Source organism: Parapedobacter indicus (assembly GCF_900113765.1).
GTDB lineage: Bacteria > Bacteroidota > Bacteroidia > Sphingobacteriales > Sphingobacteriaceae > Parapedobacter > Parapedobacter indicus.
This window is the reverse complement of record NZ_FOQO01000002.1, coordinates 57672-115342: the sequence shown is the minus strand read 5'-3', so window position 1 is coordinate 115342 and position 57671 is coordinate 57672. Positions and strand designations below refer to the sequence as shown.

The 57671-nt window shown below is 48.5% G+C and carries 50 protein-coding genes and 2 tRNA genes (1 of these 52 only partly in view); 23 read left to right on the top strand and 29 right to left on the bottom strand.

The window, feature by feature from the left end:
• A protein-coding gene (locus tag BMZ56_RS04265; protein ID WP_090624653.1) for a cold shock domain-containing protein crosses the window boundary here: on the bottom strand, nt 1–370 show its 5' portion. The gene continues 80 nt to the left of window position 1, outside the view; only the first 370 of its 450 coding nucleotides appear in the window; the start codon lies at nt 368–370; its stop codon lies off the left edge, out of view.
• 317 nt (nt 371–687) lie between these two features.
• Nucleotides 688–858 (bottom strand): hypothetical protein, encoded by a 171-nt coding sequence (locus BMZ56_RS25555; RefSeq protein ID WP_177195023.1) that lies wholly within the window; start codon nt 856–858, stop codon nt 688–690.
• A gap of 369 nt (nt 859–1227) precedes the next feature.
• On the opposite strand from BMZ56_RS25555, the gene BMZ56_RS04260 reads away from it, so the two are divergent.
• The 3 genes from BMZ56_RS04260 (at nt 1228) to BMZ56_RS04250 (ending at nt 2599) form a co-directional block, all read left to right on the top strand.
• Nucleotides 1228–1608, top strand: coding sequence for a hypothetical protein (locus BMZ56_RS04260; protein WP_090624651.1), 381 nt, complete (start codon nt 1228–1230; stop codon nt 1606–1608).
• A 13-nt stretch (nt 1609–1621) separates the two neighbouring features.
• On the top strand, nt 1622–2275 hold the full coding sequence (locus BMZ56_RS04255; protein ID WP_090624649.1) for a sigma-70 family RNA polymerase sigma factor: 654 nt from the start codon (nt 1622–1624) through the stop codon (nt 2273–2275).
• A gap of 102 nt (nt 2276–2377) precedes the next feature.
• A complete protein-coding gene (locus BMZ56_RS04250) occupies nt 2378–2599 on the top strand; it encodes a dodecin family protein (RefSeq protein ID WP_090624647.1) in 222 nt (73 codons plus the stop codon).
• Here the strand turns inward: BMZ56_RS04250 and BMZ56_RS04245 are convergent.
• The 3 genes from BMZ56_RS04245 to BMZ56_RS04235 all read right to left on the bottom strand — a co-directional run bounded on the left by BMZ56_RS04245 (nt 2596) and on the right by BMZ56_RS04235 (nt 5752).
• Complete coding sequence (locus BMZ56_RS04245; protein ID WP_104443691.1) at nt 2596–3267, bottom strand: peptidase associated/transthyretin-like domain-containing protein; 672 nt, start codon at nt 3265–3267, stop codon at nt 2596–2598. The two genes, BMZ56_RS04250 and BMZ56_RS04245, sit on opposite strands and share 4 nt — an antisense overlap.
• 149 nt (nt 3268–3416) lie before the next feature.
• Entirely contained in the window at nt 3417–5384 is a 1968-nt protein-coding gene (locus tag BMZ56_RS04240) for a M1 family metallopeptidase (RefSeq protein WP_090624642.1), read from the bottom strand.
• 23 nt (nt 5385–5407) lie between these two features.
• A complete protein-coding gene (locus tag BMZ56_RS04235) occupies nt 5408–5752 on the bottom strand; it encodes an ArsC family reductase (RefSeq protein WP_090624640.1) in 345 nt (114 codons plus the stop codon).
• A gap of 141 nt (nt 5753–5893) precedes the next feature.
• On the opposite strand from BMZ56_RS04235, the gene BMZ56_RS04230 reads away from it, so the two are divergent.
• Together BMZ56_RS04230 and BMZ56_RS04225 are read left to right on the top strand one after the other, a co-directional pair.
• Nucleotides 5894–6307 carry a DUF6157 family protein gene (locus tag BMZ56_RS04230; protein ID WP_090624639.1) on the top strand — a complete coding sequence of 138 codons (414 nt, stop codon included), beginning with the start codon at nt 5894–5896 and terminating at the stop codon, nt 6305–6307.
• A gap of 29 nt (nt 6308–6336) precedes the next feature.
• Entirely contained in the window at nt 6337–8175 is a 1839-nt protein-coding gene (locus tag BMZ56_RS04225; RefSeq protein ID WP_090624637.1) for a DNA polymerase III subunit gamma/tau, read from the top strand.
• 27 nt (nt 8176–8202) lie between these two features.
• Here the strand turns inward: BMZ56_RS04225 and BMZ56_RS04220 are convergent, their stop codons facing one another.
• The 12 genes from BMZ56_RS04220 to BMZ56_RS04165 form a co-directional block, all read right to left on the bottom strand.
• A complete protein-coding gene (locus tag BMZ56_RS04220) occupies nt 8203–9945 on the bottom strand; it encodes an ABC transporter ATP-binding protein (RefSeq protein ID WP_090624635.1) in 1743 nt (580 codons plus the stop codon).
• 2 nt (nt 9946–9947) lie between these two features.
• Complete coding sequence (locus BMZ56_RS04215) at nt 9948–10691, bottom strand: LOG family protein (protein ID WP_090624633.1); 744 nt, start codon at nt 10689–10691, stop codon at nt 9948–9950.
• Nucleotides 10692–10695: 4 nt separating this feature from the next.
• Nucleotides 10696–11532 (bottom strand): restriction endonuclease, encoded by an 837-nt coding sequence (locus tag BMZ56_RS04210; RefSeq protein WP_090625770.1) that lies wholly within the window; start codon nt 11530–11532, stop codon nt 10696–10698.
• A gap of 75 nt (nt 11533–11607) precedes the next feature.
• A complete protein-coding gene (locus BMZ56_RS04205) occupies nt 11608–12312 on the bottom strand; it encodes an HAD family hydrolase (protein ID WP_090624631.1) in 705 nt (234 codons plus the stop codon).
• A gap of 160 nt (nt 12313–12472) precedes the next feature.
• Nucleotides 12473–13591 (bottom strand): ABC transporter permease, encoded by a 1119-nt coding sequence (locus tag BMZ56_RS04200; protein ID WP_090624629.1) that lies wholly within the window; start codon nt 13589–13591, stop codon nt 12473–12475.
• Nucleotides 13592–13647: 56 nt separating this feature from the next.
• Nucleotides 13648–14754 carry an ABC transporter permease gene (locus BMZ56_RS04195; RefSeq protein WP_090624627.1) on the bottom strand — a complete coding sequence of 369 codons (1107 nt, stop codon included), beginning with the start codon at nt 14752–14754 and terminating at the stop codon, nt 13648–13650.
• Nucleotides 14755–14759: 5 nt separating this feature from the next.
• Entirely contained in the window at nt 14760–15506 is a 747-nt protein-coding gene (locus tag BMZ56_RS04190) for an ABC transporter ATP-binding protein (protein ID WP_245893068.1), read from the bottom strand.
• On the bottom strand, nt 15503–16417 hold the full coding sequence (locus BMZ56_RS04185; RefSeq protein WP_090625769.1) for an ABC transporter ATP-binding protein: 915 nt from the start codon (nt 16415–16417) through the stop codon (nt 15503–15505). Before BMZ56_RS04185 ends, BMZ56_RS04190 begins: the two co-directional genes overlap by 4 nt.
• A gap of 51 nt (nt 16418–16468) precedes the next feature.
• Nucleotides 16469–17362 (bottom strand): HlyD family secretion protein, encoded by an 894-nt coding sequence (locus BMZ56_RS04180; RefSeq protein ID WP_177195022.1) that lies wholly within the window; start codon nt 17360–17362, stop codon nt 16469–16471.
• Between the two features lie 20 nt (nt 17363–17382).
• Nucleotides 17383–18654, bottom strand: a complete 1272-nt coding sequence (locus BMZ56_RS04175) for a TolC family protein (protein WP_090624620.1) — start codon at nt 18652–18654, stop codon at nt 17383–17385.
• Nucleotides 18655–18705: 51 nt separating this feature from the next.
• Nucleotides 18706–19320 (bottom strand): TetR/AcrR family transcriptional regulator, encoded by a 615-nt coding sequence (locus tag BMZ56_RS04170; protein WP_090624618.1) that lies wholly within the window; start codon nt 19318–19320, stop codon nt 18706–18708.
• A gap of 145 nt (nt 19321–19465) precedes the next feature.
• Nucleotides 19466–20032 (bottom strand): helix-turn-helix domain-containing protein, encoded by a 567-nt coding sequence (locus BMZ56_RS04165; protein ID WP_090624616.1) that lies wholly within the window; start codon nt 20030–20032, stop codon nt 19466–19468.
• 79 nt (nt 20033–20111) lie between these two features.
• Between BMZ56_RS04165 and BMZ56_RS04160 the strand changes: the two genes are divergently transcribed.
• The 12 genes from BMZ56_RS04160 to BMZ56_RS04105 all read left to right on the top strand — a co-directional run bounded on the left by BMZ56_RS04160 (nt 20112) and on the right by BMZ56_RS04105 (nt 32173).
• A complete protein-coding gene (locus BMZ56_RS04160; protein ID WP_090624614.1) occupies nt 20112–20399 on the top strand; it encodes a YgaP family membrane protein in 288 nt (95 codons plus the stop codon).
• A 48-nt stretch (nt 20400–20447) separates the two neighbouring features.
• Nucleotides 20448–21983, top strand: a complete 1536-nt coding sequence (locus tag BMZ56_RS04155) for a lipopolysaccharide biosynthesis protein (RefSeq protein ID WP_090624612.1) — start codon at nt 20448–20450, stop codon at nt 21981–21983.
• Nucleotides 21976–22923 carry a glycosyltransferase family 2 protein gene (locus BMZ56_RS04150; protein ID WP_090624610.1) on the top strand — a complete coding sequence of 316 codons (948 nt, stop codon included), beginning with the start codon at nt 21976–21978 and terminating at the stop codon, nt 22921–22923. Before BMZ56_RS04155 ends, BMZ56_RS04150 begins: the two co-directional genes overlap by 8 nt.
• Nucleotides 22911–24017, top strand: coding sequence for a glycosyltransferase family 4 protein (locus tag BMZ56_RS04145; protein ID WP_090624608.1), 1107 nt, complete (start codon nt 22911–22913; stop codon nt 24015–24017). Before BMZ56_RS04150 ends, BMZ56_RS04145 begins: the two co-directional genes overlap by 13 nt.
• A complete protein-coding gene (locus BMZ56_RS04140; RefSeq protein WP_090624606.1) occupies nt 24014–25219 on the top strand; it encodes a glycosyltransferase family 4 protein in 1206 nt (401 codons plus the stop codon). Before BMZ56_RS04145 ends, BMZ56_RS04140 begins: the two co-directional genes overlap by 4 nt.
• Nucleotides 25203–26396 (top strand): O-antigen ligase family protein, encoded by a 1194-nt coding sequence (locus tag BMZ56_RS04135; RefSeq protein ID WP_245893065.1) that lies wholly within the window; start codon nt 25203–25205, stop codon nt 26394–26396. The genes BMZ56_RS04140 and BMZ56_RS04135 overlap by 17 nt, the downstream gene beginning before the upstream one ends.
• Nucleotides 26378–27394 (top strand): glycosyltransferase family 4 protein, encoded by a 1017-nt coding sequence (locus BMZ56_RS04130; protein WP_245893063.1) that lies wholly within the window; start codon nt 26378–26380, stop codon nt 27392–27394. The genes BMZ56_RS04135 and BMZ56_RS04130 overlap by 19 nt, the downstream gene beginning before the upstream one ends.
• Nucleotides 27391–28935: a right-handed parallel beta-helix repeat-containing protein gene (locus BMZ56_RS04125; protein ID WP_090624602.1), complete on the top strand. Its 1545-nt coding sequence runs from the start codon at nt 27391–27393 to the stop codon at nt 28933–28935. The genes BMZ56_RS04130 and BMZ56_RS04125 overlap by 4 nt, the downstream gene beginning before the upstream one ends.
• Nucleotides 28932–29849: a glycosyltransferase family 2 protein gene (locus BMZ56_RS04120; protein ID WP_090624600.1), complete on the top strand. Its 918-nt coding sequence runs from the start codon at nt 28932–28934 to the stop codon at nt 29847–29849. Before BMZ56_RS04125 ends, BMZ56_RS04120 begins: the two co-directional genes overlap by 4 nt.
• A gap of 163 nt (nt 29850–30012) precedes the next feature.
• Entirely contained in the window at nt 30013–30723 is a 711-nt protein-coding gene (locus BMZ56_RS04115; RefSeq protein WP_090624598.1) for a sugar transferase, read from the top strand.
• A gap of 47 nt (nt 30724–30770) precedes the next feature.
• Nucleotides 30771–32045, top strand: coding sequence for an MFS transporter (locus tag BMZ56_RS04110; RefSeq protein WP_090624597.1), 1275 nt, complete (start codon nt 30771–30773; stop codon nt 32043–32045).
• A 56-nt stretch (nt 32046–32101) separates the two neighbouring features.
• Nucleotides 32102–32173, top strand: a tRNA-Arg gene (locus BMZ56_RS04105).
• 98 nt (nt 32174–32271) lie between these two features.
• Here the strand turns inward: BMZ56_RS04105 and BMZ56_RS04100 are convergent.
• From BMZ56_RS04100 to BMZ56_RS04080, 5 genes are all read right to left on the bottom strand, one after another.
• Nucleotides 32272–32733, bottom strand: a complete 462-nt coding sequence (locus BMZ56_RS04100) for an Lrp/AsnC family transcriptional regulator (RefSeq protein WP_090625767.1) — start codon at nt 32731–32733, stop codon at nt 32272–32274.
• Between the two features lie 267 nt (nt 32734–33000).
• The gene (ychF, locus tag BMZ56_RS04095; protein WP_090624595.1) at nt 33001–34101 is read right to left on the bottom strand and encodes a redox-regulated ATPase YchF; all 1101 of its coding nucleotides are present in this window, start codon (nt 34099–34101) and stop codon (nt 33001–33003) included.
• A 53-nt stretch (nt 34102–34154) separates the two neighbouring features.
• Entirely contained in the window at nt 34155–36809 is a 2655-nt protein-coding gene (locus BMZ56_RS04090) for a DUF7133 domain-containing protein (protein WP_090624593.1), read from the bottom strand.
• A 40-nt stretch (nt 36810–36849) separates the two neighbouring features.
• Nucleotides 36850–37749 (bottom strand): fructosamine kinase family protein, encoded by a 900-nt coding sequence (locus BMZ56_RS04085; protein WP_090624590.1) that lies wholly within the window; start codon nt 37747–37749, stop codon nt 36850–36852.
• A gap of 200 nt (nt 37750–37949) precedes the next feature.
• Nucleotides 37950–39863: a sulfatase family protein gene (locus BMZ56_RS04080; protein ID WP_090624588.1), complete on the bottom strand. Its 1914-nt coding sequence runs from the start codon at nt 39861–39863 to the stop codon at nt 37950–37952.
• 55 nt (nt 39864–39918) lie between these two features.
• Here BMZ56_RS04080 and BMZ56_RS04075 point away from each other — a divergent pair, with 55 nt between their 5' ends.
• The 3 genes from BMZ56_RS04075 (at nt 39919) to BMZ56_RS04065 (ending at nt 45666) form a co-directional block, all read left to right on the top strand.
• A complete protein-coding gene (locus BMZ56_RS04075; RefSeq protein WP_090624586.1) occupies nt 39919–40728 on the top strand; it encodes a class I SAM-dependent methyltransferase in 810 nt (269 codons plus the stop codon).
• 294 nt (nt 40729–41022) lie between these two features.
• A complete protein-coding gene (locus BMZ56_RS04070) occupies nt 41023–44094 on the top strand; it encodes a SusC/RagA family TonB-linked outer membrane protein (RefSeq protein ID WP_090624584.1) in 3072 nt (1023 codons plus the stop codon).
• A gap of 12 nt (nt 44095–44106) precedes the next feature.
• Complete coding sequence (locus tag BMZ56_RS04065; protein WP_218146458.1) at nt 44107–45666, top strand: RagB/SusD family nutrient uptake outer membrane protein; 1560 nt, start codon at nt 44107–44109, stop codon at nt 45664–45666.
• A gap of 175 nt (nt 45667–45841) precedes the next feature.
• Here the strand turns inward: BMZ56_RS04065 and BMZ56_RS04060 are convergent.
• Nucleotides 45842–45923 (bottom strand) — tRNA-Leu (locus BMZ56_RS04060).
• A gap of 224 nt (nt 45924–46147) precedes the next feature.
• On the opposite strand from BMZ56_RS04060, the gene BMZ56_RS04055 reads away from it, so the two are divergent.
• Nucleotides 46148–46570, top strand: coding sequence for a VOC family protein (locus tag BMZ56_RS04055; RefSeq protein ID WP_090624582.1), 423 nt, complete (start codon nt 46148–46150; stop codon nt 46568–46570).
• A gap of 9 nt (nt 46571–46579) precedes the next feature.
• Here BMZ56_RS04055 and BMZ56_RS04050 read toward each other — a convergent pair whose 3' ends face one another.
• The 6 genes from BMZ56_RS04050 to BMZ56_RS04025 all read right to left on the bottom strand — a co-directional run bounded on the left by BMZ56_RS04050 (nt 46580) and on the right by BMZ56_RS04025 (nt 55300).
• Nucleotides 46580–47458, bottom strand: coding sequence for a metal ABC transporter permease (locus BMZ56_RS04050; RefSeq protein WP_090624580.1), 879 nt, complete (start codon nt 47456–47458; stop codon nt 46580–46582).
• Between the two features lie 20 nt (nt 47459–47478).
• Entirely contained in the window at nt 47479–48768 is a 1290-nt protein-coding gene (locus BMZ56_RS04045; protein ID WP_090624578.1) for a metal ABC transporter permease, read from the bottom strand.
• Nucleotides 48769–48782: 14 nt separating this feature from the next.
• Nucleotides 48783–49571, bottom strand: coding sequence for a metal ABC transporter ATP-binding protein (locus BMZ56_RS04040; protein ID WP_090624576.1), 789 nt, complete (start codon nt 49569–49571; stop codon nt 48783–48785).
• Nucleotides 49568–50491 (bottom strand): metal ABC transporter solute-binding protein, Zn/Mn family, encoded by a 924-nt coding sequence (locus tag BMZ56_RS04035; RefSeq protein ID WP_090624574.1) that lies wholly within the window; start codon nt 50489–50491, stop codon nt 49568–49570. The genes BMZ56_RS04040 and BMZ56_RS04035 overlap by 4 nt, the downstream gene beginning before the upstream one ends.
• Before the next feature lie 133 nt (nt 50492–50624).
• Entirely contained in the window at nt 50625–52175 is a 1551-nt protein-coding gene (locus BMZ56_RS04030; RefSeq protein WP_090624571.1) for a RagB/SusD family nutrient uptake outer membrane protein, read from the bottom strand.
• Nucleotides 52176–52186: 11 nt separating this feature from the next.
• Nucleotides 52187–55300: a SusC/RagA family TonB-linked outer membrane protein gene (locus BMZ56_RS04025; RefSeq protein WP_090624569.1), complete on the bottom strand. Its 3114-nt coding sequence runs from the start codon at nt 55298–55300 to the stop codon at nt 52187–52189.
• A gap of 227 nt (nt 55301–55527) precedes the next feature.
• On the opposite strand from BMZ56_RS04025, the gene BMZ56_RS04020 reads away from it, so the two are divergent.
• Nucleotides 55528–56703 (top strand): acetyl-CoA C-acyltransferase, encoded by a 1176-nt coding sequence (locus BMZ56_RS04020; protein ID WP_090624566.1) that lies wholly within the window; start codon nt 55528–55530, stop codon nt 56701–56703.
• A gap of 6 nt (nt 56704–56709) precedes the next feature.
• Nucleotides 56710–57609 carry a hypothetical protein gene (locus tag BMZ56_RS04015; protein ID WP_143072846.1) on the top strand — a complete coding sequence of 300 codons (900 nt, stop codon included), beginning with the start codon at nt 56710–56712 and terminating at the stop codon, nt 57607–57609.
• The last annotated feature ends 62 nt before the right edge of the window (nt 57610–57671 follow it).

The window sequence follows — 57671 nt, the reverse complement described above, 5'->3', positions numbered from 1 at the left end:
GTTCTGTATCAGGCTGAGCGAGGCCTGTCACATGTACAAAAAGCCGTTCTTTTGTCAGTTCGTTGACAACGAACCCATATCCCTTGACCGGGTCGAAATAACTGATAACGCCTGTAAGCAAGGCTTCGGGGTCTGCCGGAGCAGCTTTGGGAACGGCGATGGCAATTTCGTCTGCTGCTATTTTGCGCACATTTTTTGGATCGGGTGGTGTATCAGAAAGGTTTCCGTTTTCATCCACATATGCCATCATTTCTTCCAGCGTTTTTCGTTGAGTTACGGTATTTCGCCGTTCGTCCCTTCGGAGTTCTTTTTCTCTTTTCTTTTCGATTTTTTTCTTTCTTCGTTCTCTTTTGCTAAATGTTTCTGCCATTGATATAAATTTAAATACGTTAATACTCAGTAATAGCCCGTAAAAGCACTTCCCACGGCTTAACCGTAGACAGTGTCTTAATTCGGGAAATGGAAATTATCAGAAGGCGTAGCCGGATGGCGACGCCGAAACGTTTCTAAAAGTGTGTTTCTTCATGGAATGAAACGAATATACGAAAATTTATCGGAATATGGAAATTTTAGAAGAAACGGCGATCAATCCGGATGAGCTGTTGGATGGACGGTTATCAAAAAGGGGGACAACCTAATGGCATCCCCCAACTTATAAACGCTAGTTTTTACAGCGCAACTAAACACCTATATCGTATCGTTCAACATCGTATCGTTCATCATCGTATCGTTGGGTGGTGGCATTGGCTCCATATACGTTGTGTCTGCATCTTGTTGTTGGTTATTCCCGGTGTTGTTACATGCTGCTACAAACGTGGCCGCAGCCAAAACAGCAAAAAGCATTTTAATCGTCTTCATTTGCGTAAATTTAGTTAACGATGAGTTTGCATCGCTCCGCGATGATACGCGGCAACTGATGCGTTGTTATTAGTTATCGTTGAAAGATAACAGTCGAAGGTGCATTTAGTTTTGAAAAATTAGTTTGAAGGCACCGATCTTAATATGGGGTTTTTATCCGACAATATATCCAAAGAATTATTCCATCACCGGCGTTTACGCAATTGTTGCTCTTATTTGGATCGAAATAGATCTGGGCCGCATATATTTTCCCCGGTACAAGGGTCGTCGCCTCGGAAGACATCCAAACGGGCCGACTAGCTCGAGACGTTACTTTTGTAACCTTTCCATCTGTCATTTACCCTAAGTAGATATAACAATCATATAATCATGGAAAATAACAACACACATCGGTTGACCAACACATTTAACCTCTTAAAGTTTACGTTTGTAGTCGTTCCCATCGTGGCTGGTGCAGACAAATTTACCAATCTACTTACCGACTGGGAACAGTACTTAAACCCCAGTATGACGGGGATGTTGCCGTTTTCCGGTGCAACATTTATGATGATTGTCGGTGTCATTGAGATCATCGCTGGTATGATTGTCCTCAGAAAATCCGAAATTGGCGGATATATTGTCGCTGCTTGGCTCGCGCTCATAGCATTGACGTTGCTAATAGGAGGTCAGTATCTTGATGTCGCGGTCCGTGATCTGGTAATGTCCGTTTCGGCGCTCTCAATGGCACGACTTGCGAAGATTACTGTATAAATGAAGTGTACCTATGATTCCATCGGATCATCATCTTACCGAAACGGATATTGCCGGACGAGTGTTAAAAGGCGAAAAATCACTTTACGAGATCATCGTAAGACGGTTTAATCCCTGTCTATACCGGGTGGGCAGATCTTACAATTACAATCATGAGGATACCCGCGATCTGATGCAAGAAACATTTATTGATGCGTACCGCAGCCTCCACCAGTTTGAGGGGCGATCTGATTTTAAAACATGGATCATACGCATTATGATGAACAACTGTTACCGCAAAAGGGTAAAGTTAAGTTTTAAATATGAGATGGCACAGGATATAAATGATCATGCAAAACCTATGTTTACCGCTTCAGGCAGGGATACCGGACAAATGGTCCAGAACTGGGAATTGGGCGGAATCATAGAAAATGCCCTTAGCCGGATTCCGTTCGATTATCGGATCGTATTTTCTTTAAGGGAGATAAACGGATTGAATGTGTCAGAGACGGCGAAATTGCTTAGCATCAGTGAAGCAAATGTCAAGACCCGACTCAACAGATCTAAGGCGATGCTCAGGAATGAGATAGAGAAAACCTATTGCCCCAGTGAATTGTTTGAATTTAACTTGATCCATTGCGATGCCGTGGTGGATCATGTCTTATCACGCATTGGTAGTAACGAATGATGTAAATAAAAGGTTTTGCAAAATATCATTTGAGAAAACAAATCCGGAAGAAATGCTGTTATTGTGGGTAAAACAGATTCAAGCCACTTAATTAAATCCGTTATGGCAATTGTAAAAGTAATCGAGGTGATTGCCTCATCCAACTCCAGTTTCGACGACGCCGTTCGCAGTGCGGTAAAAGAAGTGTCTGCTACCGTAGAAAATATCGACTCGGTGTACGTGAAAGATTTCAAGGTACATGTGAAAGATGGCGAAATTACCTCTTACGGTGCTATCTGCAAAGTAGCCTTCCGGGTAGCACGTGGGGAGCATCAAACTAACTAAGGACTTTCATCCGTTGGTGCTTTGATGTCCGCACGCTGTTCAGGCGTTAATTTCTTGAATGCAGCGTAAGTGTCCATGATATAGAGGCGCAAATCCGCCTCATCTGCGGTTGAAAGAAAGTCGACCGTAGGTCGGTATTTTGTCATATACAGTTCGAGCTCTTGCCCTTTCAGCGGTGTTAACGAAGTAATGACTTCTGGCGTGAAACGGGCGTCTATTTTCCGGCGCTCCTGCTCGGCAAGCAATTGTTTATGGCGTTGCCTTGCTTGCCGACCTTCATTTCCGAACCATCGGGACGGGGATATGCGTACACCGCCCCGTTGTTGGGAGGTTTCCGTAAACTGGCCTTCTTTTTCCGCACGCTTAATTTCCGCTGCCAGCCGGGTATCTGTCATGGCCTGTATCTGGACCTCATCGATCTGAATAGCACTTCCATCTGACGTCAGGTACACTCGCTTGATGTCAAACTCGATCACGACTAAAGTGTCTGTGCGATATCCGGGATATTCGAATTGAAGACGTCCGTTTTTTTTCACCGCAATACTGAACCGACCATCTGCACGGCTCTCCACCAATTCGCCGGTAGTTAGGTTTTTGATTTCTACATATTGCAGGGGCTCACCACTTTCCAGTTCAAGTACATACCCGGTGAGCGTTGAGTCTTGCAAGATAGTACGGGCCGAATGGGCGCAGGTTGGGACTGCATAACCAACTATGGACAAGACCAGTATAACATGCAGTGCCTGATAAGAAAGTATACTTAAAATCGGGGGTATGAATTTTAAACACTGCATGTTAGATCGATAAGTTGGTTCTATCATTTCACCGGAGCTTCCCAGCGATTGTTGTCAGGATTATGATCGGGATACACCTTGTCGGGGTCCAATTGCACGGCTACAATCTTTTCATTTGTGGGCGCTTTGAACGTCCATTTGTTGTTGCGCTCCCATATTTCAACCGGTAGTTTTACCCGATGGACTTTACCGCTTTCGGTGGTAATATCCACTACCACGGGCATCGGTAGTTTTTCGAAGTTTTCAATGGTAATAATCCCTTGGCCATTTGCATCGCTGGCCTCTGGTATGACCATTACGATACCCTGATCAAACCGCCAGTTGTATTTAAACCATCCGCGCCAGAACCAGTTAAGATTTTCGCCTGCTACATTTTCCATCGTCCGGAAAAAATCATCCGGTGTAGGGTGTTTGTATGCCCAGCGTTCTAAGTAAGTTCTGAAAGCACGGTCGAAACGTTCAGGGCCCAGAATTTCGTTGCGAAGCAACGTAAGGCCAAAACCGGGCTTCCGGTACGCGAGTGTTCCGATGTTGCGCTCCTGCATGCTCTGCGGGGTACTCATGACGGGCTCCAAGTCAGGGCGGGTCAATGCCTGCGCAAGCCGGTTGGCATCGCCCAGCGGACGGTAATATTCGCCGCCATTAAACGCCTCGGTCGATAGGTCGTTAATAAAGGTGTTGAACCCTTCGTCCATCCACGCATGAAACCGTTCATTGCTACCCACAATCATGGGGAACCAGATGTGCCCGAATTCATGATCGGTTACACCCCATAGCCCTGCAGCTTTCGATTTATAGCTACAGAAAACAATTCCGGGGTATTCCATGCCACCGAGATTGGCCGCAACATTGACTGCTATCGGATAAGGGTATTCCATTAACAACTTCGAATAGAATTCGATCGAAGCTTTCGTATATTCCGTGGAGCGCTCCCACGCATTGCCGCCATTGCTTTCCACCGGATAAGCGGATAACGCCAAGGAAGTGTTGCCGCTCGGTAGGTTGATTTTAGCGCCATCGACGATGAATGCGGGTGACGATGCCCAAGCCACATCGTGCGCTTTTTCAAGACGGAACTTCCAGGTCAGCTCTTTTTTTCCCTGCGGACGCGAGCTGGCTTGGGTTACTTCCTCAGCCGATCGGATGAGGACTGTCTTGTCGCTCTTTTTGGCTTGTTCCAGCCGTTTCTGTTGCTCAGGCGTATATACTTCCTCGGGGTTCAACAGCTCTCCGCCCAATACCACAATGTGATCGGCCGGTGCGGTGATATCGACCTCGTAATTGCCGAACTCGAGGTAAAATTCTCCCGGACCGGTATAAGGCGTTACGTTCCATCCGAGGATGTCGTCGTACACGGCTACCCGTGGAAACCATTGTGCAATAGCAAAAATTTCGCCATTCTGCGTTTTCAGTACGCCGGTGCGGTCTGCACCGTAGGTGGGCACAATGTAAGAATAATCAATACTGATCGTTGTTTTCCCCCCATTGGGTTGCAAGGGTTCGGGGAGAAACACCTGCATGCGAGTGTCCGTAATCAGGTGCTCGGCGTCCTTGCCACTGCCGAGCTTGACGGATTTGATAGCGTAGCCGCCATCAAAGTCCGACTGGGCATCGCCGTAGCGGCTTTTGGTGAGCGGAACAATCTGATGGCCACGCCCTTCCTGGGAAAACATGTTTTGATCCAGCTGGAGCCAAATGAAGTCAAGTTTGTCCGGACTGTTGTTGGTATACTCCATGGTTACGGTACCACGGATTTCGTGGGTTTGGTCGTTCAATTTTGCCGCGATCTTGTAGTCGACCGCATTTTGCCAGTATTTAGGGCCCGGCATGCCGCTTGCTGAACGGTATTCGTTGCCGTTGTGTGTGTAAAAGAATGGATTGAACGCTTCCTGATAGTCGTAATTGCTCGCTGTTGTCTGAGAAAGCAGCGTCATCGGTGCAAGCCCTAGAAACACTAAAAGGCTGCAGAAGATTATTAATGATTTATTCATGTGATGATGGTTTGATTCGTTGCCTATTTTAACTTAGCTGCATATTCGTTTTCGTCGAACCCTAAAATAATTCCCTTGGGACTTTCAATGACGGGACGCTTAATAATACTGGTTTTTACCTGCATCAACCGGTTAGCCGACGTGGCATCCTTGACGGCGTTTTGTTCTTCTGGAGAAAGCTGGCGCCAAGTGGTACCCCGCTTATTAACCAACGGTTCCCAACCGGTTTGGTTTTCCCAGGTACGCAATTTTTCGTCGGATACGCCTTCCTTTTTGAAGTCGTGGAAGGTGTAATCGATCCCTTCTTTTGTTAACCAGTCCAACGCTTTTTTAACCGTATTGCAATTCTTGATTCCGTAAACGTGCATAACTAACTATTTTGAAGCAAGCAAACTTACTATAAATAAAAACAACAACTAAATAACGATTGTGTTAATTTGCGTTAAAAGGACCCCTGACATAAGGTTGTCAGCCACGTGGCTTATATTTGTACCATAAATCCGATAAAGATGGAAACGCATACGACCAATTATCAGAACACGTTTATTACTGTGGCGGATGACTGCCCCGTTGTTGCCGGCGAAATTCCACCGATGAGGGGTGATAAAAAATCAGTGGCTAACATCCAGTTCGAATTAGTCAGCAAAAACCCCTACCGGTTTACTTCGGACGATGTACTTTTTCAGGTTTACGCCGAACGCAACGATTTGACGGAAGGTGAATGGAAGCAGGAGCGGAAACTTTTCTTTTCGAAAGGACAACCGTGTCTACGAGCTTCTCCGCTTACCAAGCGGTACGGTTGGGGTGTCCATAGCGATAGTAATGGGAAAATTGCCATTTACGGACGTGAAACGGAAGAATATGCGCAGTTTGTAAATGGTGAAGATGTAAAGATTGTGAAAGCTATGAAGTCCAGTAGATAGTTTCGAGCGAAATCCCTATCTTCGTACCGATGGATAATTTTATTGTTTCGGCACGTAAATACCGGCCCGCCACCTTTGATACGGTGGTGGGACAACAGCATATCACCGTTACCCTTAAAAACGCCATTAAAAACAACCAGCTTGCCCAGGCGTTTTTATTCTGTGGGCCGCGAGGGGTCGGAAAAACCACCTGTGCGCGGATTCTGGCGAAGACCATCAATTGTGAGCACCTGCAGGATGACATCGAGGCCTGTGGCGAATGCGACAGCTGCAAGTCGTTCCAAAATGGAAATTCTTTCAGCATACACGAATTGGATGCGGCTTCAAACAATTCGGTGGATGACATCCGTAATCTGATTGACCAAGTGCGCATACCGCCGCAAACCGGAAAGTATAAGATATACATCATCGATGAGGTACACATGCTTTCGCAGCAGGCCTTTAACGCCTTTTTGAAAACGCTTGAAGAACCTCCTTCTTATGCAATATTCATTTTGGCAACCACCGAAAAGCATAAAATATTGCCTACCATACTTTCACGGTGTCAGATTTTTGATTTCAACCGCATCAAGGTGGCTGATATGGCCAATCACCTGGCTTCCATTGCCGAAAAGGAGGGAGTGTCCCACGATGCAGATGGGCTGCACATGATTGCGCAGAAAGCCGATGGAGGACTGCGGGATGCGCTGTCCATGTTCGACCAGATTGTCAGCTTCTCCAATAAGCAGGTTAGTTATCAGGCCGTCATTGACAACCTGAATATCCTTGACTACGAGTATTATTTCCGCCTTACTGATGCCTTACTTAACGAGGATGCGTCATCGGCATTGCTCATCTTGGATGAGATACTCGCTCATGGATTTGAGGGGGGACATTTTATCAGCGGGTTGAGTTCCCATTTCCGTGATCTGCTGGTGGCTAAGGAGCCCGCAACCCTGAAGCTACTGGATACCAGCGACACCATCCGCCAGCGGTACCTGAAGCAATCAACAGCTATTTCATCGGGCGTACTGCTGTCGGCACTGAATATCGCGAGCCAGTGCGAAATAAACTATCGCACCAGCAAAAATCAACGTCTGCAGGTGGAATTGGCCTTGCTGAAGATGTGTCACCTCGCCGCGGCCATCCAGCTGGCAAAAAATGGTTTAGCCACCCTTCCCGCAGCGGAGGGTGAAAAAAAAAAGCCTCATGAACCCATAGAAAGGGAGATTCAGGGCACCAGTCGGCAACCGACGGCAGCCACCGCGCAAGCACTGGTGCAGGAGCAGCCTGCCGCCCAACCAACGCCCGCAGCTCAACCGCTTTCTCAGGGAGCGGTAAATCGTCAATCATCAGTAGCTCCTGATACTCAGTCCCCAGTTCCGAGCCCTCCGCCCCCAAAAACCCGCTCGTGGGGCGACGTTAAACTCGGTACTATTATTCCTGACTTGAACAAGGTTTTTGAAGAGAAACAGGAAGTGGCAGAAGCGGATGAACCTGAATTGCTGAGTGGGGAGGCTAGGGAACCGTTTGACTACGATCAATTATTGAAGGAATGGCATGCCGTTGCCGATTCGCTAAAAGCCGAAAACAAAATCAACCTCTTTACGCTAATGACTGCCAACGCACCGCAATTGTTGGCTGATTTCAAGATAGGAGTAACGGTGGAAAATCCCATCCAACTAGATTTGCTGAACATCTCCAAGATTGATATACTCAATGAACTGCGGATAAAAATGCGGAATTTTGCGATTGACCTTGTTCCCATTGAAATAGCCAACGACGTGGTACGGAAACCCTATACGGCACAGGAAAAATACCAAGCAATGGCAGCAAAAAATCCCGCACTCGATGTATTACGGAAAACGTTCAACCTCGGATTAGAGTAACCTTAACGGATTAGCGTAGCCTTAATGTTAACGCCGTTCCCCGATTTGCTGACGCCACATGGCGTAGTAGAGTCCTTTTGCGTCGACCAGTTCGTCGTGCGTGCCCGTTTCAGCAATCTTTCCTTTTTCAAGGACAATAATACGGTCTGCATGCATAATCGTAGACAGCCGATGGGCGATTAATACGGTGATTTGCTCGCGCTCGCCCGATAGCGCCCTCACGGTTTCGGTGATGGCTTCTTCGGTAAGCGAATCCAATGCACTGGTAGCCTCATCGAAGATCAACAAGCGGGGATTCCGTATCAATGCACGGGCAATGGAAATACGCTGCTTCTCTCCGCCGGATAGCTTCAGCCCGCCTTCGCCCAATACGGTGTAGATACCTCTTTCACTGCGGGCCAACAAAGGGGTGCAACTGGCTTTGTGCAGTGCACTGAGTATTTCTTCCTCGGTGGCATCCGGCTTAACGAAAAGCAGGTTGTCCTTGATGGTGCCGGCAAATAACTGGGTATCCTGGGTTACAAAGCCGATCTGCCGGCGCATCTCGTTGAACCGTACTTCTTCGGAGGGAATGTCATTAAACGAAATCTGGCCGGAAACGGGCCGATACAGTCCTACTAAGAGTTTAACCAGCGTGGACTTGCCCGAACCCGACGGGCCTACAAAAGCAATGGTTTCTCCGGTTTTGACAGAAAACGAAATATCGTCAATGGCATTTTGCGAAGCAGTTTTATGGCGGAACACGACACGATCGAAAAAAATTTCTTCCAACGGGCCGATGGGAATCGGATCCTCCGGACGGCGCTCGATGGGCTTTTCCATCAGGTTGTCAAATAGCTGGATGGACGCTTCGGCCTCGCGGTATTGGACAATGATGTTGCCGATATCCTGCAAAGGCATGAAAATAGAAGTAGAAATGAACTGCATCGTAATCAGTTCGCCGGGGGTCAGTACCTCGCGGAAAATGAGCCACAGTAGGGTGAACAGGATGGATTGCCGTAGGAGGTTGAGCGTGGTGCCCTGAAGAAACGAAAGGAAACGGACCCGTCGCGTTTTCGTCATCTCCAGATCGTAGATGGTTTGGGTGTGCACACGCATCCGCCTTATTTCCGGAAACGTGAGTCCCAGGCTTTTCACCAGTTCGATGTTACGAAGCGACTCGGTAATGATTCCCGACATCCGCGTGGTCTCCCGGTTGATACTTCGTTGGGTAGTTTTGATTTTGCGGCTCAGCATCCCTGTGATGGTGCCGATAACCACAAATCCGATGAAGAAAATAGGTATCAGGGCCCAATGTTTGGTAACGGCATACCAGATGAGGAAACCGAAACCAACCAGCGACGAAAAGAGGATGTTGATACCCGAACTGATAAAACGTTCGGTATCGGTACGCACCTTTTGCAGGACGGCCAGTGTTTCGCCGCTGCGCTGCTCCTCAAACTCCTGAAACGACAAGCGCAGCGTTTGCCTCAGTCCGTCATTGAAAATCTGCATGCCGAACCGCTGCACCGCTAGCCGCATCACGTACTCCTGAAACGAACGGCTCAACCGGGCCAGCAGTGCAATAGCGATGGCTACTGCCAACCAAAACAACACACCCCTGACCAGTTCCTGCTCGCTGCGCCCGCCCAGGTTGTTGGCATAATCGTCGATGATTTTTCCGAAAATGATCGGATCGATCATGGAAAGCAATTGAGCAACAGCGGCCAACAGCAGCGCGATGTAAATGTATTTACGCTGTGGCTTCAGGTATTTCCACAGGATTATCATGCTCAGGCTCTTTTCAGTTTCTTCTCACCCAACAGCCATACGGCTTTCCGAGGTGGCTCCAGCTTGATGCTCGGTGATCCTTTGGCGTGTTTGCGGATGTGCTCCACGACTTCATCTACGGAATCGGTAAAAAGCAGGAGATCCATGTCTTCCGGGCTGATGGTTTTTTCTTCCATCATGCGCTGGACGTGGGCGATGATCTCCTTGTGGAAGCCGACCCCCATCACCACAATCGGGAACCGCTTGATCTTACCGGTCTGGATAAGTGTGAGCGTTTCGAAAAACTCATCCAGCGTGCCGAAGCCTCCCGGTAGGACCACAAAGGCAAAGGAATATTTCCGAAGCAGCTCTTTGCGGACAAAGAAGTACTCCATGGTGACAAACCGGTCAAGATAAGGGTTATGCGCCTGTTCATGCGGCAACAGAATATTACACCCCACCGACAGCACTCCGGCCTCTTTGGCACCCCGATTGGCAGCTTCCATGATACCCGGGCCGCCGCCCGTCATAATGGCAAACCCAAGCTCCCCGATTTCCTTGGATACCTGGCGCGCCAATTCATAGTAGGGATGATCTTCTTTAAAACGTGCCGAACCGAATACCGTAACGCACGGGCCGATGAAATGTAAGCCGCGGAAGCCTTTGAGAAATTGCATTACTACACCACCCACGTATTTAAGTTCTTTCCATCGAGCGCGTGCGCCCTCCATGAATTTTTTTTCCTCTTTGATAAATTGATTGCTCATTGGGTTAGGGTTTTTGATGGTTTACCAATTCGATGGCTTCCTGCAGAATGCGGCGGCGCTTGCGTGGTGCGCAGTGCAACGTATCGAGTTGGGATTCATCGTCAATAATGTCCTTTACCAAGATACAACCCTGTTTCAGCAGCGTGTCCTTTTCGTTTTTGGTGACAGTCGTGAGGCACGTGATGGGGTACAAGCCTGCATTGTCTACCCGGCGTTTGATACTGCTATCGGTTGGATAATCCCACGATAGGAGATTTAAACCGTAATATTGGGCAAAATGGATGGAGTCGGTGGTCATGTACGCATTGGTGACCAGCCACCCCGCAGTAAATTCCATCGGCTTTCCGAAAAATGAAAACTTGCGCCCCTGGAAGTCATTTACCCTAGAAAGGAAATACATAGGCGTGGTTACGGTGATTTTGGCTTCCTCCGTGTTCCTGAATTTGCATTCGACGAGCAGTAGCTCGTCGTCTTTCTGTGCGACTACATCGACTTCGTGGGTGACGGAGTTGCCGGTCAGCAATTGTCCCGTCAGGGTCTGATAGTGGACGTGTCCGAATAGTTTGGCTACCCATTGTTCGAAAAAGTAACCAGCCGGTCCTAGGTCCTTCAGTGCCCTTTTCAGGCTATACCGCGCGGCAAAGGAATCGGCTTCTCGTTTTAATAAGTGGAAGGCAAGCCTGTAGAGATCACGGGTACTGATTCCGTCGTAAACCATGGGTCTCATTGCATCCCATACCTCATCGACCACATCCGACGAGGCACCCGATTTGGATAAAGAACCCTTCAGGCGGTTTACATCAAACTCAACAAGTTCACCGGAGTATTTTTTTACTTGCATACGTTGGGCGTCTTTTGAGATGCCAATATGCATATTTTTGGGCAGATACCAAGGGAGATTTTGAAAAGCCGGTCGCTACCAGCGTTCTAACAATCCGGGTAATTGGCCGAAGTCGGCGATTTCAGCGTCGGTAATGTCCAATTCATCAATTCCCCATTCTTCCCATCCCATCACGTTTAACCAGATCGTTTGGCAACCCACTGCTTTGGAAGGCAGGATATCCCGGTTGTACGAGTCGCCCACGGCAACACATTCTTCCGCTGCATAACCGAGGCGGTTCACCCCCTTCTCATAAATCTCCGTATTGAAATGCATGTTGGATGTGGTAGATTCGACGACATCCGAAAAATATTTCTTGATGCCGAATTCAGCAAGTACCGAGTTGAGGTTCCCGTAAAAATTAGCAACCAACACGATGGGAAATGTACTGGACAGGCTTTCCAGGATATTTTGGGTCTTCCGGAGGGTTCGGATAGCCAGGTTGTTGCACTCCTGCGCAATGGTGCTGATGTTGTCGTAATCCAATTGATAGCCCTGGTTTGTCAGGTAATGGAACTGCTGGGTAATTTTATGCACCAATAGATCCAGAAAGACATGACTGGGTTGGATAATGGCTTGCGAAGCCAATACATCTTCGGAATAGGCATAAGCCCGATTAAATACAGACTTGTCCAAACCGACAATGTGTTTCTGGAATTTATGCCAGAGAATGGCTCCCCAGTGCTGCCCATTCGTGTCGATGGTCCCTTCGTAATTTAATAAAATCCCTCTTGCTTGCATGATGCCAAATATTTACTGTTAGGTGATAGACTATTTGACTTTTTAATTTAATGAGTCAAAAGTAAAGAATAATTGTGTTTCTGTATCAACGTTTTTAGAGTAGACGAGAATAATGACCTATAAATTACAATCTAAAAAAAATAATTATCAATAATGGCTTTTAGCTTGTTTTCCGGTAATTCCAGATGGCCCAACCATTTAATACCACACCAAAGGCCAATAGGATGCCAAGGTGGGGAAGAATGGCCGACCAACCGCTTCCCTTGAGAATAATCATTCGCATCACTTCTACCAAATAACTTACGGGATTCAGTGCAGCAATCCATTTTGCCCACCCGGGCATGCTGTCTATCGATGTGAATAAACCACCCATCAGGATGAAAATCATCATAAAGAAAAACATCACGAACATGGCTTGCTGCTGGGTGTCGGTATAGGTGGACACCAGTAATCCAAATCCCAACACGGCGAGTAGATAAATCCAGATAAATCCATACATGGCCATTATATTGCCTTGAGGGAAAATGCCATAGATGATCCAGGAAACCACCAATCCCAATGTGAATACCACGTTACCCAATATCCAGAAAGGAATTAATTTCCCGAGGATGAAATGGTGTTTCCGGATGGGCGTTACATTAATCTGCTCGATCGTGCCGATTTCCTTTTCTTTCACGATGTTCAGAGCCGAAAGAAATCCGCCTACCATGGTCAATAAGATCGCAAGGATACCGGGTACCATGAAAAATTGGTAATTGAGTTGTGGATTAAACCGGTTTTTCGGTATTACTTCGATGGTGGGTAGCGGCTGCAAACGCATGGGCGGTATCCACTCCATTCGGATATCCTGGTTGAAATCGCGCAGGATGGACGACAAATAAGCGCCACCTAAACCGGCTTTCGTGCCGTTGATGGCATTCACTGCAATAAACAGCTGTTGCTCGTTTTCACGGATGAGGTTACGTTCGAATCCGCTAGGTATTTCCAGTGCCAGATCGGCCTTGTCCTGTTCAATAAACCGGTAAGCCTCTTTCATGGAAGCTTGGTATCCCTGTAGCCGGAAATATCCCGAAGCGGTGATCTTCGAAATCAGCTGCCTCGAATAGGGCGAGTGATCGTGGTCTACCACCGATAAGTTGATGTTTTTAACTTCGAAGTCGGCCGCTAGCGGTAAGATGACAAGCTGCATGATCGGCATCACCATAATCAATAGCAGGATGGCCCGGTTCCGGAAAATCTGTCGGAATTCTTTTTCGAGTAGAAATTTTATTGTTCTCACTTTTTTAATTGAAAATTAGCTAATTGAAAGTTGAAAGTTTTACTTTCCATTTTTCACTATTCCAGTCGTATCTTAAAACTTCTTAAACTGATCACGAAGAAGAACAGTGCGATCCCCAGCAGGATCAGCGTCTCCTTCCATATGGCGGCAAAACCCACACCTTTAATCATGATGGATTTCACGATGATGTAAAACCATTTCGCCGGCACGACATTCGAGATAATTTGCAGCGGTACAGGCATATTTTCGATGGGAAACATAAAGCCGCTGAACATCATCGTGGGAAGCAGCATACCCATCAGCGAGATAAGCATCGCGACCTGCTGGGATTTGGTTTTGATGGAAATAAAGATTCCCAATGTGAGGCAGGTAACGATAAAAAGTGTACTTTCTGCGAATAGGAGCAACCAACTGCCTTCCACGGGCAATTGCAAAACGAACACACTCATCAATACAATCGACAGCACATTGACGAGGGAAAGAATCAGGTAGGGGACCGCCTTTGAGAGGATAACCCATACGGGCTTGAAAGGCGATACCAGCAGGATTTCTAGGGTACCTGTCTCCTTTTCGCGCACGATGGATATCGCAGTCATCATCACCGAAACCAGCATGAGTACCAGTGCCATTACCCCCGGTACAAAGTTGGGAGCGCCTTTCAATTGCGGATTATACAACATGCGTAGTTGGGGCGTGATCCGATAGGGCAGCGCAACGGTTTCATTAAGCTCAGTTTGGTAGTCCTGTATGATGGACGATACGTAGTTGGTCAGTGTTGTTGCGTAGTTCGGATCCGAAGCGTCGGCGATGACCTGTATGGGTGCATGGTTTTGATGGAAGAGATCGCGCTGGAAATTGGCTGGGAATAGGATCGCCAGTTTGATTTTGCCTTCTTTGAATGCGGTCTCCATCCGGTTTCTATCCATCACATCTTCGCGGATTTCAAAGAAGTTGCTGGCGCCGATGCGGTCGATAATGGATCGGGAAGCATCGTCCTTGGCATGATCGACAATAACAATACGGGCGTTCTTTACTTCGTTGGTAAGTGCAAAACCGAAGATGACGATCTGTGCGAGTGGCATGCCAAACAGAATGAGCAACGTTCTGCGGTCACGCAATACATGATAGAATTCCTTTTTTACAAATGTGATAAACTGCTTCATTTTCCCTAATCTTTATTCTTTGCTCCCCTTGCCAGCTGATAGAATACTCCATCCATGGAAGACTCGTTTAGCTGTATCTTTAATTCTTTAGGCGTGCCCAATGCGGCAATTCGGCCGTCGACCATAATGGAAATCCGGTTGCAGTATTCGGCCTCGTCCATATAATGTGTAGTAACAAAAACCGTAATGCCATTGCTGGCTGCTTCGTAAATCAGTGCCCAGAATTGCCGGCGTGTCACGGGATCCACGCCTCCCGTAGGTTCATCGAGAAATACAATGGTTGGTTCGTGCAGGATGGATACCGAAAATGCCAGTTTCTGTTTCCAGCCTAAGGGCAATTCTCCGACCATTTTTTTGGCTTCCGGTTGCAATCCCAGCCGTTCGATCAGCGCATCGCTTTTCAATTTGAGCTGTTGGTTGCTGAGCCCATATATGCCCCCGAAAAACCGGATGTTTTCCAATACGGTCAGGTCTTCGTATAACGAGAACTTCTGGCTCATGTATCCGATGTTCCGTTTGATCTGTTCGGTCTGGCGATATACATCGAACCCCGCGATACGGGCGGTTCCCGACGAAGGGGTGGATAGGCCACATAACATGCGCATCGCGGTTGTTTTTCCCGCGCCGTTTGCACCGAGGAATCCGAATATCTCTCCTTTGTAAACCTCAAAGCTGATGGCATCGACAGCGGTGAAATCACCGAAGCGCTTGGTCAAATTTTCTGCTTTGATTACCGGTTCGTTCATACTCATGTGGTCAGCAGTTTAATAAAACAATCTTCGATGGTGGGTGTCACGGGGTTCACTTCGATACCATCCAGGCCCGCTTTGGCCAGTACGTCCGTCAGTACTTGTACTGCTTCTTGATCGCCCATGCCCGGCATATCAACGTGGATATATTCACCGAACAAATAGCTGTTAAAAGGTGGCTGATGGGTGGCTAATACGTGGATAACACGTGGCATATCCGTGGCTTTGACTGCATAGAGCGGACTCGGATAGGCGGTCACGATTTGCTGGGGCGGGTTGATGGATAGGATACTTCCCCCTTGGATCAACGCGATGCGGTCGCAGCGGGTCGCCTCGTCCATATATGGGGTGGAAACCACGATGGTAATCCCCTGTTGTTTGAGGCGTTTGAGCATTTCCCAGAATTCTTTGCGCGAAACCGGGTCTACGCCGGTGGTAGGCTCGTCAAGGAAAAGTACCGTGGGCTTATGAATCAATGCACAGCAAAGCGCCAGTTTTTGCTTCATCCCACCTGACAATTTGCCCGCCCGCCGTTTCTTGAATGGTTCGATCTGCACGTAAATGTCTTCGATGAGATGGTAATTTTCCGCTACCGTCGTGTTGAATACCGTCGCAAAAAAATGTAGATTTTCTTCAATACTGAGATCAGGGTAAAGCGAAAACCGGCCGGGCATATACCCGACGCTGCTACGGATCTGACGGTAATCTTTTACGACATCGTATCCTGCTACCGTAGCGCCGCCGCTATCGGGCAGCAGGAGTGTGGTAAGGATCCGGAAGATGCTGCTCTTGCCCGCACCATCCGGGCCGATAAGACCAAACAGTTCACCTTTTTCCACGGAAAAGGAGACATCGTTCACCGCTTTCACTGCGCCTTTGTTGTAAGTTTTGGAGATGTTGTTCACATTAACCATAAAACTGTCACTTTCAATTTTCAACTTTCCACTTTCAGTTTTCTTCCATTTTCAATCAAACCTTACCTCCCCATACATCCCTATTTTAAGGAGTCCATCGTTTTTTACACGGATTTTCGTGGCATACACCAGGTTTTCACGTTCATCTTTTGTCTGGATGGTTTTCGGCGTGAATTCCGCCTTGTCACTTATCCACTCCACCGTGCCGGGATACTCCCGGTATTCACCCTTGGCATCATCTACCAATACGGTAACGGATTGATTCAGTTTGAGTTGGCTGAACTGCGGTCCGGTGATGTAAGCCCGTAAGATGATCGAAGAAAGATCGGCGATCTTGTATAACGGCTTACCCACCGTAGCGGTCTCGTTTGCTTCGGCATATTTCACCAACACAGTGCCATCAAGTGGATTGATAATGCGGCTCTTGGCGAGTTCATCTTCCAATTGTGCAATTTGGACTTCCAGCGGAGAGGCTTCCTGTGTGAGGCTTGATGAGGTGATGCCCAAGGAGGACTGCTGGGCAGCGATCTGCTTTTTGATGACAGCTACCTGCGCGTTTGCATCGTCCAATTGTTTCGGCGTTGCTGCATCCGCCCGTACCATGTTGGCAATGCGTTGCTGTTCGTGGACCGCCTGGTTCAATTGCTCATGCAGGGCGGCAAGCTGCACAGTTACATTTGGTCGTTTGCTGAGTACGGCTTTAATCTGCGATTGGAGCTGTAGCTTCCGCAGGTGAAGTTGTGTACTGTCTATATAGCCGATGGCCTGGCCGGCATGCAGCTCCTGTCCTTCCTGAACATCCAATGCGTTAATGACGCCGTTGGCTTCGGCGGAAATAATGGTTTCCACGGCCTCAAAGGTTCCCGATGCGTCGTAAACGTTTTCGTGTTGACTGCATGCCGCTATGAGAAAGGGGATAATTGTCAGGATTTTTAAGCTATTCATTTTCGTTATTTTTTAGTTCGCTAATTTCCGGTTGTGTGTTGGATTTCGTATTGAATCATCAGCCATTGAAGCTCATGGAGGATTTTGGCCAATTTGGCATTGTCTTCGGCATTGACCTCGCGGAGGTAATCCGCCGAATTGATCACGCCGTTTTCAAGTTGGGCAAGCGCTGCCTCTTTCACCGAGGTGCGGAGCGTGATGATTTCATCATCGGTTTCCAGCAATCGCTCGTACTTGGCCGATTCGGTGTTTTGCTGCGACAGCGCCAGCTGGTTGTTGAATAGGAAGTTTTCCCGTTGTACGTCGATGGATTTGGTTTTGATGTCCAGTAACGCTTTTTCCTTTTTCAATGTGTAGAAGCCACTTATCGGGATGCTTAAGCGGACACCGCCATAGTAATAGGGATCGAAATCATTGCTTAACATGTTCAATGCCGGGCGCCCGATGCCTGCTTGCACAAAAAAATTCAACTTGGGAAGATTTTTGGCCATCAGCTGTTTGCGGTTCACGTCGATGCTGTTTTGCTGGAACGCATACCACGCCAGTTCCGGGCGGTTGTTGCCGGTAGCGGAAGTAGGAGCCTTGGGCCTTTCCAATCGGGTACGTTCATCCAACGGTCTGTTGACAAATTGGCCGAGCATGTGCAGGTATGCACTGCGTGTCGTCTGTAATTCCACGGTGCGCTGCGTTGTTCTGAGTAGTTCGGCTTCCAATAGGTTACCGTTGCTTTTCAATGCAGCACCGTTAGCAATCGCTGCGTTGGTTTTATCCAGGCCAGCGCGGATATCCTTTTGTAGCAACTCGTTTTGGTTCAGCTGTGCATCCAGTAGTAAAATCCCAAAAAAGAGTTGGTTTACCCGTTCCCTGATTTTATATAGTTCCACTTCCAGCGCTTGTGCTTCCACCTGTGCGTTTGCTTCAACGGCTTGTTTCTGGAGTTTAATGGAACCGCCGTCAAAAAGAGATTGGTTGAGTTCACCATACAGTTTGTACTGATCTTTATCCAGGGTGGGTACGTCTATTCCGGGAACCTGAATGGGAATCTTCGTCACTTCGGACTGGTACGTGGCCTGGCCATTGATGTTAATCTGTGGCAGATAGCCCTTGTTGGCCTGTTCAATTGCGTACCGGGTGCTCAATGTGATCAGATTATGCTGTTTGATCAACGGATAATTTTCGGTGGCCAACGTATGGCTTTCCGAGAGGGTAAGCGTTGTATCCGGCGTCTGTGCCGCGGTAACCAGCGGGATCGCTATCCAAATGCATACAGCTAAGAAACGGGGGTTAATCATTTTGTTTATTAATTTGAATTAATCATTTGATTAATATGGATGTAAAAAAAATTAGTTGGCTTCCAGCATAGCTAGAAACCATGTTTTTATCAATGTTTTCCGTTCATTCATCAAGGTAGCCGCCCGTTCGGGTTTGATACCCGTAATCAATTGAAGGAGCGGTTTTCCGATAAAAGGAAAGATAATAAGACCGAGCATATTGAAAATGAAATGCAGGGGGTCCATATCGGGACGCCTTTCGGCCAATTGCTTGAAAAATGCCGAATCGACAATTTTTGTTTTTGTCCGGATCATGTTCGCAAATTTGTCTGGGTTATTTCGGATTTCCCCCAATACAAACAAGGGGATATCCGGATTGGCGAGCAGCGTGTTGATGTAGTGTTCGGCGATTTGTTCCACTTTTTGTTCAATGGAGGTGCGGTCATCCATGATAGCGGGGCCTATTTTTCCCAATAGAATCTGCATCTTTTCCAGGATGACGATTTCAAACAGTTTTTCCTTGCTGCGGAAATAGTAATTGAGCAGAGCGAGATTAATACCGGCTTCTTCTGCAATATCCCGTGTGCGTGTGGCGGCATAGCCTTTCTGCGTAAATACTTTACGGGCTGCTTCCTTGATTTTTTCTTCCGTACTTAAATCGGGTTTTGCACCCTTTACTTTTGCCATGTCTAATCGTTATTGGTGCAAAAGTAATGGGGATTTTTGATTTAACCAAATATTTTAATCATTTGATTAAATATTAATGTATTTAGATCCTGCCAGACTCGTCACAACTCAGCCTTTCCCGATTCCGACGCTTTGGGTGCATGTATTAGGGAGCCATGAGTTGATCGATCGGCTTTCGAAGGTTAATTCCAAGCTTTTTAAATTGCGAAGGAGTCAGACCGGTCACCTTCTTGAATTGCGCCGATAAGTAGGCCACACTGCTATACCCCAGTTTATAGGCGATTTCGCTTAACGTCAGTTCGTTGTAGGAAAGCAGTTCTTTAACTTTCTCCATGCGTTGCAAAATGACGTATTGTTCAATCGTAATCCCCTCTTTCTCGGAAAAAAGTTTACTTAATTGCGAATATTCCTTATTCAGGGTCGCCGGTAGCACTTCCGTAAACACAAAGCGGTTGTCTCCCAGCCGATGTACATGGTCGATGACGATGGATTTAATTTTTTCGACCAGCTGTTGTTGCTGGTCATCCAACAGTTCAAAACCAATGGCATTCAACTTTTGTTGCAAATTCTGCTGCTGGTCCGGTGTTAGCGGGTCGGCTAAAACAACTTCACCAAGCCTGACATCCAACGGAGTAATGGCCATCGACGTAAATACCTCCGATACTGCCTGTGTGCAACGCGGACAGACCATGTTTTTGATGGCAATCTTCATCTTACAAATTTACGGTTTTTCCGAAAACCAAATGTCCGGTAAATTGTTTGTAAAGTAATTAATTACGAATTAAAGCGATATGAACACCAAGACCAAGGAAATACTGGATGATGTGAAAGAACGGCTGATGGAGGCCAATGACCACCGCAACATTGCGAATTCAGAGCGCGTATTGTCTGTAGCAGCCGGCGCATTTGTGCTGTACACGGGAATTACACGGATGTTTAAGACACCGTTGACTTCGCTAGCCGAGGTGACTTTGGGGGGTGCGCTGATTTTACGGGGGGCAACGGGCTATTGTCCGGTGAAGGATTCAGTATGTCCAGATCGGGATATAACCATCGTCGAGCGAATCGTCGAAGAATAGGGGCAGTTTTGGCCAATCGGCATTTTTGCCCGATATTGGTGGCTGAATATGAATCCGAATACCACCTCGCGTATTTTTTCCGGTTCCCTTTGGGGTATTCTAGCCAAAATTCTTGATGCTTTAGCCAAGTTCATTACGATTCCCATGCTCGTGGGTTTCTATGGTAAGGCTGATTATGGATTGATTGCTTTGGCATTTTCACTCAATGCATACTTAAGGCTGATGGATTTGGGATTCAATGTAGGGGCTGTGCGATATTTTTCCATGTGGACGGCTGCATCTGAATGGGGCAAAATCGGAAACGTATCCCGGTCGAGTATCGTCTTCTATGGTGTGGTCGGTTTGCTCAATGCGATCGTCTTCCTTTTCATGTCCGCATATGGCGCCCAGTTGTTCAACCTTACCGATGCACAAGAGCCGCTTTATCGGCAGATCATGTATATTCTCGCTTTTTCTACGGTGTTGAGCTGGCTATCCAGCGTAGTCATCCAACTGCTGAGTGCCAAGGATGAATTGGGATATGTCAATCGGATAACAGTGATCAGCAGCGTGCTGAATTTCGTGGTTGCTTTGTTAGCTATTCAGTTGCAGTGGTCATTGATTGTGTATTTTATAGGATATACGTTGACGACCCTGATTCCTATACCGTTTTATATTGCTCGGTTGCGGGTATTTCCCATCTCCCGCGGCACCCTGTTGGCGCCCCGATGGCATGGAAGTGCTTTCCGCGAAATATTGAATTATAGCTTGGCTATATTTGTTATGGGGTTGTTTCAGCTGACGGCAAACAACTTGCGCCCCTTGTTACTGGGTAAATTTGCCGATGGCATGGAGGTACTTACCGACTATCGGGTGATCCAGACCATTGCCATGCTTATTGTGGCGTTCGGGGGGGTGTTTATGCAGGTATTACTGCCTTCTGCTTCGAAAGCCTATGCCGAAGGTAACCAGCAACGGATCGAGCGGATGATATTTGAGGCAACGAAGTACATTTCGATTTTCCTGGCATTCGTGGTGTTTGCGCTGATTCTGAATGCCGATGAAATTCTGCGCCTGTACATGGGAGCTGGATACAGCAACCTATCCCTGTGGTTGTCGCTTTGGTTGCTCACGGTGTTGCTTTCCATGCACAATACGCCCGTGGCAAGCTTGGTGCTCTCTACGGGAAAAACCAGATTTCTGGTTTATTCCTCTGCGGTGGCATGCATCGTCTCGCTTCCCATTACGGTTATCTTCGCTGATACCTTGCAGGTGGGAGCGGCCGTAATCGGATATTTGGCGTATATGGTGCTCCAGATCGGTTTTTTTTATAGCTATTACATACCGAAAGTGCTCAAGCTGGATGGATTCCGACTGTTCACTCGCGCATTCCTGCCCGCGGTAGCTGGCGGGGTATTGGCGCTCTTCATAGGTAGGTATGCAGGACAAGCACTGCCGATTACCGGTGGATATGGCATGGTTATCGCCAATTCGGTTATATTCGGATTGATATACGTGCTGTATCTGTTCGTATTTGTTGTGCGGCGAGTCGATATCCGTTATCTAAAGGAAACACTTATGAGGAAAGGAAAGGGCAATGCCTAAATTTTCGGTCTGTATTCCGGCATACAAAAGCCGTTTCCTGGCAGAATGCATACAGAGCATCCTCGCGCAGTCGATCGGCGATTTTGAACTGATTGTGTTGAACGACTGTTCGCCGGAGCCGGTAAGCCAGCTTGTAGGCTCCTTTGACGATGTCCGTATCCGGTATTATGAAAACGAACACAATGTCGGGGCCGTGCGGCTCACCGACAATTGGAATAAATGCGCTGCGCTGGCACAGGGCGAATATTTGGTGATGATGGGAGATGATGATCGTATGGAAGTTGACTATCTGGAAGAATTTACGCGATTGATGGACGACTACCCGGGTCTGGACGTGTATCATTGCCGGAGTATGGTCATTGACGACGAAGGCCGGCCCTTAGCGCTTACTCCCGCTGGCCCTTCGTACGAGCGGGTGTGCGATCATATCTGGCATCGTCTCAATCAATGGCGATCCCAGTACATCTCTGATTTTGTATACCGCACAGCGGCTCTGCGTAGTAGGGGTGGATTTTATCCATTGCCCCTGGCGTGGGGATCGGACGATGTGACGGCCTATCTTGCCTGCGCCGATAAGGGCATCGCGCATACGAATAAACCTGTATTCAACTATCGGAGCAACGGTCTTTCGATCACGTCTTCGGGCAATGACCTGGAGAAGATGCGCGCCAACATGCAGTATGCGCGATGGTTGCGCGGTTTTTTGGAGAACTATGTTCCTCATGAATCGGAAAAGGTAGTTTACAATACCTTATCGGGTCAACAGGAGCAGCTCATGCGGCGCCGTAAGCGGTATACCATGACCTTGTCCATGCGTTCAAACAGAACGGCCAAATTTTGGATGTGGTACCGGCACCGTAGGGAGTTTGGACTCAGCTTCAGGGATATTGTTGCGTCTGCCGTCAAATCGCGTGAACAAAGAAAAAGATGGTCGAATTAGCAACTCCGATGGACATTGTTTTCAATCCGCCTGTCAATGAGGAAAATCAATACATTCAAGTATTGGTCGGGGAGCTTCGTGCGAAAGGGTACCGCATCCATCCATTGGATACGATTTTTTCAAGTCGGAAGCATTTTAACTCCATCCGATTGGTTCACCTTAATTGGTTTGAAAATATTGACGACAGCGGTTTTTTTGTAGCCTTGCGGAGCTTTGTGCGTAAGCTAGCGGTGCTGACGGTGATTCACTGGAGTGGAAAGCCCCTGATTTGGACATTGCACAATCGGGTGTCGCACGAAAAAGGGTTGACATTTTTCAGCCGGACGATTACCCGGTTATTAATACGTTGGTCACACCGCATTGTGATTCACAGCGGGCAATCCGAAGAGGTCCTTGCGTCATACGGTACAAAAGCATTGCAGAAAGCGGTTTATGTTCCACATCCGCACTTCATGGGTGTATACGGGGAAGTGTGTAGTGCGCCTGGATATAACAGTGGAAATAACGAACGGTTGGAACTGCTTTTCACGGGGATGGTAAAGCCCTATAAAAACCTGGAGCTGCTTATTGACGTAGTTCGTACATTCGGCGACCGTGTGCGACTGACGATCGCCGGGAAAGCCTTGGACGATGCCTACCGAACAGAAATTTCCAACCTTGCGCAGCGTGCACGCAATGTGGTATGGCTGCCTTATTTCGTCCCCGATGGGGAAGTGGCCACCCTGCTTGCCGGAGCTGATGTGATTGTGCTGCCGTATGATCTGTCGAGCAGCCTTAATTCAGGTACCGTTCTTTTGGCTTTTTCCTATAAAAAAACAGTAATTTGTCCTGAAATCGGTACGATTTCCGATATGGGATCGCATAGGAACGATACGTTTCACTATCGGTATAAGACCGGCGAGGAGCATCGTGCTGCGTTGACAGAACAGATTGCGCGGGCGGTGACGTTGAAACAACGTGACCCTGCTACGTTGACAACGATGGGAGATCAGTTGTATGCCTATGTTGCCGATGTGCACGATCAGGAAAAAGCGGGAACAATGCTGGATAATGTATACAAACAGCTATTGGCAGAGGGGAGGGTGCAGGAATGAAGATTTTATATATCAATGCCCTGTATGCACCGTATGTAGCCGGTGGTGCCGAGATCTCCCTCAAACTCATTGTGGAAGGCATGCAGGCTAAGGGGCATGAAGTCGCCGTATTAAGTATGGTGCCGGAACCGGGCCTGCACGTTGATTGGGTAGATGGTGTAAAAGTATACCGTGCCGGTCTACGGAATGGGTACTGGCCGTTTGCCAAAGATCGCCCATCGAAGTTCCGCAGGTTTCTCTGGCACCTACGCGATGCGTACAATCCGGCTATGCGCCGTTACGTACGCGAGGTACTCCAGCAGGAAAAGCCAACCGTAGTGTCGTGCCATAATCTGGTGGGTTGGTCCATCTCCGCTTGGGATGAAATTCACCGCGCCGGTATTCCGATTGTACAGGTATTGCATGACATGTACCTGCTAAGTCCGGATAGTACCCTGTTTAATCAAGAGCAGGTTGGCCTAGCACAGGATCTCACGAGGAGGCTGTTACGCCGCAGACATAAACGCGAATCCAATAGTGTGAAAGCGGTGGTGGGCATCAGCCGTAGCGTGTTGGAACGATTCATCACACAGGGCTATTTCCGGAATGTTCGCCAATATGTGGTGCACAACGCGCGGGATATCCCTGCTATAAACCAGCCGCGGCTGCGGAAAGAAGGGCAATCGCTGACAGTGGGTTACATCGGGACGCTTTCTGCCGCGAAGGGAGTTGAATGGCTCATCCGTCAATTTAAAGCTTCGGGCATCGAAGGACGGCTGCATATCGCCGGACGCGGAAAGGAGGACGATCTGGCCCATTTCCGGCAATTAGCCGGAAATGATGAACGTATCCATTTTGTCGGCTATGTGAATTCAAGTGATTTTTATGCAACGGTTGACGTACTGGTCGTTCCATCTATCTGGGAAGAACCGCTGGGCATGGTGGCCGTGGAAGGTTTGGCAGCTAATTTGCCGGTAATCGCCAGCAACCGGGGCGGGTTGCGGGAGACTGTCGCCGATGGGGTGAACGGAATCCTATGCGATCCCGACCGGCCGGATTCCCTTGGCGATGCACTCATTACCTTGTGGCGTGATGTGGCATTATATAATCGGCTGGCAACGGGAGCGAGATCTTCCATAGGCGAATACCTCAGTGTGGAACGCATGATAACGGAATATGAACGAGTGCTGCAAACAATGACAATGGATGATGCGGATGCGTGACAACTTGGTAAGCCGTAGGGCCACTTTCTGCGAGGCGTTATTTTGCCTCGCGTTGGTAGCTGTTTTCCTGCCTGTCAAAATTTATCCGCTCGTATTTTTGCTGGCATTGCTGGGTTACTTTTGGGATACGCCGGTTCTGCTCCGGCATTATTGGGTGTGGTCTCTGGGCGTGTTTACGGGGTATGCTTCGCTTGTGTTTTTGATCAACTTACCGGAAGAGGGAAGGGAAGCAACGAATTTCCTTAAATTGCCGATCAATTTCTGTTATTTATATTTCGCTGTCGGCTGGTTGGCCCAGCGGGATAACACCCGCCTGCTGCGATGGGTGGATGTGACGCTGCATCTCGTGCTGGGACTTACCTTGCTGCAATTACTGCTGTATCACCAGGTAGCCGGGTTCCGGTGGTTGGGAGGTGCGCCGAGTTCGGCACATGGCAGTGCGTTATATCAGGCTTCTCATTACTTTTGGGGACTGGACGATAAGAATATGTTCGGTGCACGCATTGCGCTGCTGGGGTTTGTCTATGTATTACTGCCGGTTGTGCAGAAACAGAAACTGGTGTGGTGGCGTATCGGATTGGTATGGGGGTTGGCATGGCTATCATTGTCGCGCACGCCGATGGTGGCCCTGCTTCTCGGGATTTTCTGCCTCCTGTGGGCGGGAACAACGGTCCGTTGGCGCGTGGTGCTGGGGGCGCTGGCGTTGCTAGCCATTCCGTTTGTGGCGGAAAAGGTGGTACGCGTAGATACCCTAATGGCATCCAACGATGGAATGGGCGTTCGACTGGTGTATTGGAAAGCATTCTTTCAGCATTTTACCGCCATTTCTCCATTGGGCAATGGCTTTATGAGCGGGGGTGATTTTCTTGGCCGCTACGCGGATTTTTACCATGGCGAACCGCACATCCATAATACATTTTTCAATTGTTACCTTGATTTTGGTATCATTGGATTGGCATCTTATGCATTGTTCCTGTTTTATTTTTACCGATTCTGTATGGAAAAGCGGAAAAACCACGGCTTTTGGTGGGTGGCTTTCCTGCCGTTACTGGCCATTTTAATGATTTTATATTCGGGTTATGACAACGATATCGTCCTGTACCTGATATTGGTATTCCTGCTGGGAAGCAGTTATCCGGTAGGCGTGGATCGTTTACGGTGGAGGATCGGCATATGAACCTGCGTGTATTGATAGACGACAGATGGGCAGGCGATACCGGTATCGGTAAACTGTACAACGAGGTGATGGCGCGGATGCCCAGCCATATTTCACCAGCCTTCATACCAAGCGATATGGGGCTAGGAAACCTGCTGACACCGTGGATGCTGGCCCGTGAAATCCGGAAAAGCGATGCCGATGTGTTTTACAGCCCTTCGTTTATGCCTCCGCTTTACAGCCGCATTCCGTTTGTATTTACCATCCACGACTTGATGCACCTTTTTTATTATACGTCCTGGCATCGCCTGTATTACCAACAGGTGATTGCCCGGTTGGCGGCGAAGGCGCAACAGCTGATCACGGTGTCGCATTTCAGCAAAAAACAGCTGATTGAACTGCTCGGCGTCGATGAACAGCTGATCACGGTCATTTATAACGGCGTGGACGCGATATACCGGAAAAATACCGAGGCATTTCAATCGGAAGCACCGTATTTTCTGTATGTAGGCAATCGGCGTAAAAACAAGAACATTCCGGCTATGCTTACGGCTTTTGCCCGCGCTGACATCCCGCCGGAATTTTTGTTTTTTCTTTCCGGTCACGGCGATGAAAGGCTATGTGCGCTGATTGCCCAACTGGGTATCGAAAGAAGGGTCCGTTTTTTGGGACGGATTCCCGAAGCCGAGTTACCCAAATTATATAAGGGAGCATACGCAACGCTCTTCGTGTCGCTTATGGAAGGTTTTGGACTGCCGGTTATCGAATCCATGGCATCCGGTACACCGGTGTTGACTTCCACGGCCGGCTCACTGCCGGAGATTGCAGACGATGCCGCGCTATGTGTAGATCCGCACGATGTGGAGGCGATCAAAGCCGGCATAGAAACATTGGTAAACGACGGCGACCGCTACCGGGAATTTCAGCAGCGAGGCGTACAGCGGTCTGCACAATTTACCTGGGACCGTACCGCTACGGATACATGGAACGTGATAACGGATAAACATCGGAAGCTATGAAGTGGACTAATTTACGTGGGATCATCTGGATAGGAGGGAGCTTGCTGGCGCTTGCCTGTGGTGTTCGGGTAAACCACCCTGCGGGAGCTGAGACGACGGGACGCCGCATCAATGTGAAGGAATACGGCGCCACGGGCGATGGCAAGACCGACGATAGCCGGTTCATCCAGGCGGCGTTGGACAGCGCCTCCATAGGGGATACGGTATACCTGCCGAAAGGAACCTATTTGGTACATACCATCCGCTTGGTTTCCAATGTGCACTTGGTGTCCGATGGTTTGCTAAAGCAACCCGACGAGCTGTCGGCACAATTTGCCGTGGAAAAGCAACACTCGGATGCACCGCTTTTCCGTGCGCACCGGATATCCAATGTATTCCTTTCCTTTCGTGCAGAAACGGCCAACGAGGCTATTTACGCGTCGCAATGCAGCAACCTGACCCTAGCAAACAGCCAATTGACGGGCGACTCCACCAATAATCGTTCTTTTCCGGCCGTATTGTGGTATAGTTGTGCCGCTTCCCGGGTAGTCGGCACTACCATCACCCAATATGGAGGTGCCCGGGAATCGCCCACGACGTATCATCCCGGTACGGCTGTGCGGGTGCTATCGAGTCAGGGCATCACCATTTCCGGCAACCGGTTCCATCACAACGGTGAAAACGGCATTTTCATACACGACAGTGGTGATGTCGAAATCGATGGAAACCACATCCACCACAACGGGATGAGCGGCATTCAGGTAGCCTTCAATACCGCCGAGCGCGTAATGAATTACCGGATTACCAACAATAGGCTGGAATACAACGCCGCCGATGCTGTAGATATCAATAACCGGGCGCATGGGCGGGTGGTGGCCATCAATGCGCTCATTGCAGGTAATTACAGTAAAAGTAATGGTTTTGTGAAGGGTGAATCCACGCCCGATGGATCCGGTATCGGCACACTGATCGGCATTTCGGGGGTGACACTCAGCGGGAACCGGGCATTCGGCAACAATCGGCCGGCACTTTATATAGAAGGGTGTGGAGCGATTACAGCCAACCGGAATATCACCGATGGGGCGTTCGAATTGGTTGGACAGTGGGAACACATACGGATGGAAGGAAATTCCTTTCATACACTGCGCTTGTTGGCCAATGCCGAAGGGCGATTGCTGGATATTAGACACAGTCAGATAGGCAGTATCATGCTACCTAACGGCATCCGGGTCGATTCAGTGAGCATCATAGAAAACGAAATCAACAGCGGTCCCATCAATATTAATATGGAAGGGCATCTGAAATTTGAGGGCAACCGCTTGAGAAGTGGGCATGAGTCGGGCGCCCTGCTATTAGTGAAGACAAAGAGCGCTTCGCTACTGGGTAACCATATTTTCAATGCAAAAAATGCGGCGATTACAGTCCGGAAAACGGCACTCAACGTGCGGATAGATAGTAATTTTGTGACATCTGGCGGTACCTGGATCCATGATTTCAAACCCCCGAATATCAAAATCAATAAAAATACGGTCCGGGAACACGCAACCAAGGAAATGCAATGACAAAAGTAAATGTATACATACCCACGTTGAACGGTGGGCAGCATTTTATTGCGTTGCTGGACGCGCTGGCTGCGCAGCATGCGCCGATAACGCAGCACGTCGTGATCGATTCCGGTTCCACTGACGGAACGGTGGAAGCGGCCAGGGCCGAAGGTTTTGAGGTGATGGGATTGGGTGATGCGGGATTTGACCACGGCGGTACACGGCAACGGGCCATCGATGCCTATCCGCAAGCAGATGTCTACATTTTTCTTACGCAAGACGCCATTCCGGCTGATGAATCGGCTCTCACAAACATCATCCGCGTATTTGATGACCCGCAAATCGGAATGGCTTATGGCCGACAGCTTCCCCATAAGGGAGCTACCGTCATGGAGGCCCATGCACGGTTATTCAATTATCCCCCGCAGACCCAGATACGGGGTTTGGCCGATGCCGATACGTATGGCATCAAAACGATTTCCTGCTCCAATTCCTTTGCGGCCTACCGCCGTAGCGCCTTTGAAGGAGTGGGAGGCTTCCCCCGGGGCACCATCATGGGCGAAGATGTCATCGTTGCAGGGAGGCTGTTGTTGGACGGATGGAAAATGGCCTATGTAGGCGACGCCTGCGTTTACCATTCGCATGCCTACAGTCTCCGTGAGGAATTTGAACGGTATTTCGATATCGGTGTATTTCACAACGATAATCGATGGATTTTTGATTCTTTCGGCAAGGCCGATAGTGAAGGGTTCCGGTATGCCCTATCAGAAATCCGGTATGTAGTCCGCCGCAAACCTTGGCTACTTCCCAAAGTCTGTTGTTCGTTTGTGGCAAAATGGCTGGGATATAAACTGGGGCTATCCTACCGATCGCTGCCACTCCGGCTACGTAAAGCTTTTTCGATGTATAAGGCCTATTGGGGTCGGGGGTAAGGCCGCCCCGGCCAAAACCCTAATTTGTGGAATTTTTCCCCACTTCTCAGGTAGTCTTTTATCTTTTATTCACTTTGAATTGTAACTGGAGGCCTAATAGCTGCTTTTTTCGAACATGGCACTTAATTGGTATCTATATCAGCGTTGATTAAGTGTGAATATCATGATTAGAGAAACTCAAATACAGCAGGTGGCCTATAACGTTGATAACAGTTTATACGAATTGATTACGTATCAGCCACCTTTTCGGATAGATCTTCAGGCCGTAAAAAGGAAGTTATTGGTTTATCAGGAAACGATCTTCCTCAAACGTATATTTGATATCGTGTTTTCGACCTTAGTGATTGTTGCCGGACTGCCAATCTATGCATTACTGGCATTGATTACCAAAGTTACGTCACCGGGCCCCATATTTTATAAGCAGGAGCGTATCGGCAAAGACCAAAAGCCGTTTTACATCTATAAGTTTAGAAGTATGCGTGTGGATGCTGAACAGGCCGGTCCGCAATTGGCGTCGGATGATGACCCCCGTATTACGAAATGGGGGAAATTTATGCGCAAAACACACCTTGATGAATTACCCCAATTCTGGAATGTGTTGAAAGGTGATATGGCCATTGTGGGGCCGCGCCCCGAACGCAGGCATTTTATCGATGAGATCAAGGAACGCAAACCGGAATATATGCAGCTGTTCCGGCTTAAACCGGGTATCACGTCCATCGGGCAGGTGCATTATGGATATGCTGAAAATGTTAATCAAATGTGTGAGCGTGTCAATTACGATCTGAATTACCTGGATACGATGAGTTTAAAAACCGATATGGACATTATTCTACAGACGGTGAAAGTAATGGCTCAGGGTAAGGGAAAATAAAATCGGCGGCGCTTGTAACATTCGGTTGCCATGAGCGTCTTCAAAGAATGAATCAAACATCAGGGGAGGCAGCACCCTTCAACCGCTACCAGATTCTGGTAGTGGTTATTTTAGCTTTTACACAATTCACCGTTATCCTCGATTTCATGATTATGTCTCCTTTGGGGGACATTTTGATGAAGTCGATGCGATTGTCTCCTTCGGAATTTGGCTTGGCAGTATCGGCCTATGCGTTTAGCGCGGGCCTTTCTGGTTTTCTTACCGCTGGTTTCTCAGACAGATTCGACCGGAAAAAGCTGTTGTTGTTTTTTTACATTGGTTTTATCGTCGGCACGGTGTTATGCGGTATCGCACATACATATCTATTCTTGGTCGTGGCACGTATCTTCACCGGACTCTTCGGCGGCGTCATCGGTTCCATCTCCATGGCCATCGTAGCGGATTTATTCACGTTGCAGCAACGCGGCCGTGTGATGGGGTTTGTTCAAATGGCGTTTGGTGCCAGTCAGGTGTTGGGCATCCCAATAGGGCTTTATATTGCAAATGGGTGGGGTTGGGAAGCTCCGTTTTTGATGGTGGCGGTACTCAGCGTACTGATTGCCGGAATGGTCACGTTTTATCTGAAACCCGTTAACGCCCACTTGGGTGTTAAAAGTGAAAAATCGGCTTTTGGTCACCTGCTTCATACCTTGGCGCAGCGCCATTACCGCATTGGTTTCCTCTCTACTGCATTACTTTCGGTAGGTGGATTCATGATGATGCCCTTCGGCAGTGCATTTGCCATCAACAACCTACATATTACCGAGCAGCAGCTCCCCATCCTGTTTATGGTTTCGGGGTTGGCCACGTTGGTGATTATGCCCTTTATCGGGCGTTTCAGCGACCGGATAGATAAGTACAAGCTGTTTGTCATCGCGTCGTTGTGGCTAATGATCATGTGCATTTGGTATACGAACCTTTCCGTCACGCCTTTATGGGCGGCCATTGCGCTTAATGTCATGCTCATGGCGGGTGTAACGAGCCGCATGGTGCCTTCTTCCGCATTGGTGAGTGCAGTGCCCGAATTGAAAGATCGGGGAGCATTTATGAGCATTAATGCATCGTTACAACAAGTAGCCGGAGGTATTGCTGCGGCGCTGGCTGGTAAGATTGTTGTCCAGCAGACCAATTTCAGTCCGCTTGAGCACTACGACGTGGTTGGCTATGCGGTGGTAGCAATTTCTGTTGTTAGTCTGTTGATGATGTATCGGGTAGATCGGCTGGTAAAAGCGCGGACAGAAGCAAATTATAAAGCAAAAATGTCTGTTGTTGAGGAAAGTTAAAATTCTTGAGTCAACGATATATTTGATTTCGAAATTTTGAATATCTTTGCGTCCCCGTTCCCGTAGTTCAATGGATAGAATTTCAGATTCCGGTTCTGAAGATAGGGGTTCGAATCCCTTCGGGAACACAAGAAAGCACCTTAACGAGGTGCTTTTGTGTTTTCAAGGGATGAGGACGAAGCGATGGCCGGGGTTCGAACTATTTCGCTGCCGGTAAGTGTTTCAGCTACAATTTATAAGCGGTGTCGCTCTTGGATTCGCTGAGTACAAAGAAACTCTGTACAGTGCTGATGTTGGGCAGGGTAGCCAGTCGGTTGCGTAAAAAGCGGTTATAGGTTTCCATGTCCTTAATAGCGATGCGGAGGATGAAATCGTATGCACCGGTCATTTGCATACATTCCAGTACCTCATCAAATTCGGATACTTCGCGTTCAAACGTTCCAAGCGTTTCGGCGGTGTGTGAAGTGAGTAGTACATGTGAGAAAGCCATCAGGCTTCTATCTACTTTTTTTCGGTCGAGGATTGCCACGATACGGCTGATATAGCCCTGCTCTTTCAACCGACGTCGCCGCTCCTGGATGGCCGCTACCGACCGATTGAGCTGTAACGATAATTCTTTGTTGGATAATGTGGCATCTCGCTGGAGAAGGTTCAACAATTGGATGTCAATATCATCAAGTTGTGTCATAAGTACGGATGGTAAAAAAACGACATAACGATTTATAAGGGAACAATAGTAGCAAAAAAATGGTGAATGCTGATTTTTTCCGTTAAAAAAACGGAAATAACTTGTTCCCATTGTGTCTTTGGTAAAACCAGCGCAACTTTGCAGTCCGCACTAATGGCTGCATCATGAAGCGGATGAAGATTTGATGAAGATTGTTTTGTGTGTTTGTAAACGTCCCCATCCGTAATTGTAGGGTGGGGACGTTCTTACAGAATAGAACAGCTGGGATTAAACGTTAAACCGGAAATGCATGATATCCCCATCCTGCACAAGGTAGGTTTTACCCTCCACCCCCAGCTTGCCCGCCTCTTTCACAGCGGCCTCCGAGCCGTAGTTAATGAAATCTTCGTACTTGATAACTTCAGCGCGGATAAAACCCTTTTCAAAGTCGGTGTGAATTACCCCTGCAGCCTGAGGAGCGGTAAAGCCATTTTCAATCGTCCAGGCGCGTACTTCCTGCACACCTGCGGTGAAGTAGGTTGCCAGGTTCAACAGTCTATAGGCCGCACGGATGAGCTTGTTGACACCCGATTCGGTCAGGCCGAGATCTTCCAGGAAAAGTTGCCGTTCGTCGTAGCTGTCCAACTGGGCAATTTCCGATTCAATCTGGGCGGAGATAATCAGTACTTCCGCATTCTCGTCTTTCACAGCTTGCTTCACCTGCGCAACGTAGTCATTACCCGTATTTACCGAACTTTCATCTACATTACAGACATATAATATCGGCTTCACGGTAAGTAGCGACAGGTCACTGATGAAGTCAAAGTCTTCTTCGGATATCGGAGCTGTACGTGCTGATTTACCCGACTCGAGGTGGTTTTTAACCACCGACAGGATTTCATAACTCCGCTTGGCTTCCTTATCACCACCTGTCTTCGCTTGTTTTTCCACTCGTTGAATACGTTTGGTCACCGTATCGAGGTCTTTCAGCTGCAATTCGGTGTCGATGATTTCCTTGTCGCGCACCGGATCCACCGATCCATCAACGTGTACGACATTGCCATCGTCAAAGCAGCGCAACACGTGGATGATCGCGTCTGTATTGCGGATGTTTCCGAGGAATTGATTGCCCAGGCCTTCGCCCTTGCTTGCTCCTTTTACGAGGCCGGCAATGTCCACAATTTCGATGGTATTGGGTACAATTCGCTGCGGCTTTACCAACTCGGCCAGTTTATTCAACCGCTCGTCCGGTACCGTGATCACCCCCACATTGGGTTCAATGGTACAAAATGGGAAATTAGCTGCCTGTGCCTTTGCATTGGAAAGGCAGTTGAATAAAGTGGATTTGCCTACATTGGGTAGGCCGACGATGCCGCACTGTAAAGCCATGAATTGTCTTTTTTTTAAACGGGTGCAAAGATAACAATTAGTACGATATCCGACTACTTTTGCTGCGCTAAGTAAGCTACTAATGAGGCGAGCTCTTGATAGCTCAATGCGTTCGCCAGTCCTTCGGGCATCATGGAGTGTTCCAACTCCTGCCGGCTGGCGATTTCCGATTTTGCAAGGGTCGTGGCCGCACCGGTAATGTTGCGGATCGTCAGCTTATCGGCCGATTCTTCGGTGACAAATCCCACGTAGGCATTCCCACCCTTTGTCTGGATCTGCACCGTTGAGAAGCCCTGCGATATGGAAGCATTCGGCTTCAGGATGGATTCCGCGATTTGCTGGCGATTCATGATGGAGCCAATCTGTCCCATGAAGGGACCTTTCTGGACTTCGCTTCGGTCGATGGCGTGACAGGTTTTACACCCTTGTTGTGCAAAAAGTGCAGCGCCCTGTTTCGGGTCCCCTTTAATTTTATCAAGTGCCAGCATGACGTCCTCGATGGAAGATTCGCCCACCTGTCCTTTTTTATTTTTGAGTTTCTCCAGGTCCACTTGAGGGGCGTCTTCTTTGGGTGGCTGTATTTCGATAATGCCAAATTGATTAATGGCCAAGCGATATCTTGTATTCAGTACTTTAAAGAAATCTTTGTTGTCGCTTCCGGCCTTTTTCCATTGTTCCAGCAAAAACGTCCGGATAACCGGTGTTCCTTCCCATTCTATGCCTTTGTAGTAAGGACCGTGGGTATCAGGTCGGGTGCTCCACCACCACGATGCATCATACGGAGCTTCTTTATGGTAAATGCGTGCCAGTGTGTTGATAATTTTTACTTGGAGCGCTTCATCCGCTGTGTTTTCGTATGCGGCAATCAACGCCTGCACCACGCGGTGGTCGTGTAAGTAGCGCATTGCCCATAAGGCAAGATCCCGGTTCCCGGTATTCAGCGCTTCGATGCATTCATCCACCGCATTCAGTGCCACAAGGGCCTTTACAGCTAAATGGGGGAGTATAATTTCTGAATTGGGCGTTGCATGAGGCCCTTCAGTCCCCAGATCGGGAGATTTGAACGACGCAGGAACGTTGATTTTCAGCAATGCGGGGATGGCTTCCTTTTTTCCCAAACGCCCGACACCGATAATCGCCGCGGCTTTGACACGTGGAGCGGAAGCTTGCAGTCCCATTAGAAACGGTTCCAACGGCACTTCCGCTGCCCAAGCTTTGCGATCCGCCAATGCCCGGAGGGCGTATTCCTGTAGATCCGTATCGGCAGTGGCCTCCACTAACCGGGAGATTCCATCCTTTCCCGTTAACTGCGCATAGGTGTACAATGCCGCCACGCGCGACTCCATTTCCAGGGAATTGTCTTCCACCAGCTTCCAAACCCGGGAAGCGGCATCGGCGTTGTCGGTTCGGCTAAGAAGCTCGTATTGGGCTGCTAACCGGGCTTTGGCACTTTTCGATTTCAGCAACGCAACGAGCTTCCGGTTTGAAAACTGCTGGATATCGGCAAACGATTCATAATCAAACCCCTTCGGTACCGCCCGCACTACATAACCGATGTCAGGGCTTCCGGAATAGCCGGCTCCGTCCCAAGCCGAAAGATACAGGATTCCCGATGCATCGATGTCTACATCAGTAATCTGCGGCAATTGGATGAATTTTTCCTCTTGCTGGGTGAACGTTGCCTGATCTGCCTGTACCGGATGGCGGTAAAGATAACTACGCCCCCAATCGGCCATCAGCGGCGTGTTATTGTATTCTTCCGGCCAGCGTTCGTCGTTGAGGTATAGGGACCCGGTTCCGGAACCGCCACCCAAGTCGACCAGAGCAGGGATAATTTCCTCAGTGAAATGCTTAAACAAAATGGGATAACCGTATTCGCCCGACTGGATTTGATGCGAAAAGCGAATGTTCCATCCGCCACCATCGTTGGTGTTGTCCCGCGTAAAAATGTTCATGAATGGGTCAATGGCCACGTCGTAAATATTCCGTAGGCCGTGGGTGTACACTTCCATCTCGGTCCCGTCTGGCCGCACCCTTATAATGCCGCCTCCAAGTACGGTTAATTGCTTACCGTCCCGATCCGTTGCGTTGTGGAAACCAAAATCACCTGCTGCGATGTAAATCCAGCCATCTATTCCCATGCGGATACCATTCGTGGCATGGTCGGTGCCCCGTTCAGCAAGGTAAGTCGGGTTGCTGATGTCGGTGATCAAAGGTGTCGGATCGCCATCTGCGACGCCGTCGTTATCACGATCTTCGTAGACAATGAGATCCATATTGGCCGCCTTTTTGGTTTCGTCGGAAAAACGCGTGTGCAGCACGAAGACTTGATTGCCCAGTGCGAGTATTCCTCTTGGGTTGTCTACGCGGGCAAACACCGTGTCGCTATCCATGATACCGTCGCCATTGCAATCGATCAATTTGACAATCGCCCCCTGTCCCATTTCTTTTCCGAGGGAGCCCATCTTGTCAACCCCTACAAAAATATCGCCGGAGGCAGATACGGCAAGGCAAGCTGGGCTGGGTACCAAGTCGGGGCCTGCAAACACTTTAATGTCCAGTTTTTCCGGCCATTCCAGTTTGGCTGCCAGCGAATCGGTCATGGCGACATACCGATCTTCCGTAACTGTCGTACAATTTTTGTTTTCTGAACTGCATGCCGATGCCAAAAATGTGACGGCAAGTATCAACCAATACGAGTATTTCATTTAGTTTTATATCTGTTTGACGCGGTAAATATAAGGATGTCTAACTATTAGCGCCTATATATTGCTTTAAATTATTTTGGATTGCACGTAGGTACGAACGTCCAAACAAATTCAGATGCACCAATAAAGGATAGAGATTCCACAGATCCACCCGTTCCTCCCATCCGTGTTGTAGGGGATACGTCTCATTATACGCATCGTAAAATCGTTCAGAAAACCCGCCGAATAGCTTAGTCATAGCGATATCCACTTCACGATTGCCATAATAAACTGCCGGATCGATGAAAACAGGTGTTCCCAACTGATCCACTAGGTAATTGCCGCTCCATAGATCGCCGTGAAGGAGCGAGGGCGGCTCGCATGGATACAGGTCGGCAAAGCGGGAAAACAAGCGATCGAATTTTTTATGCAGGTCGGTTCCGTCCAAGATCTGATCTGCCATATCCAACTGTTTTTGCAACCGTTGTTCGATGAAAAATTCCGTCCAATCGGAAGAGAACCCATTATTTTGAGGCAATGGACCAATAAAGTTGTCGTGATCCAATCCGTAAGCATCGGCATGTCGACGGTGTAAAGACGCCAGCAGCCTGCCCAATGCTTCTTGTTGGGGAGCGTCGTGTTTGTTGCCGGTGTCGATCCATTCCATGAGCAGGAAGCCTTCGCCCCGCGCATTCCCGACCAGAAAGGTTTTCGGGACATGGGCTGCTCCCAATGGGTTTCGCAATATGTCCAATCCGTTGGATTCTGCCAAAAACATCGATGCGGCCAACGGATCGTTATTTACTTTTACAAAATAGTCGCCGGTTGACGTTTTGATCCGATAAGCCCGGTTAATATCACCGCCTGATACGGACCCAATAGATTGAATGGACGAATGTGGCCGTTCCAGATTTTTCAAAGAGGCTTCCAATGCCTCGTACAAGGACTCCGACAATAACATGGGCGGAAATTACGTATTGCCTACCGGTTTTCCGGTATTATCACCTCTATTTATTTGCGCCTCATCGCGGTATTGCGTGGCGCTTGCCCAGCATAATGAGGCAGACAGTTTGGAACGCTTTGTGTATGTTTCTACCGGTTTTCCGGTAGAAAACGGGCTATCACGCTTATCCGCGCCCGCTGCTGAAGCAGGAAACCGAATTACTCCCGGTAATCGGGTGTGTTGGGAACCAGATTCAGACTTCCGAGCACGTCCAGACAGGCGGCTTTGATGTCGTACGTCTGGTTTTCCATCGCATACGTTGCACGGATGGTTTCGGCAAACGGTTGCCGGTTGTCTAAATAGAGCAAGTAGTTGATGGCCATGAGTGACAGCTGCGCGGTTTCATGTTGGCAATAACGTTTTAAAATCGTGGCGGCTTGCGAATCGTCAAAAGCCTGGAATGCCACCGCCGCGGCGGTGATGGCTACAGGTGGATAGTCGTCGAGCAGGGCATTTGCGATTTCCTTGGCGTAGGGTGCCAGCGCATCCGTGTGTTGCGACCGTAATCCCAGTATGGCCCAATAACGCACGAACTTGTTGGTATCCGCAAGCATATCAACTTGCTTGGCCGCTACGTCCGCACCCCGGAAACCCGCCAACGATGCCGCATCGTAGATTTTTTCCAGTGGGTAATCGGTATGGTTTAAGCGATATTCGTATGCGGTAGTGGAATCCATCAATTGGGTTATTTCATATTCCGGAAGGAACATCGCATCGCGGGAATTGAGCACTTCGTCCCGATGCAGGCCTCGCATCCGCTTTAAAACAGGCGAAAACTCGGGATCGTCTGCCAGATTCGTTGTCTCCCATGGATCATGCTCGAGATCAAACAGAAATTCAGCGGGGCGCTCTTCAAATAAACTTGCTTGCAGGGCATTCAATTTTCCGGCGGCGAGGTCTTTCCGCATCTGCTGCTTGATTTCGCCGATTTCCATGTAGCGGATATAACGGGCTTCGGACATGAAAGGCATAAAATTGCGGGAATACATAAATCTCCCGTCGGTCACCGAGCGGATCATATCGATCCCGTTGTCTGAGCGGTCGGACGACAATGTCAAGTGCGTTGGGACCGGCGACCGGTCATCACCCATCAGTTTCCGTCCTTTCATGTGTTCGGGAACCGGTGCCCCCGCGAGATGCAGCAAAGTAGGAGGCAGGTCCGTAAAATCGATCAGCTCATTTGTCACCACCCCTGCCGTGCCCCAAGGAGATAGGTGCTTATACATTTCGGGAAACCAGATGACAAACGGCACCCGATAACCCAGGTCGATGCCATTGGTTTTCCCTCGGGGAATGCCTTCTCCGTGATCTCCGAAAAAAAAGATGATGGTGCTGTCCTTCAAGCCGTCTTTTTCCAACCGATCCAGCAGTGCAGCAATTTTATTGTCGGTCAATTTAAGGGAATTATATACCCGGGCGAATTGCTTTCGCATGGGTGGACTGTCCAGGTAAAAGGGGGGCATTTCAAACGCATCTTCCCCGATCCGGTCTTCTTCGGGAAGTTGTTGTAAAACGTGCTCCTCGTACCATGAATACGACTCTGTCATCGTACGTGATTGATGTGAATCGTTGAAGTTAAACACCGCGAAGAACGGCTGCCCCGGCGTGCGGTTCCACCATCCGGCTTTTCCGGAACTTTCATCCCACGCCTCGGCAATAAATTGCTTTTCGCCAGCTACATTGTAATCGGTCTTCTGATTATTGGACGTATAATAACCCGCTTCCTGCATGTAGTAAGGAAATCCTTTGATAAAATCCGGAATGGCGTATTTGCTGCGATGGTTCCCCGTTCCGGTTTCGTACGTTTTTACGCCGGTAATGAGCGCCGTGCGACTGGGTGAACAAACTGTTCCCGTTGAAAATGCGTTGGTAAACCGGACGCCATCTTTAGCAAGGTGATCAATCGTAGGGGTGCTCGCTGCAGCATTGCCATAACACCCGATGAATTCGGGTGAAGTGTCTTCAATCGTAATCCAAAGGATGTTGGGTTTCGGGTGTTGGGACTCTTTCGCGGCACATCCGCAGAGGAAAATTAGGGCGGCTAGAAATGTTAAAAACTTGGAGGGTCTCATAAACTAGATTTGGGCAAAGATACAGATAATACGGAAATAGCTGTAATTTTGCCGGATGATTGAACCCGCCATTACCGAATTTTATACCGACCACGCCGAGGACTCCCGGCTGCAGATTGGGCTGGGGCCCCTTGAATTTGAGCGGAATAAGGTATTAATGGGGCGGCACCTGCAGTCCGACAAACTTATTATTGCCGATGTCGGTGGCGGAACGGGGCATTATGCAGCGTGGCTCAGCGGTTTGGGGCACGGGGTCACGCTGATCGATCCTGTGCCGAAACACATCGAACAGGCAAAACGTAAGGCTAAACGTGCAGCCAATTCATTTAATTGCCTGCTAGGTGAAGCCCGTGACCTGCCGTTTGAAGATACATCCATTGACGTGATTATTCTTCACGGACCGCTCTATCACCTGCAAAAGCAGGAAGATCGGTTGTTAGCGTTGAAAGAAGCCCACCGGGTGCTGAAGCCGGGTGGCAAGGTGCTCGGGTTTGCGATTACTCACGCAGCATCGGCCGTTGCAGCCTTGCATAGCAGTATGATACATCAGCCACAGGTTTTTTCCATGTGCCGTTCCGAATTACTTACCGGACAGCATGAGCCACTCGAAGGTGTGCCGGGTATGCTGCCGCGCGCGTACTTCCACCGCCCCAGCCTGCTGGTTGAGGAATTGGAAGCTGTCGGGCTTGTAACAACCGGCCTTTATGCCGTCGAGGGCCTAGCCTGGATGGATGGTCAATTTTTCCAAAGTTGGGCCGACCCGGTGAAGCGGGCACGTCTACTGGAACTGGTCGGTTTGACAGAAACTGACCGCGAACTCTTATGTTTTAGTCCGCATATCATGATTGCGGGTAGAAAAGACTAACACACTTTCTTTCATAATTTGGTTAATTCGTGTTAACCTGTGCGTAACATAGCCGTTCTAATTTCGCGGCGTTGCTTGCATTTGGTGCACTTCAACTGATAACATATGACACTTGCTTATCCGATGGTAAGTAAGAAAAAAATGTTTGCTTAATTCATTCATAGTTAGTAAAATAGCAATGTATATTCGAATGGGAATTATTTGCATCTTTCAGCTGTACGCTGAATTTGAAGTATATTAAATTTAATCTATTCGGCTCTTAGATCAGTTCTGCTCACTATTTAATCTTTTTATATGAAAATCCGACTTTACATGAAGACTTTCCTATTGTACGTAATAGGGATGTTGCTGTGGGTGCCGTTATCCTACGCACAGACAAGAACCGTTCACGGGCGTGTGACCGGCGAGGGGGATGGGACAGGGTTATCCGGTGTAACCGTTACGGTGAAGGGTACGTCTGTATCTACGCAGACCGATTCGGAAGGCCGATACACCATTCAGGTTTCGGGACAGCAAGCGGTGCTTGTTTTTACGTCTATTGGGGCTACAGCGCAAGAAGAAGCCGTAGGTAATCGATCCGTTGTCGACGTTTCCCTAACTGCCAGCAGTGAACTGTTGGAGGAGTTGGTCGTCGTTGGATATGGGAAGCAGAAAAAAGTCAACCTTACGGGAGCCGTGACGGTGGCAGATACTAAAAAATTGGCCAATCGGCCCATTACAACCTCGTCACAGGCGCTGCAGGGGCTAAATGGGCTGTACGTAAATCAAAATACAGCGCAGCCTGGAAACGATCAGGCCACGATCCGTATTCGTGGCGTAGGTACGCTGAACAATAACGACCCGCTGGTATTGGTCGATGGGATTTCTTACCCATTGCTCGATGTTAATCCCAATGAAATCGAAAGTATATCCGTGCTGAAGGACGCCGCCTCTACCGCTGTGTATGGTTCAAGGGCTGCTAATGGCGTCATCCTGATAACTACGAAGGCAGGATCAAGGGGAGAGGGTTATCGCGTTACGTATAACAACTACTTCGGGGCTGAAGATGTGATCAAACTACCGGATGTGGAATGGGATCCCATCAAATTCATGCGTTACAAGAATATTGCACTTGGCAACGAAGGTAAGGCGCCTGAATATACCGAAGCGGAAATTCAGGAATACGAACAGGGAATGGCGGGAGATCCGAACGGTTATATGTATCCGCGTACCAATCCGTATGACATTGCCTTGAAAACGGGTTTTATGCACGAGCACAACGTAACCGTTTCGGGTGGAGGCGATAAACACAACCTCGCCATTACACTTGGTGCGCTGAATCAAGATGGGGTTTTGAAGTATGGCAAATCAAAAGCCTCCAAATATTCCATGGGATTGAATGGCAAAGTGGATGTAACCGATTTTCTTTCCATCGGAGCTAAAATTTCAGGCGTATACCGTAAGTTTGACGAACCGCAGATGACTACCGAAAGCTATTGGCAGAATGCGATATTCCGTACAGTACCTATTTTTCCGGTGTTGATTGAAGATGGCCGGTATGGCAACACCTGGTTGCGTTCCACGGGGTTAAATGCGTGGGCCAATACACTGTCGAGACTGCGTGAGGGTAGCCGCGATTACGTGCGGACTCGCCTGCTGAGTAACGTGTTTGCCGACTTGAAACTGCCCGCCGGGATTACCTACCGTGCTAACGTCGCAGCGAATACATACGATTATGTGCAGCATGTCTTTCAGCCGTACTTAGAAAACGTGAATCCCAAAACGCTCACGCCCGTCATCGTTTCCAATACTGCAATGGGATACCGGCGCTATGAAAAGGAAATTAATTTGACCGGTTTCCATACGCTCGACTGGAATAAGCAGTTCGCTGATAAGCATACTGTATCTGTGTTGCTCGGTAACAGTATTGAAACGTTTTCTTGGGAATATTTCAATGCGCAGAAGGAGGGAGCTATGGATAATGAATTGACGGATCTGGACGTGTTCCTGACCAATCCGACCGTGGCAGGCAACAGCACCAAATCGGCGCTTCTTTCTTATTTTGGTAGACTGAGTTACAACTTCGATGAGCGATACCTCATGGAGGTAAACTTCCGCAGCGACGGGTCGTCGCGGTTTGCAAAAGGACATCGATGGGGATTGTTTCCATCCTTTTCACTCGGGTGGCGGATAGATCGTGAGCGCTTTATGCAGGATGTTACCTGGATTACAGTATTGAAACCTCGCTTTTCATGGGGCAAAATCGGTAATCAGGAAATTGGCGTCGGGCAAAATGGCCTCTGGCGGTATATCAACGCAGTGGGGTTAGGCCAAAACTATTCGTTCGGTACCACGGAGGCGATAGGTGCCGCCACTACCGCAGCAGCCGACCCCAACCTGAGCTGGGAAACTACTACCATGTCCAATCTGGGACTGGATATTACGACCTTTGAGGGTAAATTGAACACCACGATTGAGTGGTACAATAAAATGACGGATGGGATTCTGCGTCCGGTCAACTTTGCTTCCCAAGTAGGTGATCTCACCGGGCCTACGACGAACGTCGGGTCCATGCGCAACCGTGGGATGGAAGTGTTGATGAATTACCAGGATCAGTTCGGTCAGCTGTCTTTTGAGGTAGAAGGCAGTTTTGCCTACAACAAAAATGAAGTTACGAACCTGAATGGTCAGGAGATTATTTCCGGGCGTTACATCACCGCAGAGGGTTATCCCGTTCAATCCTATTATATTTACGAGACGGAAGGGATTTTTCAATCGGACGAAGAGGTAGCAAACCACGCGTTTCAGAATGCGGCTACCAAGGCTGGATTCCTGAAATATAAAGATCAAAACGGCGATAACGTAATTGATGCGAAAGACCGGAAGATTTTTGCTGGGGTAGTGCCAGAATACACCTATTCTTTTCATTTGGGGATGGGATACAGGGGGGTCCAGCTGAATGCATTTTTTCAGGGCGTAGGCAAAGTATTTACCTATCCACAGCATAATGTCAGCTATCCTTATTACAATGGCGCAGGTGTTACCAAGGAATGGGAAACAGACGCATGGACACCCGAGAATCCCAACGCACGCCTACCTATTTTGACGACGAGTACTGGAAATACGCTGAACTTTGTGAACTCCAATTTCTGGCTTCAGGATGCATCTTACCTGCGGCTGAAGAACCTGCAGCTGGGGTATACCTTCCCAGCCGCCATTGTTCAGAAGATCGCCCTGCGGGATCTTAGACTGTTCGTCAATGCACAAAATCTGTTAACTTTTACCAAAATGAAGAATTGGGATCCGGAAAAGGACCTGACGCAGGATAACATTTTCGCCTACCCGCAGGTGAGAACCTATTCTGCGGGGATAAACGTTACCTTTTAAAACTGAACGAACATGAAATACTACGCTATATTATTGATGACTGCAAGTAGCCTTGCGCTTTTGTCGGGATGCGAAAGCCTTTTGGATACCTACCCTGAAAATCGGTACACCGAAGATACATTCTGGAAAACGGAGACCCAGGCAGATGCCGGTCTTACGGCGTGCTATACCTCGCTACGCCGCGAAGGAATTTACGGCGGTGGAGCTTGGGCTACTCCCTTGTGGGAAGAAACGGCTACACCCAATGCAACGGACTACAACAGTGCTTCTGGCTTTTTCCGTATTGCTGAAGGTATACATGATGGCTCCAACAGCGGGATTATCAACAATCGATGGGCACATGCCTACGAAGGGATAGGCCGATGCAATACATACCTTGCCAAAGTAGGGAACATCCCCATGGGCGAAACCAAAAAAAGCCAGGGTATTGCAGAAGCAAAATTCTTACGGGCGCTTTTCTATAGCATGCTGGTCAATTATTACGGCGATGCACCGTTGATTCTTGAACCGCCTGTTGCCGAACACAATACCTTGCCCCGGACACCGAAAGATCAGGTCTTCGCACAAATTATGAAAGATCTGGATGAAGCGGCGGAAGTATTGGGAGAAAATGCCACCCAGACTGGAAGGGCCACCAAAGGCGCCTGCTATGCATTGAAAGCCCGGCAGTACCTGTACCATGGGTTTTATGCAGAAGCTGCTGCTGCCGCCCAACAGGTAATCGATTTGGGTAAATACAGCATATTTCCCGATTATCGGGGATTATTCATGCCTGAAAATGAAAACAACGATGAAGTGATCTTTGATGTGCAGTATCTTTTCCCCAATTATTGCCATTCCTTCGACCTCATCCGCAGGCAGTTCGATACGAGCGCACCGCTTCGTGGCCTAATCGATGCCTACCTGATGGACGATGGTTCGTCCATTGACGATTCACCACGGTACGACGAGAGTACCTATTGGGAAAATCGGGATCCGCGGTTCGCCATGACATTGGTGTGGCCGGGATCTCAGTATCGGGGGACAATGGTAACCAATACTACTTTTGCACAAACAGGGTATACGTTCAAGAAATACAGTATCTACGACACAGATAACGCGAACAACGGTGTCATAAAAAACAGTAACCAATCGGATATCAATTACATTGTGTTGCGGTATGCCGATGTATTGCTGATGTATGCCGAGGCAAAAACCGAACTCAATCAGATCGACGAAAGTGTCTATGAAGCCATTAATGCGGTCCGTGGCCGGGCCAATGTGAACATGCCGGCCATCCAGCATACGAATCCGGCTGATGTAGCCAATTTCGTAGCCCTGAATGACCAAAGCCGGATGCGAGAAGTGATTCGCCACGAGCGGCGGATCGAGTTTGCAGGAGAGGGATATTATTACATGGATATCCTTCGTTGGCGGACTGCCGAGGTCGTATTAAACGGCCCGATCTACAAACACGATTATACCCAGAAACTGGTCAGGAAATTCAATAAGGACCGGGATTACCTGTGGCCGGTTCCAGACTATGAAATACAGGAAAATCCAGCTTTGGAGCCGAACAATCCGGGCTGGTAATAAAAATAATCCGGAAGTAAAGCGGAATGTTCAGCGAAGTTGGGCATTCCGCTTTTCAATTTATTTAAACTACGCTGGAAGCGTATACTGTGTTTTCAGGTTATTCGTGCAACACTTTTTTATATTCCGAAAAACAAAAAAACCTGATAATCAATTGATTATCAGGTTTTTTTAGTACCCAGGGCCGGGATCGAACCGGCATGGGTCGCCCCACTGGTGTTTGAGACCAGCGCGTCTACCAATTCCGCCACCTGGGCATATGTTAATGTACAATCCCTTATTCGGGGATGCAAATGTATTTATTAATCCGTATTCCGCAAAATGTTTTTTGAATTTCTCGCCCGGTCTGCAACGTAACCCTAAATTGTCACAATTGCCCCTCCCAATTGGCGCATTCTCCCATTCACCTTTGTCGCTGCATATGCTATCTTTGTTTATCACAAAGCAAGAAAAATAACATTCATATTTCAAAACAATCGTCATGAAATTCAATCCTTATTTAAACTTTGATGGCAACGCAGAAGAAGCGTTCCGCTTTTATCAGTCCGTTTTTGGTGGAGAGTTATTCGTGCAACGGATGGGCGATGCGCCTGGGTCGGAAAACCTGCCGGACGACGAGAAAAATCGTGCCATGCACGTGTCTATTCCAGTAGGAGAGGGCCAATCTCTCATGGCATCGGATTGCGTGCCATCTGCGGGACATGTGTTGAACGTGGGCAATAACAATTACATATCCATCACACCTGACAGCCGAGAAGAAGCGGATAGGCTGTTCAATGGACTATCTGCAGGAGGTAACGTCGAGGTACCCATGGAAGACCAGTTTTGGGGTGATTATTTCGGCTCATTTAAGGATAAATTTGGCGTATACTGGATGATCAATTTCCCAAGTAATTCGAAATAAACTTATAGCCTAATCTGTCGCGGGCTCGGGATGGGTTAGGCGTTTATGCGTTACGCGGATACGTTGATATACAAAAACTGTCGCAAAGCATAGTCCGGTAATAACCGCCATGCACCCGGCAATGGATGCATTGAGCCAATAAGCCATCCAGTAACCCACAACCGAAATAACGATACCCAATGCTGCGGTGATTGCCAGCATTTGCTTGAGATCATGCGTCATAAGATATGCGGTAGCGGGCGGGCCAATGAGGAAAGCGATGACCAGTATCGCGCCGACGGATTCAAAAGAGCTGACTGTTGTGAGTGATACAGCAGCCATCAGCAAATAATGCCAAAGCGCCGTGGAGATACCAAGCGCCGACGCAAAGGCAGGGTCAAAAGAGGTTAATTTCAGCTCTTTGTACCCAAACTTAATGAACAGTATCACAATAAGCAGCACGGCCGAAAGGATATATATGGGACGCGGTCCTAAAATCGTTCCGCCGGGTGTAACCCACAGATCAATGGGTACGTACGCGATTTCCCCATACAGCACACAATCCTGATCTAGATCTATCTTTCCGGCAAAGACACTGATCAGAATGATCCCGATGGCAAAAAGAAACGTGAAGGTAACACCGATGGCAGCATCTGTCTGTAAATTTGCCCGCCGATGAAAGTATTCAATGAGAAACGTGGCCAATAATCCGGTAGCTCCCGCGCCCAACAACATGGGCAGCGTTTCACGGCTTCCGCTGAGTAAAAATGCGATCACAATTCCTGGTAATACGGCGTGGCTGATCGCATCGCCTACCATGCTCATTTTGCGGAGAATCAGGAAACATCCGAGCAATCCGCAGGTAACGGCGACCAAGGCACCCGTTAATATGATCCAAAATGCTATCATGGTAAATCCCTATTCATTCTTCAAATTTTTGGTATCTCCGTATTGTGTGGGTCCTTCTTGGGATAGCCCAGTTGATGCTCAAGCTCACGTTCCAGCTCCGGTGTTAGGATGTGCTCGATCGTCTCGGCATCGTCGTGCACATGATCGGCAGCAATATCCATGTACTGGGTTAGGTACAACTCCCATAGACGATGCAGTCGGACCACCCTGGCGGCTTTTTGGTAACCCACATCCGTCAATGCCCATTGTTGGCCATGCGCAATCAGCAATTGCTTGGTGGCCAAACGACGCAGGGTGGTTTTGAGTAATGTTTCATTAACCTGGCGTGTATGAATCAATTCGGATAGGTCTCTTTTTCCTTTGAAATGGCTATTCCGTTCGCCCAAATGATAGAACATCTTTAAGGTGTTTTCTTCGGCGATGATCCGTTGGTTTTTGCGTTGGGTGTACAGCTTGGGAACGATTCCCTTTTTGGGCGCGAAAAAGAAGGAAACAAACGCGATGATCGATGAAACGACAACCATCCACGGACCTGTAGGCATGGCAGGTGCGGTATACGAGATATAGGCGCCTGCTAATCCAGCAAATACGCCGAATGCAACCGCGATTGCGACCATCCGCCGAATGTTATCGGTCCAATACCTCGCCGCGGCTCCGGGGGTAACCAGCATAGCTGCCATCAAGACCACACCCACTGCCGTAATACCCGTAACCACCGCTAGCACTGTCAGACTGGTGAGTAGCAGGTCGAGTTTTCGTACCGGATAGCCCAATGCCTCGGCATACGGCCGGTCAAACGCCACCAATGCAAATGCCTTGAAAAACAAACCCACTGCAACAAGCAGTACCGCGGCCAAGACACTGAAGATCACCAAATCCGTGCCGATCAGGGTAGCTGCCTTGCCAAAGATGAAATGATCCAAACCGCTCTGTGCGGCATTGCCGGATTGCTGAATGTAGGTCATCATCACCATGCCGGCACCGAAAAATACCGACAACACCAACCCAATGGCGGCATCTTTCTTTAATTTGGATTTCGTAGCAATGTAATCGATTGTAATCAGCGCAAGCCACCCGGTTATGAATGCACCGACAAGCATGAATGCCGTGTTTTTGCTTCCCGAAAACAGAAAGGCCGCACAGATACCCGGCAAGACAGCGTGTGATACCGCATCGCCCACGAGTGCTTTCTTTTGAAGCAGGATAAAAACACCCACCATTGCCGCACTGGCCGACAGTAGGACATTGCCCAACACGACATACCGGACATTGGGATCGGTAAAGGAGAAGAAATCGATGAAATGCTGCATAAGAATTCTTCCGTTTAGTTTTCCCGGCTGGGAAACGCCCGTTTTTCCATCACATCGCCCACCTGCGACAGCAAATTTAGTCGACCTCCGTATGCTTGCTGGACCATTTCTTCGGTAAAAACCTGCTCGGTGGGGCCGGCGGCAACTAGGTGCATGTTCAGTAGGATAATCCAGTCAAAGTAGGAGCGCGCCGACTGGAGATCGTGGTGTACTACTACAATGGTCTTGTCGGCCGCGGCCATCTCCCGCAATAATCCAATGATTGCCTGTTCGGTAGCAGCATCTACCCCGGCGAAAGGTTCGTCCATAAAATAAATGTCGGCTTCTTGCGCCAACGCCCGGGCAAGGAATACCCGTTGCTGCTGTCCGCCCGATAATTGTGAAATCTGGCGTTTGGCAAAAGCCGACATGCCTACTTTGTCAAGACATTCAAGGGCAATCGACCTATCGCGCGCTCCGGTATTGCGTAGGAGCCCAACTTTCCCATAGCGACCCATCAATACAACATCCAACACAGAAACTGGAAAATCCCAATCGACCGACTCTCGCTGAGGTACATAGCTGACGCGCTGCCTGATCTCTTCAAGTGGGCGTCCGAATAGCTTGATAAAACCGCTGGAAGGGGGAATCAGCCCCATGATCGTTTTTAGCAATGTGGATTTACCCGCACCGTTCGGTCCGACTATACCGGCAATACTGCCAGACGGGAGCGTAAAATCGATTCCCCATAATACGGGCTTTCGCGAATAACTTACCGTAAGGTCGTGCACTTCCAAAATGGGTTCTTGCGTGTGTATAATCATATGGTGTCTCCCCCTAAAGCTTTCACGATGGTATTCACATTGTATTTCACCATGCCGATGTAGGTACCCTCCGGCGTGTCGGGAGCTCCCATGGCATCTGAAAAAAGATTTCCGCCTATTTGAACCCGTCCTCCCCGTTGATGCACCCCTGCCAGCACCGCTTTCAGCGACCTGTCTGATACCGAACTCTCGACAAACACAGCGGGTATTTGATGGGTCACGATGAAGTCGACTAAATTGGATACGTCCTGAAGCCCGAACTCGGAAAGCGTTGAGATCCCCTGCAACCCTCGTACTTTTATGCCGTATGCACGGCCGAAATAACTGAAGGCATCGTGAGCGGTGATGAGGATACGTTGGTTGGGGGGTATCGAGCCGATCCGTCTGTGTATCCAAGCGTCTAACGAGTCCAGTTGGCGCATGTAAGTATGGGCATTGGCTTGGTAATAATCGCTGTTGACGCTATCTAACGTTGCCAATTGCACGGCCGCATGAGCGGTCGCTTGTTTCCAGAGCAATACGTCAAACCAAATATGTGGATCGTAGACGTTGTCGCCGATGGCGATGAGATTTTGTAGGCTGTCACCCACTGCAATAACCGGCTTTACACGCGCTTGCTTTTGCAGGATACTTGCCAGTTTCCCTTCAAGATGCACGCCGTTGTAAAATAGGTAATCTGCGTCTAAGATTTTTCGCAGATCCCCTTGACTCGCTTTATACAAATGAGGATCCACTCCGGCATGCATCAACGCTTCTACAGTAGCGGAATCGCCAACAATCTGCTGAATCATGTCGGCCACCATTCCGGTAGTGGCTAAAATACGAAGCCGTCCGTTTTCCGTCCGTTGCGCGGTGCGCTCACAGGACATCAAACTGATCAACCCCGCTAGCAAGGCAACGACCAAGGTTGCGTGTTTCATTACGCAAATATATGTATTTTAGATTAATCTAACATTTTTTGTAAGTTATTTTAAACTGTTGGTGTTTCGATGATCTTTTACTTGGTAACGATTACACTTTCGGCAATTGGTAACATTGCCGAAAGTGTGTATGCTAAAAACTGTATCCGGGATTCTGTGTGAGAGCCGGATTTAACCCCCGCTCCGGCTGGGGAATCGGAAGCAGGAATTTATACGGTTGTATGTCAAACGCAGTCGGTGGTAACAACGGATAGGTTGCTTTTGCCTTGATCGCGTACGCCTGCATGATTTCCAACCCTCGGGGATTTCGCTGAAGATCGTGGAAACGTTTATTTTCAAATGCCAACTCGACTCGTCGCTCGTGGAAAATCAAGTCTCTTAGCACCTCTTTGTTTGTTTCGGTTATGTTGCCAAGTCCGGCTCTGTTTCGAACAGCATTTAAAGGACCCAAAGGGGATTTGCCTTGCTCATTCAAAGCTTCAGCCAGCAGTAGAAGTGCTTCCGCGTACCGGTAGATGGGCCAGTTGGTACTGGAGTTGCCTGCTAGTTCGAAGGGGGGATGCAGAAACTTCTTGCTGTAGGGCTGGCCCACTTTTCCTTCTTCGGGTGTATAGTTTACGACACTTTTGTTGGCAGATATCGTCATGACATAGCTGTCGTCGTAGGTGCCTTCTGCAACCGCAATGGAGGCTTCCAGACGAGCATCTCCTTCTTCATACGCATCGATCAGGTCTTGCACAGGCTTGTTCCAGCCCCCTGAACCGACTGTGTTACTGAATGGAGCCCCTGTTATTAAGACGGTGTTGGGTGTTCGGGGAAGAAACTGGAACGGCACGATGTTGGGTTGACTGCCGGTACCCGTCACGGTCTGATACTGTACTTCAAACAGCGATTCTTCATTATTTTTATTGGTCGGTTTGAATACATCTTCATAGCTTGTTGTGATCAGCTTATATCCCATATCCGGCAGGGTATTTAACAGCGCTTCAGCTTCCTCATACCTTTTTAGCGTAACATATACGTCGGCTAGCAATACGGTGGCAGCGCCTTTGGTAGCTTCTCCCGATTGGGGGAATTTAGCAGGTGGTTCCAGTTGGGCAATCGCATCCTGGCAATCGGAGATAATCTGTGCGTATACCTCGTCAACACTTGCTCGAGGTAAAAATGCTTCCTCAGCCTTGGTTACCTCGGTAAGGTGCAGCGGTACGTCACCAAAGAGACGGACCAGCTTAAAATAATTCAGGGCCCTGATAAACTTGGCCTGTCCGTCAGCCTTCGCTTTGCCTGCTTCTGTCGCGCGTGCGGCATTGGGAATACGCCCGATAAGAATATTTGCACGGGATATTCCCGTATAACAATGGAAGTAAATAGAATTGATATAGGTGTTGTTTCCATCGTTGTTCCAATCCGCTCCGCTTTCCCGGTGTACGTTTGCTGTTCCCCGGTTATTAGGTGCGGGCTGGTAATGCGTATTGTCGGCATGCATTTCCGATGCAAAGTGATCGTTGAGGAGAACGTCACGCAGGGGGACGTAGGCCGCCAGGGCAGCCGATGCCAGCTGGTCATCGGTTTGATAAAATGTCTCAGGAGACAATGAATCTTCGGGTAATAAGGAAATATAATCTTTATCGCAAGCGGTTGCTGTCAACGCGAGGACAGTAATCAATAAATATATCTTTTTCATGGTTGTCCTATTTATTTAAATGTGGTGGTGATTCCTATCGAGAAAGTCCTTGGTACCGGATAGGCATTTTCATCCACGCCAAGGCCTGCGGCAGCATCCCCCGCGCCCAAAGAAATTTCAGGATTATAGCCCGAATAGCCGGTAATGATAAATGCCTGCTGAACCGATGCATAGAGCCGGAAGTTTTTTAGCATCAAATTATCCTTCAGGTTAAACCGGTAACCCAATGCAATATTTTTTGCGGTCAGATAGCTTCCATTCTCGATCCACTGCGAGTTTACCGACCGACCAATAGCAGTCGTGTTGACCAATGTGCGTGGATATATGCCTGACCCGGGGTTTTCCGGCGAGCGCCAATAATCCAGCGCAGCCGCTAGCGGTACCCTCGAACCGTCCATATTGGTTAAATATGCCCATTTGGAAGCTGCCATGATATCGCCGCCTACCTGCCCCGCCATCGTGATGCTCAGGTCCAGATTTTTATAGTTGAAGGTATTCGTCATACCAAACGTAAAATCCGGAGTTGGGTCGCCGATAAACGTCCGGTCGTTGACATCGTCAATCACGCCGTCCCCATTTATGTCTTTCATTTTCAGTGTGCCCACTGCCGAGTAATTCGCTCCGGATACGTATTTGGCTGAATTGGCCAGGTCCTCCTCGTCTTTATACAACCCGAGGTGTACAAATCCGTAAAATTCTCCGAGTCGACGGCCAATTTGATGTCGGTAGTAATCGGAATAAATACCCGTATTCCTACGGATATACCCTGGATCAACCAGGTTTTTTATTTCATTCCTTTCAAAAGATACGTTGACGTTGGTTGTCCATTTCAGGTTGCCGGTCGTATTCACGGTATTCACGGTTAGCTCATGCCCCCAAAACTCAAACTGGCCAACATTAAACTGGATGCTGCTAAACCCGGATGCCCGTGGTATTTGTCTTACCTGGATCAGCCCATCCGATAGTTTGTGATAGTAGCCATAAGTAAACGAAATCCTGTTTTTCAGCAATTCTATATCAATTCCAAGGTCCAGCTGTTTGTTCCTTTCCCAGGACAGTTCCGAATTTCCCAGCGAGCCGATCGTTTGCCCCTGCTGCAGGACCCCGTTTACAAGGTAATTGTATTTGCTCAATGTGGGTATCGCGGTAAAATTGCCAAAGGTATTGTTACCGGTAATGCCATAACTGGCCCGTAGTTTCAGTAAGTCGATAAACGTGAAACGTTCCATGAAACGCTCGTCGCTGACGATCCATCCCACCGATACAGCCGGGAACCAGCCATATTTACGGTCGGCCCCAAACCTCGACGACCCGTCGCGCCGGATCGATCCCTGCAACAGGTACTTTCCTTTGTAGTTATAGTTTAGCCGCCCGATTTCCGACAGGAGGGAATATTGTGTCATGTTGCTGGCCGCAGAAGTGATGGATGTTGCCGCACTCAGGTAGTAAATATCGTCACTTGGGAAACCTGTCCCATTGATAACGTTGCTTTCTTGCTCAAATTTCTGCGCTGCATATCCGACCAAGGCTTCCACGTTGTGATCTTGCCCAAAGTTTTTTTGGTAGTTCAGGAAACCTTCGGCGGTATACGAATAATTGTCTACTGATCCGCTAATGCCGGTTGACAAAACGGATAGCGCCGGGACGGTATTTACCGCCACCTGGGGCAGGTACTGATTCCGAGTCTCGGCGCCTTTGTCGATGCCCAGATTAGTTTTGATGGTTAATCCCGGCAACACCTCGTAATTGAGGAAGGCGTTACCCAAAATACGGGTGGTCTTGTAATCGTCCTGACTTTCTTTTATCCGTGCCATCGGATTGACATAAGCCGTCATACCCGGTGAGGAGGCACCGATCCGATAGCTGCCGTCCTCGTTATACGGACTCAAAATGGGGCTGGATTCCAGGATTTTGGCATAATATCCTTCTATCCCGTCCGAAGGGAGCCTATTATTATGATCCATCCGATAACTTGGTGCCAGGTTGAACCCGATCCGTAATTTATTGTCGGCCAACGATAGGTCCTGGTTTAAACGGAGGGAAAGAAGCTTTGAGCCGGTGTTGATGACGACCCCTTGCTGTTCTTCATAACCTGCGATGACGGCTGAAGAAGATTTTTCCCTTGCCGAGAATAGGCTCAGGCTATAGCTTTGAATAGGGGCGGTCCGGGTTAACAAATCGTGCCAATCGGTTCCTTTTCCATAACGGGTCACGTCACCTTGATATTCAGCCGGTATGGATGCCGGATTGAAGTTTTCGTATTTCACTTTGTCTTCAAAACGCTGCTGCATAAACTGAGCCCACTGCGTGCCATCCATGACTTCGGGTACCCGATTTTCCATGAGTCGCTGTAAACCATAATTTGCATTGAAATCGACCTTTGTGTCGCCCTCCTTTGCGCGTTTTGTAGTAATCAGGATGACGCCATTGGCGGCACGGGAGCCATACAATGAGGTGGCTGAAGCATCTTTCAGGATGGTAAACGACTCAATTTCATCTGGATTAATGTTGTTGATGCTTCCGGTGATGGGCATGCCATCAATCACAAACAAGGGCTGATAGTCGGTAGCAAGAGAGGCCGCCCCGCGGATACGGAATGAAATACCCCTTCCTGGCTGTCCGCTGGTTTGCGCCACGTTTACACCGGCCACTTTGCCTTGCATCTGCTGGCCAAACTGCATAACCGGCATATCTGCTACGGTTTCGGCATTTAACGTTGCGACCGAACCCGTAATCTCCCTGCGTGCTTGTTTGCCATAACTTATTTGTACTTCTTGTAGTTGGGTGTTGCCGGTCATGGTGAAGTTGGCCGTCACTGCCCTGCCCGCTTCTATGGTCACATCCCTTTCTGTGTTTTGATAGCCAACGTAAGTTACGGTGAGTGTGTATGAACCTGCTGGAACGTTAAACGAATAATTACCGTTTCGATCCGTCTTGGTGCCATAACCGTTGCTGGAAATAACAACAGAAGCTCCCTGTAATGGCCCTGTTTCGTCAGAAATGGTTCCTGTAAGGGTTCCAGTGTTTTCCTGTGAAAACACGGATCCGGAAAACAAAAGAAGCACGACGACGAGTAAGCCGACTTGCCCCCACGGAGGCAAAACTTTAAAAAGGTGTCTTTTCATGATTAATTTAGTTTAAAATTGTTTTTGTTTTTATAGTGTTTAATTCGGAATACCACATAAAACGAATGTATTTTGCGTTTGTAAAGGTATTTTAAACATATTAAAACATTATTAAGTCAAAATTAAGTAATAATTATAATAAAAATAAATATTTTTTAACTTTGATCTTGCCGTTGTCTGAACACTAAGCAAGGGGAATTTAAATCGAGTTTTGTACCTTTACAGGCATGCAGGAAATTTACGTAGTCGCCGCTGTACGCACACCTATAGGAGGGTTTGGAGGGGGATTGTCTTCCCTGTCAGCCACCCAGTTGGGAGGAATTGCAATTGCGGAGGCGATAAGCCGCGGAGGGCTTTCGGCCCGTGATGTCCAAGAAGTTTATTTCGGTAATGTACTGTCTGCTAACTTAGGCCAAGCACCTGCCACTCAAGCAGCCAAATTTGCTGGACTGCCTGATATTCCTGCTACTACGGTAAATAAAGTATGTGCTTCGGGTGCTAAGGCTATCATGCTGGCTGCACAGAGCATCGCATTAGGCATAAACCACATCGTGGTAGCCGGGGGCATGGAAAGCATGAGCAATGTGCCCTATTATTTGGACAAGGCAAGAACCGGATACCGGCTGGGACATGGACAAGTCATCGATGGTTTGCTAAAAGATGGGCTTTGGGATGTTTATAACGATTTTCACATGGGGTCGGCGGCTGAGCTTTGTGCCGTTGAATGTGGTATTAGCCGTGAGGAGCAGGATGCTTATGCGATTGAATCCTATAGACGGTCGCAAGCCGCGCAGCATGCCGGTAAATTTAAAGATGAAATTGTCTCTGTTGAAGTGGTTGATCGAAAAGGAGCGGTGAACGTAGTTAGTGAGGATGAAGAAATCCACGCGGTGACGTTCGATAAGGTTCCGTTTTTAAAGCCGGTTTTCAAGAAAGATGGGACGGTAACCGCCGCCAATGCTTCCACACTTAACGACGGCGCGGCGGCGTTGATATTGGTCAGTGGAGCCAAATTGAAAGAGTTGGGATTGCGGCCATTGGCGCGTATATGTGGATATGCCGATGCCCAACAAGCTCCCGAATGGTTTACCACGGCGCCTGCCAAAGCAATTCCCCGTGCATTGCAACATGCAGGAGTCGAGTTGTCGGAAGTGGATTTTTATGAGATTAATGAGGCTTTTTCCGTCGTATCCATTGCAAATAACCGTAAACTTGGTTTATCGCCGGATAACGTGAATGTAAACGGCGGTGCCGTATCGCTGGGTCATCCATTGGGCGCGTCCGGAGCCCGCATCGTGGTGACACTGCTTTCGGTGTTGGCCCAAAACGGCGGCCGAATGGGGGTGGCAGGCATTTGCAACGGCGGCGGCGGAGCGAGTGCGTTGGTGTTGGAAAAAGTGTAAATGAAGATGAAGGTTCGACAATTGGTGTGGATAATCGGATTGGGTTGCTGGTTGATGCCTGCAAAGGGACAGTCGGTGGATCGCGCTGCCATGGAAACCATACAGGATAGCCTTATTGGGTTGGGCTATACCATCTACAACGAGCCGTCCGAACCGGAACGGCTAAAAGCGAATTTCACGTTTGTAAAAACATTGGTGTCGGCATTAAAGGTACCCAATTCCTATCAATTTGAATTTGATTCCCTTGCCATGGTATCCATACTCCGATCACCGGATGACAAATTCCGGGTGTTTTCCTGGCATGTTCCGTTAAACGACGGCTCTTACCTCTACTATGGCACCATCCAGTTAAATACACCCAATGGTGGCTTGAAAATGTATCCTTTGCTGGATAAAACGTATGAGATTGAGTCTCCCGAAAGGACAGTAACTACGGCAGCCAATTGGTATGGAGCACAATATTATCGCATCATACCATTCGGCGGTGAATATATTCTGCTGGGGTGGAAAGGGCACACAGCCCAGATGACACAAAAGGTGATTGAAGTGTTGACAATTGGCAACGAAGGTGTGAAATTGGGTAAGGCGATCTTTGACAGTGACAGTACGCGGGCCCAAACGCGAGCGATTTATCGTTATAGCCGGAATGCGCGCATGTATATGGATTACGACAGTACGGAAAACCGGATCGTGCTGGATCATTTAGCACCGCCCGATGTACAGGAAGAGGGGCAGTATGAACAATACGGACCGGATATGACGTACGATGCCTGGCAATTGCAGAACGGTGTATTGGTATTTATTCCAGATACCCCGATGCGGAATCCTGCGGCACCGGAAGATGATGAATATAACGATCCTCGAAAACCTGCCAACCATCCGAAAAGTGGGCTTTCTGCACAATAAATATAGGGTAGCTAGATGAAATTAATTTGGTAAACTTTCTGCCTAAGTCATAAAAAGTTTTT

Coding starts and splice junctions, on each gene's coding strand:
- BMZ56_RS25555 (WP_177195023.1), bottom strand. CDS start 858: ATGAAGACGATTAAAATGCTTTTTGCTGTTTTGGCTGCGGCCACGTTT.
- BMZ56_RS04260 (WP_090624651.1), top strand. CDS start 1,228: ATGGAAAATAACAACACACATCGGTTGACCAACACATTTAACCTCTTA.
- BMZ56_RS04255 (WP_090624649.1), top strand. CDS start 1,622: ATGATTCCATCGGATCATCATCTTACCGAAACGGATATTGCCGGACGA.
- BMZ56_RS04250 (WP_090624647.1), top strand. CDS start 2,378: ATGGCAATTGTAAAAGTAATCGAGGTGATTGCCTCATCCAACTCCAGT.
- BMZ56_RS04240 (WP_090624642.1), bottom strand. CDS start 5,384: ATGAATAAATCATTAATAATCTTCTGCAGCCTTTTAGTGTTTCTAGGG.
- BMZ56_RS04235 (WP_090624640.1), bottom strand. CDS start 5,752: ATGCACGTTTACGGAATCAAGAATTGCAATACGGTTAAAAAAGCGTTG.
- BMZ56_RS04230 (WP_090624639.1), top strand. CDS start 5,894: ATGGAAACGCATACGACCAATTATCAGAACACGTTTATTACTGTGGCG.
- BMZ56_RS04225 (WP_090624637.1), top strand. CDS start 6,337: ATGGATAATTTTATTGTTTCGGCACGTAAATACCGGCCCGCCACCTTT.
- BMZ56_RS04220 (WP_090624635.1), bottom strand. CDS start 9,945: ATGATAATCCTGTGGAAATACCTGAAGCCACAGCGTAAATACATTTAC.
- BMZ56_RS04215 (WP_090624633.1), bottom strand. CDS start 10,691: ATGAGCAATCAATTTATCAAAGAGGAAAAAAAATTCATGGAGGGCGCA.
- BMZ56_RS04210 (WP_090625770.1), bottom strand. CDS start 11,532: ATGCAAGTAAAAAAATACTCCGGTGAACTTGTTGAGTTTGATGTAAAC.
- BMZ56_RS04205 (WP_090624631.1), bottom strand. CDS start 12,312: ATGCAAGCAAGAGGGATTTTATTAAATTACGAAGGGACCATCGACACG.
- BMZ56_RS04195 (WP_090624627.1), bottom strand. CDS start 14,754: ATGAAGCAGTTTATCACATTTGTAAAAAAGGAATTCTATCATGTATTG.
- BMZ56_RS04190 (WP_245893068.1), bottom strand. CDS start 15,506: ATGAGTATGAACGAACCGGTAATCAAAGCAGAAAATTTGACCAAGCGC.
- BMZ56_RS04185 (WP_090625769.1), bottom strand. CDS start 16,417: ATGGTTAATGTGAACAACATCTCCAAAACTTACAACAAAGGCGCAGTG.
- BMZ56_RS04180 (WP_177195022.1), bottom strand. CDS start 17,362: ATGAATAGCTTAAAAATCCTGACAATTATCCCCTTTCTCATAGCGGCA.
- BMZ56_RS04175 (WP_090624620.1), bottom strand. CDS start 18,654: ATGATTAACCCCCGTTTCTTAGCTGTATGCATTTGGATAGCGATCCCG.
- BMZ56_RS04170 (WP_090624618.1), bottom strand. CDS start 19,320: ATGGCAAAAGTAAAGGGTGCAAAACCCGATTTAAGTACGGAAGAAAAA.
- BMZ56_RS04165 (WP_090624616.1), bottom strand. CDS start 20,032: ATGAAGATTGCCATCAAAAACATGGTCTGTCCGCGTTGCACACAGGCA.
- BMZ56_RS04160 (WP_090624614.1), top strand. CDS start 20,112: ATGAACACCAAGACCAAGGAAATACTGGATGATGTGAAAGAACGGCTG.
- BMZ56_RS04155 (WP_090624612.1), top strand. CDS start 20,448: ATGAATCCGAATACCACCTCGCGTATTTTTTCCGGTTCCCTTTGGGGT.
- BMZ56_RS04150 (WP_090624610.1), top strand. CDS start 21,976: ATGCCTAAATTTTCGGTCTGTATTCCGGCATACAAAAGCCGTTTCCTG.
- BMZ56_RS04145 (WP_090624608.1), top strand. CDS start 22,911: ATGGTCGAATTAGCAACTCCGATGGACATTGTTTTCAATCCGCCTGTC.
- BMZ56_RS04140 (WP_090624606.1), top strand. CDS start 24,014: ATGAAGATTTTATATATCAATGCCCTGTATGCACCGTATGTAGCCGGT.
- BMZ56_RS04135 (WP_245893065.1), top strand. CDS start 25,203: ATGATGCGGATGCGTGACAACTTGGTAAGCCGTAGGGCCACTTTCTGC.
- BMZ56_RS04125 (WP_090624602.1), top strand. CDS start 27,391: ATGAAGTGGACTAATTTACGTGGGATCATCTGGATAGGAGGGAGCTTG.
- BMZ56_RS04120 (WP_090624600.1), top strand. CDS start 28,932: ATGACAAAAGTAAATGTATACATACCCACGTTGAACGGTGGGCAGCAT.
- BMZ56_RS04115 (WP_090624598.1), top strand. CDS start 30,013: ATGATTAGAGAAACTCAAATACAGCAGGTGGCCTATAACGTTGATAAC.
- BMZ56_RS04110 (WP_090624597.1), top strand. CDS start 30,771: ATGAATCAAACATCAGGGGAGGCAGCACCCTTCAACCGCTACCAGATT.
- BMZ56_RS04100 (WP_090625767.1), bottom strand. CDS start 32,733: ATGACACAACTTGATGATATTGACATCCAATTGTTGAACCTTCTCCAG.
- ychF (WP_090624595.1), bottom strand. CDS start 34,101: ATGGCTTTACAGTGCGGCATCGTCGGCCTACCCAATGTAGGCAAATCC.
- BMZ56_RS04090 (WP_090624593.1), bottom strand. CDS start 36,809: ATGAAATACTCGTATTGGTTGATACTTGCCGTCACATTTTTGGCATCG.
- BMZ56_RS04085 (WP_090624590.1), bottom strand. CDS start 37,749: ATGTTATTGTCGGAGTCCTTGTACGAGGCATTGGAAGCCTCTTTGAAA.
- BMZ56_RS04080 (WP_090624588.1), bottom strand. CDS start 39,863: ATGAGACCCTCCAAGTTTTTAACATTTCTAGCCGCCCTAATTTTCCTC.
- BMZ56_RS04075 (WP_090624586.1), top strand. CDS start 39,919: ATGATTGAACCCGCCATTACCGAATTTTATACCGACCACGCCGAGGAC.
- BMZ56_RS04070 (WP_090624584.1), top strand. CDS start 41,023: ATGAAAATCCGACTTTACATGAAGACTTTCCTATTGTACGTAATAGGG.
- BMZ56_RS04065 (WP_218146458.1), top strand. CDS start 44,107: ATGAAATACTACGCTATATTATTGATGACTGCAAGTAGCCTTGCGCTT.
- BMZ56_RS04055 (WP_090624582.1), top strand. CDS start 46,148: ATGAAATTCAATCCTTATTTAAACTTTGATGGCAACGCAGAAGAAGCG.
- BMZ56_RS04050 (WP_090624580.1), bottom strand. CDS start 47,458: ATGATAGCATTTTGGATCATATTAACGGGTGCCTTGGTCGCCGTTACC.
- BMZ56_RS04045 (WP_090624578.1), bottom strand. CDS start 48,768: ATGCAGCATTTCATCGATTTCTTCTCCTTTACCGATCCCAATGTCCGG.
- BMZ56_RS04040 (WP_090624576.1), bottom strand. CDS start 49,571: ATGATTATACACACGCAAGAACCCATTTTGGAAGTGCACGACCTTACG.
- BMZ56_RS04035 (WP_090624574.1), bottom strand. CDS start 50,491: ATGAAACACGCAACCTTGGTCGTTGCCTTGCTAGCGGGGTTGATCAGT.
- BMZ56_RS04030 (WP_090624571.1), bottom strand. CDS start 52,175: ATGAAAAAGATATATTTATTGATTACTGTCCTCGCGTTGACAGCAACC.
- BMZ56_RS04025 (WP_090624569.1), bottom strand. CDS start 55,300: ATGAAAAGACACCTTTTTAAAGTTTTGCCTCCGTGGGGGCAAGTCGGC.
- BMZ56_RS04020 (WP_090624566.1), top strand. CDS start 55,528: ATGCAGGAAATTTACGTAGTCGCCGCTGTACGCACACCTATAGGAGGG.
- BMZ56_RS04015 (WP_143072846.1), top strand. CDS start 56,710: ATGAAGGTTCGACAATTGGTGTGGATAATCGGATTGGGTTGCTGGTTG.